Raw genomic sequence first — 48,090 nt, 5'->3', positions numbered from 1 at the left:
GAGGCGGGGCCGCCGCCTACGGCCGCTCGATGGAGACCGACGGCCTGTCGCGCCTGGCGCTGGAGGCCGACCTGCGCGGCGCCATCGGTCGCGGCGAGATCACGCCCTATTTCCAGCCGATCGTGCGCCTGTCGACCGGCGCCCTGTCGGGCTTCGAGGCCCTGGCGCGCTGGATCCATCCGCGCCGAGGCATGCTGCCGCCGGACGAGTTCCTGCCGCTGATCGAGGAAATGGGTCTGATGAGCGAGCTGGGCGCGCACATGATGCACGCCGCCGCTCAGCAGCTGGCCACCTGGCGCGACTGCCACCCGGCCATGGGCGCCCTGACCGTCAGCGTCAATCTCTCGACCGGCGAGATCGACCGGCCGGGCCTGGTGGCGGACGTCGCCGAGACCCTGCGCGTCAACCGCCTGCCGCGCGGCGCCCTGAAGCTGGAAGTCACCGAAAGCGACATCATGCGCGATCCCGAGCGGGCCGCCGTGATCCTGAAGACCCTGCGCGAAGCGGGCGCGGGCCTGGCGCTGGACGACTTCGGCACCGGCTTCTCGTCGCTGTCGTACCTGACGCGCCTGCCGTTCGACACGCTCAAGATCGACCGCTACTTCGTCCGCACCATGGGCACCAACGCCGGCTCGGCCAAGATCGTCCGCTCGGTCGTCAAGCTCGGCCAGGACCTCGATCTCGAGGTGGTGGCCGAGGGCGTCGAGAACGCCGAGATGGCCCGCGCCCTGCAAGCGCTGGGCTGCGACTACGGCCAGGGCTTCGGCTACGCGCCGGCCCTGTCGCCGCAGGAGGCCGAGGTCTATCTGAACGAGGCCTATGTCGACGGCGCCGCCCCGGTGAAGGCGCGGGGCTGATTCCCCATCCTTCCCCTAGCGGAGGGGGGCGCGAAGCGCCGGTGGGGGAGGTCCTGCTGAACCTGCTGGTTTCCTCTCCGTCGGCCGCGCCGACACCTCTCCCTCGGGGAGAGGATTTCTAGATCTAAGCCCGTCCCGCCGTCGCCGACAGGTGGTCCGCCGTGATCCCCAGCTTGGCCAGGGCCCGGGTCCACTTGTGCGCGTGGTCCTCGTCGAACAGCAGGCCCTCGTCGGCGTCGCAGATCAGCCAGACATTGTCGCGCAGCTCCTGCTCCAGCTGCCCAGGGCCCCAGCCGGCGTAGCCGAGGGCCAGGATCGCCTTGCGCGGGCGGGCGAGGGGGCTGGCCATGGCGTCCAGCGCGTCGCGGGTGGCGGTCAGGCCCACGCCGTCGGCCACCGGCAGCGTCGAGTCCGGCGAGGTGAAGTCGTCGGTATGCAGGACGAAGCCCCGCTCGCGCTCCAGCGGGCCGCCCAGCAGGACGAGATCGCTGGGAGCCTGGATCTCCGACTTGACGCCAAGACGCTCCAGGAGCTCGAACACGGTGAGGCCCTCGACCGGGCGGTTGACCGCCAGGCCCATCGCCTGCTCCTCGTCGTGGGCGCACAGATAGAGCACCGTCCGCTCGAAACGCGGGTCCTCGATGCCCGGCATGGCGACCAGAAGTCGCCCGGTCAGGAAGTCGCTCTCGGGATCGTCGATCAATCTGGCCATGGAGGGAGCATTGGCCTTCGGCGTGGCGGTTTCAAGTCGGCATATTGAAAAGAGCCGCGCGCGACAGGGCGCTTGGCGGCCGGCCCGGCGAGGGCTATTCGAGGCGCGCCACTCACCCCCAGACGAGGAAACACGGCCCATGGCGATCCAGGTTGGCGACACGCTGCCCGCGGCGACTTTCATGACCAGCACGGCCGAGGGGCCGGCCCCGATCACCACCGACGACATCTTCAAGGGCAAGACCGTCGCCCTGTTCGCGGTGCCCGGCGCCTTCACCCCGACCTGCTCTGCCAAGCACCTGCCGGGCTTCAAGGATCACGCGGCCGACCTGAAGGCCAAGGGCGTCGACACGATCGCCTGCGTCTCGGTCAACGACGTGTTCGTGATGAAGGCCTGGGGCAAGGATCAAGGAATCGACGGCGAGGTCCTGCTGCTGGCCGACGGCAACGGCGACTTCACCCGCGCGGTGGGCCTGGACTTCGACGGCAGCAAGTTCGGCATGGGCGCGCGCTCGCAGCGCTATTCGCTGATCGCCAAGGACGGCGTCGTCACCCAGCTGAACATCGAGGACGCCGGCCAGTTCAAGGTCTCGTCGGCCGAGTACATGCTGGAACAGCTGTAAGGCCTTCGCCCAGCCGTTCGTGACAGGCGTCGCCGCGAGGCGGCGCCTTTGTCGTTTCAGCGCTCCAGGATCGCGCCGTGCAGCGCCTGGACCCGCTTGTTCAGCGCCTCGAGATCGGTCGGCGTCAGGCCGGACTGGGCCAGCAGCGTGTCGCCGAGGCAGGCGGAGCGTTCAAGCAGGGCGCGGCCGGCGTCGGTCATCGTCACCTCGACCTTGCGCTCGTCCTCCAGGCCGCGACGCCGGGCGACCAGCCCCGCCGCCTCCAGCCGCTTGACCAGCGGCGTCACCGTGCTGGATTCCAGGTCCAGCCGTCCGGCGATCCCGCCGACCGTCAAGTCGCCCGCCTCGCCCAGCACGCTCAGCACCAGATACTGCGGATAGGTCAGGCCCAACGCGTCCAGCATGGGCTTGTACAGACGGTTGATCGCCATGCTGGTGGCGTAGAGCGTGAAGCAGATCTGTTGGTCCAGAGGGCGGGCCACGCGAGGTCTCCGTTGAGCACACGATCTCGTTACCACAGAAATTGATATCGCGATAAATAATTCACTGGACTCGCACCCGCTTTGGGGCCATGGTGAAGCTATCGCGATAATCGTTATCGCGATATGAAACATGAGGGACAGATCATGAGTTCGTCGAACCAAGCTTCCCGCCGAGGCGTGATGACCGCTGGCATCGGTCTGGCCGCCGCCGCCCTGCCGCTCGCCGCCGCCCAAGCCGCCGCCCCCGCCGCCGCGAAGTCGGGCGGCAAGCCTAACCCGGCGCATGCCGCGCGCGCGCAGAGCGGCTTCGTCACCACCAAGGACGGCGTCCAGATCTTCTACAAGGACTGGGGTCCCGCGACCGCCCAGCCCATCGTGTTCCACCACGGCTGGCCGCTGTCGGCCGACGATTGGGACGCCCAGATGATGTTCTTTCTGCTGCAGGGCTACCGCGTCATCGCTCACGACCGTCGCGGCCATGGCCGGTCCACCCAGACCGACACCGGCAACGAGATGGACACCTACGCCGCCGACGTCATCGCCCTGACCGATCACCTCGACCTGAAGAACGCCATCCACGTCGGCCACTCGACCGGCGGCGGCGAGGCGATCCACTACGCCGCCCGCGCCAAGCCGGGCCGCGTCGCCAAGGTCGTGCTGATCGGGGCCGTGCCGCCGATCATGGTCAAGTCGGCCAAGAACCCGGGCGGCCTGCCGATCGAGGTGTTCGACGGCTTCCGCGCCGCCCTGGTCGCCAACCGCGCCCAGTTCTTCCGCGACGTTCCGGAAGGTCCGTTCTTCGGCTTCAACCGGCCGGGCGCCAAGGTCAGCCAGGGTCTGATCGACAACTGGTGGCGCCAGGGCATGATGGGCGGCGCCAAGGCCCATTACGACTGCATCAAGGCGTTCTCCGAGACCGACTTCACGGCGGATCTGAAGAAGGTCGAGGTTCCGGTGCTGATCATGCACGGCGAGGACGACCAGATCGTCCCGATCGCCGACAGCGCCCAGCTGGCCATCAAGCTGGTCAAGAAGGGCACGCTGAAGACGTATCCGGGCCTGCCGCACGGCATGGCCTCGACCCATCCGGAGATCATCAACAAGGACCTGCTGGCGTTCTTCAAGGCGTAGGTCGGGCTCCCACCCTACCCGTCATCCCGCGCCTTGTGCGCGGGACCCATGGCTCAGCTTTCGCGTCGGAGCTTGATCTTGTTCCGCACTCGCGGCGGACAAATGGGTCCCGCGCATGAAGCGCGGGATGACGGCCGTTGGTGTGGGAGGGCTCAGGCCCCCAGCACCTCGGGCGTCATCGCCTCCAGATCCGCCGCGCCCAGCATGACCGCCGCCGCCGCGCCCGGGACCTGGGCCAGTACGCTCTCGGCGAACACCCGCGCCAGGACCCTCTTGCTCTCGGCCCAGGCCGCGTCGGCTTCGCCCGCGGCGGCCAGGGCGCCCTTGGCGAGCATCCAGCCGCCGACCACGTCGCCCAGCAGCTTCAGATAGGCCGTCGCCCCCGACAGCGCGTCGGGCATAGCCTTGGCCCGGCGCTCGACGAGCCAGGCGGTGGCGTTGGCCGCCGCGTCGAGGGCCGCCGCCAGGCGCAGGCCGACCGCCTTGAGATCGGAGGCCAGCAGGGCGTCGATGGTATCGCGGATGTCGTCCATCAGGTCGGCCACCGCCTGGCCCTCGCCCATCGAAAGCTTGCGGCCCACGAGGTCGATGGCCTGGATGCCGTTCGTGCCCTCGTAGATCGGCGCGATGCGGGCGTCGCGATAGTGCTGGGCCGCGCCCGTCTCCTCGATGAAGCCCATGCCGCCGTGGATCTGGACGCCCATCGAGGCGACCATCACGCCGATGTCGGTCGACCAGGCCTTGGCGATGGGGGTCAAGAGCTCCTCGCGCAGCTTGGCGGCCGTCCGCGTCGTTTCGTCCGGCGCGGCGCGAGCCAGGTCGGCGGCGACGGCGGTCGACAGGCAGATCCCACGCGCGGCCTCGATATGGGCCTTCATCAGCACGAGCGAGCGGCGCACGTCCGGATGGTCGAACAGCCGCGCGGGATAGGCGCCTGTCCACGCCGACCGCCCTTGGGCGCGCTCCTGGGCGAAGGCCAGCGCTTGCTGATAGGCCCGCTCGGCGATGGCCACGCCCTGCATGCCCACCTGCAGGCGGGCGGCGTTCATCATCACGAACATGTTGGGCAAGCCTTGGCCCAGTTCGCCGACCAGTTCGGCCTTGGCGCCCTCGAACAGCATGACGCAGGTGGGCGAGCCGTGAATGCCCAGCTTGTGCTCCAGCCCGCCGACCCGCAGCGCGTTGGCCTCGCCCAGCGCGCCGTCCTCGCCGACCAGCACCTTGGGCGCCAGGAACAGCGAAATGCCCTTGACACCCGGGGGCGCGTCCGGCGTGCGGGCCAGCACCAGGTGGATGATGTTGTCGGCCGCGTCGTGGTCGCCCCAGGTGATGTAGATCTTCTGCCCGGTGATCCGCCAGCCGCCGTCGCCGTCGGGCGTGGCCAGGGTGGTCAGGGCCGCCAGGTCCGAGCCGGCCTGCGGCTCGGTCAGGTTCATGGTGCCGGTCCATTCGCCGGACACCAACCGGGGCAGGTACTTGGCCTTCTGTCCGGGCGAGCCGCACAGTTCCAGCGCCTCTATCGCGCCGAGGCTCAGCATCGGGCAGAGGCCGAAGGCCATGTTGGCGGCCTGGACCATCTCCATGACCGCCACCTCCAGCGTCTTGGGCAAGCCCTGGCCGCCTTGCGACGCGGGGGCGGCCAGGCTGGTCCAGCCGCCCTTGGCGAACGCCTTATAGGCCTCGGCGAAGCCGGGCGCGGTCCGCACCACGCCATTTTCCAGCTGGGCGCCGACCCGGTCGCCCTGGCGGTTCAACGGCGCCAGCACCTCGGCCGCGAAGGCGCCGGCCGCCTCCAGCACCGCCGACACGGTGTCGGCGTCCGCGTCCGGGAAGGCCCCCGCCAGTCGCTCGAAGTCCGCCGCGTGGCGCAGCGAGAAGGCGAGATCGCGGAGGGGCGCGCGATAGGTCATGGCCGGGAACTCCAAAAACACGGCCTCCCTTTAAGCCCGGGACGCCGCGCCACCAAGCCGACGCCCCCTTAATCCGAGAAATCACGCGGTCGTGATCACTATGCCCTTCAACTCCATGGTGGAGTTCCTAAGTCGTGGATCCGTAACCGGTGCTGTTTTAATTTTCGGAGCCCACGATGTATCGTCCTCTCGCCTACGCCGCCCTCGCCGCGGCCCTGCTGACCGCGCCGGCCGCCTATGCCGCGCCGTCGACCGATCCGGCCAAGATGCCGGCCGGCCGCTATGTTCTCGACAAGACCCACGCGGCGCTGACCGCCAAGCTCAGGCACATGGGCCTGTCGAACTACACCCTGCGCTTCACCAAGCTGGACGCCGAGTACACCTATGATCCCGCCCAGCCGACGGCCGCCAAGCTGTCCGTCACGGTGGATCCGGCCTCGCTCGACACCTCGACCGGCGCCGACGAGTTCGGCCTGAAGTTCAACAAGGAACTGATCGGCGACGGCTGGCTGGAAGCCAACAAGTACCCGACCATCACCTTCGTCTCGACCGCCATCGACGTCGGCGACGGTCAGCACGGAAAGGTCACGGGCGACCTGACCTTCCATGGCGTGACCAAGCCGGTCGTTCTGGACGTGACCTTCAACGGGTCGGGTCCGGGCATGAACCCGCTGACCACCCGCGCCGGCTTCTCGGCCGTGACCACGATCAAACGCTCGGAGTTCGGCGTGAGCAAATATGTGCCGCTGGTCGGCGACGACGTGACGCTGAACATCGAAGTCGAGTTCCAAAAGAAGTAAGGCTTTCGCCAACCGACCTGGGAGATCCGCATGGCCGCGAACCGGACGCAGTACACGACGGTGGCGATCATCCTTCACTGGCTGATCGCCGCGACCATCGTCTTCCAGGTCATCGTCGGCTGGCGCATGGGCGACGGGCCGAAGGGGTCGCCGACCACCTTCGCCCTGTTCCAGCTGCACAAGTCGATCGGCATCACGATCCTGCTGCTGAGCCTGGCGCGCCTGGCCTGGCGGCTGGTCAATCCGGCGCCGCTAGGTCCGGAGGATCAGCCCCGTTGGGAGCGGATCGCCTCGAAGACCGTCCATCTTCTGTTCTATGTGATCATGATCGGCCTGCCGTTGACGGGCTGGATCATGGTTTCGGCCAGCCGGGTGACGATCCCGACCCTGCTCTATGGAGTGATCCCGTGGCCCCACATCCCGGGGCTGCCGGAACTGGCCGCGGGGCCCAAGCACCTCTGGCACGAGGTCGGCGAACTGGGGCACGGCGTGCTGGTCAAGCTGACCTATGTCCTCCTGGCCCTGCACCTGGGCGCGGTGGCCAAGCACCAGATCCTCGACCGCGACGCCGTGCTGGCCCATATGGCGCCGGGCGCGCGGCCGGGCTGGCGGGAGCCCCGCGCGTGGCTGGCCGCCGCCGGCTTCGACCGCACGGTCGACGGCAGCTTCGCGGTCAAGATCAAGGCAGCCCCGCCGCCGCCGACCGCCGCCGAACCGGCGCCCGTCGAGAGCCCCGCCCAGACCAAGCCCGTGCAGCCCACGCCCGCCGACACGGCCGCGCCCGCCGCTCCGACCGCGCCCGCTTTGAAGGACCCGGTCGCCTGGAGCGTCCAGAAGGGCTCGACCTTGGGCTTCGCCGCCAGCTGGTCGGGTAACGCCATCGAGGGCCAGTTCACCCGCTGGACCGCCGATATCCTGTTTTCGCCCGAGGCGCTGGACCGCTCGAAGCTGACCGTCAGCGTGGACATGGCCTCGGCCAAGACGGGGGACGACCAGCGCGACGCCAGCCTGCCCGGCGGCGACTTCTTCGACGCCGCCGACCATCCGAAGGCTGTCTTCACCGCGACCAAGTTCCGCAAGACCGGCGAAGGCAAGTTCGTCGCCGACGGGACGCTGGATCTGCGCGGGGTGCGGAAGCCGCTCAGCCTGCCGTTCTCGCTGAAGATCGACGGCGACAGCGCGACCGCGCGCGGTGTAACCACCCTCGACCGGACCATGTTCGGGGTTGGACAGGGCGAATGGGCGTCGACGGATCAAATCGCGGGCAAGGTGAAGGTCAGCGTCTCGCTGACCGCCAAGCGGAAATAGACCACGCCGCCAAGGCGTTGCGCGAAGGCGCGCTCGTCATCCTGCCGACCGAGACCGTCTACGGCCTCGGCGCGGACGCCGCCAACCCGGCGGCGGTCGCCTCGATCTTCGAGGCCAAGGGCCGGCCGCGCTTCAACCCCTTGATCGCTCATGTCGCCGATCTGGACGCGGCCCGCCAGGTCGCCGCGCTGGACGACCGCGCCCTGGCTCTGGCCCGGGAATTCTGGCCAGGGCCGCTGACGATCGTCGCGCCGATCCGGGACGCCGCCGCCGTCTGCGACCTCGCGCGGGCCGGGCTCGACACCGTGGCGATCCGCGTGCCGGGCCATCCCCTATCGCGCGCCGTGCTGGAGGCGTTCGGCGGTCCCGTCGTCGCGCCGTCGGCCAACCGGTCGGGCCGACCGAGCCCCACCACCTTTCCCGACGCCGTCGCCGAGACGGGCGACAAGGCCGCCGCCGCGCTCGACGGCGGGCCTTGCGCGGTCGGCCTTGAATCGACCGTGGTCTCGGTGCTCGCCGGCGAGGTCCGGCTGTTGCGGCCCGGCGCGGTGACCCGCGCCCAACTGACGGCGATCGTGGGCCCCCTGGCCGAGGCCGAGGACGACGCCAAGCGCTCGCCGGGCCGGCTGGCCCTGCACTACGCGCCCGACGCGCCGGTGCGGATCAACGCCGCCTCGCCCGAGCCCGGCGAGGCCTATCTGGCGTTCGGCGCGTGGCCGCGCGGCGGGGCGAACGTGTTCAATCTCAGCCCGTCCGGGGACCTGGCCGAGGCCGCCGCCAATCTCTTTTCCTATCTGCGCGCCGCCGACCGCCTGCGCCCCCGCGCCATCGCCGTCGCCGCGATCCCCGACGAGGGCCTCGGCGAGGCGATCAACGACCGCCTGCGCCGCGCGGCGGGCTTTGTCGGCTAGATCGCCGCGCGTACGTCGGTCTGTGAGAAGTCGTCGCCCTTGTAGAGCAACGGCGCGTCCAGCGCCTTGGCCAGGGCATAGGCGAAGCAGTCCGAGAGGTTCAAGCGCGCCGGATGCCGGCCCTTGCCGTACCGCACAAAGGCGTCCAGCGCGGCGCGGTCGATGACCGGCTCCCGCGCGACGGAGACGCGGTACATGCCCAGCCAGTCGTCGAGGTCCTCCTGCGACAAGGTGATCTCGCGCCCCAAAAGCACGATGCCAAGCTCGACATAGGTCATGGGGGACATCACCGGCTCTTCGGCGGCCTCGAGCGCGTCGATGAAGGCGTCGCATTCGGCCTCTTCGAGCGCGATGGCCACCAGCGCCGAGGTGTCCACAACCAGTTTCACTGCTCGAGATCGTCCAGGCCCGGGATGAAGTTGAGCTCGTCGAAATCCGCCTTCGTGATCGGGGGGATGAGTCCCGCCCGCGCCTCGGGAGTGAGGTATTTCCGCGTGATCGCCTTCATCTCCTCGGCGCTCCGCCGGCGGCGAGGCGGGGCCTCGGCGCGCTTGGTCGCGAGCCGTTCCTTCACCGCGACCTCGATCGCGGTCGTGAGGCTCTCGCCAGTCAGGGCCGCCAACTCCCGCACGGCGCGCTCGGCTTCGGGGTTCTTGATCAGGATGCCCATGGAGCGCCTCCGTATAGACGCGAGTATATACTGACAGCGACCGCCCCGGAAGCTTATCCTCCGCCCATGACCAAGCCCGTCCCCGCCGATGTCGTCTCCCGCCTGAAAGCCGTGCTCGGCGAGGGCGGCTGGAGCCAGGATCCGGATGTGATCGCGCCGCATCTGGTCGAATGGCGCGGCCGCTGGGTCGGCGAGACGCCGCTGCTGGTCACCCCGCGCTCGACCGCCGAGGTCGCGGCCGTGGTCGGGATCTGCGCCGCCGAGGGCGTGGCGATCACCCCGCAGGGCGGCAATACCGGTCTCGTCGCCGGCCAGATTCCGCGCGGCGAGATCCTGCTGTCCACCCAGAAGCTGAAGGCGATCCGCGACGTCGATCCTATCGACGACGCCATGGTGCTGGAGGCCGGCGTCACCTTGTACGAGGCTCACCGGCAGGCGGCCCGGGTCGGTCGCCGCTTCACGGTGGGCGTGGCCTCGGAGGGCTCGTGCACGATCGGCGGCCTGATCTCGACCAACGCCGGCGGCACCGCGGTGCTGCGCTATGGCATGATGCGCGAGCAGGTGCTGGGGATCGAGGCGGTGCTGCCGAACGGCGAGGTCTGGAACGGCCTCAAGCGCCTGCGCAAGGACAATACCGGCTACGATCTCAAGCAGCTCCTGATCGGGGCCGAGGGCACGCTGGGGATCGTCACCGCCGCCTCGCTGAAGCTGCACGCGCCGCTCGCCTCGCGGGCCGTGGCCATCGTCGGCCTGGCTTCGCCCGCCGCCGCGATCCAGCTGCTGGCGCGAGCCAAGGACGAGACCGGCGGCGCGGTCGAGGCCTTCGAGCTGATGAGCTTGCTCGGCTTCGCCCTGACCGTCCGCAACGTGCCGGGCCTGCGCGATCCGCTGCCGACCGAGCACCCGTGGTACGTGCTGATCGAGATCGCCAGCGGAGAGCCGGGCGCGGCCGAGGCGGCGCTGGAGCGGCTGCTGACCAAGGCTCTGGAAGCGGGCCTGATCGCCGACGCGGCCGTCGCCCAGACCGAAACCCAGATGAAGGCCTTCTGGCAGATCCGCGAAGGCCACTCGGCGGGACAGAAGCCGGAAGGCGCGGTCTGGAAGCACGACGTCTCGGTGCCGGTCTCGAAGATCCCCGACTTCATCGGCCAGGCCGACGCCGCCCTGGAGAGCGCCTTTCCCGGCGTGCGCATCATCGCCTTCGGCCACGTCGGCGACGGCAATGTTCACTACGACGTCCTCAAGCCGGTCGGCGGCGACGACGACGCCCACGACGCCCTGCGCGAGAAGGGCGCCCGCATCGTCCACGACATCACCGCGACCTTCTCGGGCTCGATCAGCGCCGAGCACGGCCTGGGGGCCATGAAGACGGCCGAGGCCCTGACCTACAAGGACCCGGTCGAGGTCGCGGCCCTGCGGGCGATCCGCCAGGCCCTGGATCCGCGGCGGATCATGAACCCCAGGGTGCTGTTCTAGCGGGGGGCGATCAAAACACGCCCTCGGATCACCGCTCGGGCAGCATGACGTTCAGGGTCTTGTCCGCGTCGCCCGCCAACGCGTTGCAGGTCAGCTGAGCGGTGTCCGTGTTCGAGCTGTTGCGGAAGTAGCCGACGACCACCTCCGGCGGCTCATAGGTGACTTCGCCAAGCCCGACCAGGCGTTCGGGCGCGTCGCCGATCTTCACGCGGAACGCGCCGTGGCTGACGAGGCAGATCACCGGAACGGTGTGCTTGTGCCGAGGCATCGCCTGGCCGGGCGCGAAGTCCACGCGTGTCGTCTCGACGCGGGTGACCGTCTTGCTAGGCGCGATGGGGATGGTCGCCAGCGGCGTGCGTGACGGAATCGCCTGCGCGCTCGCGCCGCCGGAGACGACAGCCGCGAGAAACAAACTCGTCGGAAATGCGCTCTTCATGCCCTTGGCCCCTCTTGCGAAAGGCCAAGCTAGCATGACGGCTGGAGGCTCCGCAGGCGTCTTGTCCCGCTATGCCTCCGGCACCCCGGCGATCATCGCCTTCAGCGCGGCCAGATGCGCCTTCAGCGCCTTGCGGCCGGCGCTGCTCAGCGACAGCCAGGTGCGCTGGCGACCGCCCGACGCGGCCTTGCGGACCTTCAGATAGCCGGCGTCCTCCAGCGTCTTGACGTGCTTGGACAGCACCGATTCCGACACGTCCAGCGCCTCGCGGACGGTCGCGAAGTCGATGGTGTCCACCGGCGCCAGCATGCAGCACATCTGCAGGCGATTGGGCGCGTGGATCACCGGGTCGAGCTGAGCGCTCAAAGCGAACCGCCGTCGCGCAGGTCGGCGCGGAAGGCCGCTTCCCAGACGTGGCCGGCGACCGTGACGATCGCGGCGATGATCGCGCCGAACACCAGCGGCGCCTCGGACATGCCGCGATGGCGCGCCAGCCACAGCGCCAGGAAGCCGCACAGCGCGATGAGCACCGCCATGCCGATCGCCACCCAGCGCGTGCGTCCGGCGCGGAAGCCGCCGACCCACAGGCCGGTGTGACGCTTGTAGGCGCGGACCAGCAGCGCCACGCCCAGCACGAACAGGCCCGTATAGGCGACCTTCAGCGTGGACGGCTGGCCCTGGATCGCCACCATGCCCCCCGCCAGCAAGCCCAGGGTCGGATGATACCAGACGGGCGCGCGAGCCCGTTCGGCCAGATCGGCTTTCGCGGCCTCGATCTCGGCCAGCATCGTCCGGGCGTCCTCGTCGCGGGTCATGACGACCTCCTTGCTTTCCATGATGGAAAGTCATGCCGATGACTTTCCGTCTTGGCAAGCAAAAACTTTCCAGGATGGAAAGTGAATCGACATTCCCGGTGAAGCTGGCAAGCTCGGACCATGAGCGCGCTGTTCCATTTCCCCGGCGCCATGCGGCGCGATCCCGGGGTCGAGGCCTGGTTCTTGGGCGACGATCCGCTAAGAGCCCTGGCGCTCGCGTGATTCGCGCGAATCCGCGACCTCGGCCCCGACGTCCGCGAACTGATGCACGACGGCCATCCGACCGCCTGCGTCGGAGACGCCGCCTTCGCCTATGTCGACGCCCACAAGGCGCATGTCGCGATCGGCCTCTACGCGGGCGCGGCCTTGCCGGATCCGATCGGGCTTCTGGAGGGCGCCGGCAAGCGGATGCGGCACGTCAAGCTGCGCCGGGGCCAGCCGGTCGACGAGGGCGCCCTGCGAGCTCTGCTGGCCGCCGCCTATGCAGACATGCGCGCCCGGGTCGCCGCGGGCGAATAGTCGAGCCCTTCGGCTAGCGAAGCCCGCTCGAACCCTCTATTTCCCCGGCCATGCTGATGGTCATCTCGCCCGCCAAGTCGCTGGACTTCACCGCGCCCGCCCAGGCGCTGCCGCTGACCACGCCCGAGCTTAAGAGCCAGATCGCCGAACTGGCCAAGGTGACGCGCAAGCTGACGGCCGCCGACCTGAAGCGCCTGATGCACATCTCCGACGCCCTGGCCAAGCTGAACCGCGAGCGCTTCCAGGCCTTTGACCCGCAGGTCGAGGACGGGCTGCAGGCGATCATCGCCTTCAATGGCGACGTCTATGCGGGCCTCGCCGCCCGCGAGCTGGACCGGCCATCCCTGGAGTGGGCGCAAGATCACCTGCGGATCCTGTCGGGCCTCTATGGCGTGCTGCGCCCGTTCGACGCGCTGCAAGCCTATCGGCTGGAGATGGGCACGCGGCTGAAGACCAAGCGCGGGGCCAATCTCTACGACTTCTGGGGCGAGACGATCTCCAAGACCCTGAACCAGGCGCTGGACGGCCACGCGGACCCGACCCTGGTGAACCTGGCCAGCCAGGAATATTTCGGCGCCGTCGACGCCAAGGCGCTGAAGTCGCCGGTCGTCACCTGCCACTTCAAGGAGGAGAAGCACGGCGAGCTGCGCGTGCTGGGCTTCTTCGCCAAGAAGGCGCGGGGGCGCATGGCGCGCTACGCCATCGACAACCGGATCGACCGCGCCGAGGGCCTGAAGGGCTTCGATCTGGACGGCTATCGGTTCCAAGCTTCGCTTTCGACCCAGGCCGACTGGGTTTTCGCTCGCCCGCAGCCCTGAATTCATCTATCGATGAATTTAATAAGCGCTCGCCCTTCGCAAAGGCGAGCTATATGCTGCGTCGCAGCAATGCATTAGGGCGTTTTTCGGGAGCGAGCGCATGGCCGTGGATTTCGGTTTGCAGGGGCAGGTCGCCATCGTCACCGGTTCGACCAGCGGCATCGGTCACGCCCTGGCCGACGCCCTGGCCGCCCAGGGCTGCAACATCGTGATGAACGGCCTCGGCGAAATGAACGCCATCGAGCGGGCCCGGGCCGAGATGGCGCAAACCCACGGCGTCGAGGTGCTCTATCACGGCGCCGACATGACCAAGCCCGATCAAATCGCCGACATGGTCAAGGCCGCCAAGGCCGAGTTCGGCGAACTGGACATCCTGGTCAACAACGCCGGCGTCCAGCACGTGGCCCCGATCGAGGATTTCCCGGACGACAAGTGGGACCTGATCATCGCGATCAACCTGTCTTCCGCCTTCCACGCCACCAAGGCCGCCGTGCCGGTGATGAAGGAGCAAGGGCGCGGGCGGATCGTTAACATCGCCTCGGCCCACGGCCTCGTGGCCTCCCCGTTCAAGTCGGCCTATGTGGCGGCCAAGCACGGCATCCTGGGCCTGACCAAGACGGTCGCCCTGGAGGTCGCCGAGCACGGGATCACCTGCAACGCCATCTGCCCGGGCTTCGTGAAGACCCCGCTGGTCGAGGCCCAGATCGCCGACCAGGCCAAGGCGCGCGGCATCTCCGAAGAGGCGGTGATGAAGGACGTGATCCTGGCCGCCCAGCCGACCAAGCAGTTCGTCACCTTCGACCAGCTCTCGGGCATGCTGCTCTATCTGGTGTCGGACGCGGGGGCCTCGGCCAACGGCGCGGCCTTCCAGATCGACGGCGGCTGGGTCGCGCAATAAGGCGACAGACGCGCCCGGGAGGAAGCGCTACTGAAGGCGAGCCTGGTCCTTCGGGAGTTCGCATGCCCATTCCGCCGTTCACCAAGAAGAAGTCGGGGCCCAAGGGCCTGAGCCTGGCCCTGCAGGGCGGCGGGGCCCACGGGGCGTTCGAGTGGGGCGTTCTGGACCGCCTGCTCGAAGAAGACGAACTCGAGATCCGCGCCGTCACCGCCGCCTCGGCCGGGGCGATGAACGCCGTTTGCCTGGCCCAGGGCCTGATCGACGATGGCCGCGAGGGCGCTCGAAAGCGGCTCGAGTCGTTCTGGCGAAACGTCAACCGCGCCGGCGGGCGCAACGTCTTCGGCGACACCTCGATCTGGACCAGCGCCTTCTCCGGCGGGGTGGACTGGTGGAAGAACACCCCCGGCTGGCGGATGGCCGAGACCTTCGCCCTGTCGCTGAGCCCCTACGAGTTCAACCCTTTCAATCTGAATCCGCTGCACGACACGCTGGAAGCCGAGATCACCTTCAAGCAGATCCGCGAGCGGAGCCCGATCAAGCTCTACATCGCCGCCACCGCGGTGCGGACCAGCAAGTCGACGATCTTCCGCGAGACCGAGCTGACGGCCCGCCACATCATGGCCAGCGCGTGCCTGCCGCAGGTGTTCCAGGCGGTGGAGATCGACGGCGAGCCCTACTGGGACGGCGGCTTCCTGGCCAATCCGCCGCTGTGGCCGCTGTTCTACGACGACACGCCCGACGACATCCTGATCGTCAGCCTCAATCCGTTCGTCCGCGAGGAGACGCCCAAGACGCCCGGCGAGATCATGGACCGGCTGAACGAGATCACCTTCAACGCGTCGCTGGCCTCGGAGCTGCGGGCGATCGGCTTCGTGCAGAAGCTGCTGGACGAGGGTCTCCTGAAGGACAACGCCCGGGGGCGCTACCGCCGGATGCTGGTCCACGCGATCACCGCCGACAAGCCGCTGGCGGATCTCTCCTTGTCGAGCAAGTTCAACACCGAATGGAGCTTCCTGTCCGACCTCAAGGAGCGGGGGCGCGCGGCGGCGGAGGCTTGGCTGGGCGAGTGCGGCGCCTGCGTCGGCCAGCGCTCCAGCGTCGATCTGAAGGTGGGCTTTCCATGAGCCATCCTGTCCCGACCGTCGGGGTGGTCTGTCTGCGGGGCGACGAGGTTCTGCTGATCCGGCGGGGGACCCCGCCGCGTCTCAACCAGTGGAGCCTGCCGGGCGGGCGGCTGGAGTGGGGCGAGACGGCGCAGGCGGCCGCCCTGCGCGAGCTGAAGGAGGAGACCGGCGTCGAGGCCGAGCTTCTTGGCCTGATCGACGTGGTCGACGGCGTGTTTCCGGCGCGGCCCGGTGGAGAGATCACCCGTCATTACGTGCTGATCGACTACGCCGCTCGCTGGCTGAGCGGCGAGCCCCAGGCCGGCGACGACGCAGCCGAGGCCCGGTTCGTGTCGCGCGACGAGGCGATGGCCCTGGTCGAATGGGACGAGACGCGACGGGTCATCGCCGAGGCCTATGAGCGGTTTGGGGTCTTGGAGGCCTGATAATTCCCGCCTTCCTGGGCCTTGTGCCCAGGACCCAGGCCGGCGGAGAGCTCCCAGCGTCCGCTGAAGCCGCGCCTGTTCCGACGCGTCATGCCGACGGATCACTGGACCCTAGGCGCGAGGGAGGCGAACAAGGTAGGGCTTGACCCGCGTGGCTTCACCCTCTCTCTTTCAAACAAACGTTGGGAGAGACGCCATGGCCTACGCGCCGTTCAACCTGTCGGGCAAGGTCGCGCTGGTGACCGGCGGCAATCGCGGCATTGGCCTTGGCATGGCCAAGGCGATGGCGCAGGCCGGCGCCGACATCGTCATCTGGGGCTCGAACGCCGAGCGCAACCTGGCGGCCGAAACGGAGCTCACCGGCCTGGGCGTCCGCGTGAAGGCCCAGACGGTGGACGTGTCCGACGAGGCCCAGGTCGCCGAGGGCATGGAAGAGGCCGTCGCCGCCATGGGCCGGGTCGACAGCGTCTTCGCCAACGCCGGCATCGGCTACGGCTCGCCCTCGTTCGTCGAGATGAAGACCGAGACCTATCGCAAGGTGCTGTCGGTCAATCTGGACGGCGTGTTCTTCACCCTGCGCGAGGCCTGCCGTCACATGGTCGAGCGGGCCAAGGCCGGCGATCCGGGCGGCTCGCTGGTCGGGGTCGCGTCCCTGGCCGCCATCGAGGGTGCGGCCCGCAACGAGGCCTATGCCGCCACCAAGGGCGCGGTGATCTCGATGATCAAGTCGGTGGCCGTCGAGCACGCCCGCTATGGCGTGCGGGCCAACGCCATCCTGCCGGGCTGGATCGCCACCGACATGACGGCCGGCGCCCAGGCCAATTCGGCCTTCGCCGAGAAGGTCATCCCGCGCGTTCCGGCCCGTCGCTGGGGCGAGCCCGAGGACTTCGGCGGCATGGCCGTCTATCTGGCCTCGGACGCCTCCAGCTATCACTCCGGAACGACGATCGTCATCGACGGCGGATACTCGATCTTCTAAGCAGGCGTATCTTGGACTCTGTCGTCCAATAAAAGCCCATTGAAAACAGCCTCTTGCGGAACGGGCCCGCTGGTGAGAAGCTTTCCGTCTGGCAGCCTGGACATCAGATCCGGGCGCCGACGAGGAAACCGAGACGATGACGCCCCAAGACGTTGTCAGCCTGACGCCGCCGCGTGGCTTTCTGATGATGCTGGCCCTGGCCTTCAGCGGCATGATGGCCTGCTTCTGGACGCACGACACCGACGTCGAGACCGAACTGGCCAAGCGCGGCTAGGGCCTGCCCTCGCGGCAGGCTTGCCCGGCCAGGTCCGGGCCTCGATCCTCCCGGAAAAGACACGGGAGGAACGGCCATGGGGCTGCGCACGCCGCTCTGCGATCTTCTGCATATCGAGCATCCGATCCTGCTGGCCGGCATGGGCGGGGTGTCCTACGCGCCGCTGGCGGCGGCGGTGTCGAACGCCGGCGGCTACGGGGTGCTGGGCATGGCCGGGACCTCGCCCGACTTCATCCGCGAGCAGATGCGGCAGGTGCGCCGCCTGACCGACAGGCCGTTCGGCGTCGACCTCTTGGCCGCCACGCCCGACGCCCTGACGGCCAGCGTCGACGTGATCATCGAGGAAGGCGCCTCGTCCTTCGTCGCCGGCCTGGGTGTGCCCATGCCGATCATCGAGCGGCTGAAGACGGCGGGCCTGAAGGTGATGGTCGTCTGCGGCGCGGTGAAGCACGCGGTCAAGGCCGAGCAGGCCGGCTGCGACGCGGTCATCTGCCAGGGCGGCGAGGGCGGTGGACACACGGGCCTTGTCGGCACCTTGCCGCTGGTGGCCCAGGCGGTCGAGGCGGTGAAGATCCCTGTCGTCGCGGCCGGCGGCCTGCACGACGGTCGCGGCCTGGCCGCCGCCCTGGCCCTGGGCGCTCAGGGCGTGTGGATGGGCACGCGCTTCATCGCCTCGGCCGAGGCCCACGCCGGCGACCTCTACCGTCAGGCCATCGTCGAGGCCACCGACGAGGACACCATCCGCACCCGCTGCTACTCCGGCAAGCCGATGCGGGTGAAGAAGAACCCCTATGTCGACGACTGGGAAGGCCGCCCGGCCGACATCCAGCCGTTCCCGCAGCAGGCCATGGTCTCGATCCGGGCCGGAGCCATGGGCGGGATCGGCGGCCAGATCGAGGGGCTGGATCCGGCGAAGTCCTGCTTCGCCATGGGCCAGAGCGCCGGCGGCGTCCGCGAGATACTGCCGGCCGGCGAGATCGTGCGGCGCCTGATGGCCGAGGCCGAGGCGGCGCTCGACACGGCGGCGAGGTTCCGGACCTAGCCCTCGACCCGGGGGAGGATCCGCTGGAAGTGGCTCTCGACAGCGGCGTGGCATTCGCAGGCGCGCCGTTCCAGGCCGGGCCGGTCCAGCACCTCGACCCGGCCCCGGCCGATATGGATGACGTCCGACTCCTGCAGCGCGCGGGCGACCGCGCTGATCGTCGTGCGCTGCACGCCCAGCATCTGGGCCAGGGTCTCCTGGGTCAGGCGGATCGGCTCGTCGCCCGAGCGGTCGTGGGCGAACAGCAGCCAGCGGCAGACGCGCTGCTCGATCGGATGCAGGGCGTTGCAGGCGACCAGCTGCATCATCTGGGCGATGAAGACGTCGGCGGCGCGATCGAACAGGTCCGCCACCACGCCGAGCCGCGACTTGATCTCCTCCAGGCGCTGGGTCGGCAGGCAGAAGGCATGGCCCGGCACGCGGACCACGGCCCGGCCATAGGCGGGCTTGTAGCCCGCGCTGACCACGCCGCCGATCGCGCCTTCGCGACCGATGCTGGCGGCTTCGATCTCCTGGCCGTCCGAGGTGACGACCAGAAGCGACGCCTGGGTGGGCCCGCAGGGCAGATAGGTGTGCTCGACGTCGTCCCCGGCGTCGAACAGCACCGCGTCGACGGGAAGGTCCACCAGAACCAGGTGCGGGGCGATCTCGGCCAGGGCGTCCGGGCGCAGGGCGGCCAGCAGGCGATTGGCGGAATAGGGCGGCGCGGCGTCGCCTTCGACGGTGCTGCGCGCGATACGGGCCATGGCGGTCATGTGAACCTCCGGTGACGGTTGGCTTCGTAAAAGCGCGCGGGACACGGCTTAGTTTCCCGTGGACGCCGAGAGTCTTCCGAAGCACCTTTCGGCGAACGCGGCGCGGCGGAGGGAAAGACGGCGATGATCGCGAAAAGGCATCTGCGGCGACGGCTCGGCCAATACGGCGCGCTTTGGCTGGGCGCGTTCGTCGTCACCCTGCTGGTGATGGCGGCGATGGTGTTCGGGGTTCGCCTGCCGCTGGCGCGGACGGCCGATCTCGTCCTGCCGGTGGCGTTCGGCCTTCTGGGCCTGACCGTGATCGCCGGCGTGGGCGTCACCGTCGTCAAGGACGTCGGCCTTTCCACCAAGACCCTGATCACGGCCCTGGCCCTGCTGCTGATCCTGCCGCTGCTGTGGGCGCCGGTGCTGGCGGTGGTGGTCACGGCCGCGATCGCCGGGGCCTCGGTGGAGTACTCCACCGCCTACGCCCAGTTCAGGATCACGGTCAGCCACCTGATCTATCCGCTGGCGGCCATGCTGGGCGAGGACCCGCTGGTCACGCTGATCTGGCAAGCGTTCCAGGTGGTCGCCTCGATCGTCGGGGCGGTCGCGTCGGTGCTGCAGGTGTGGAACGTGGTCCGCCCGCTGCTGTACGGCGACGACGCGGAAGAGGCGGCCGAGGCCTAGCCCAAAACGCCGATCTTCGCGCGGATGAGACTAGCTCAGGGGTCTCGGCCCCGGCAGCTCGCCGTCTTCTTCCTGTTCGTGCAGCAGCACGGGCAGGCCCAGGCCCGCCGGATGCTCGGCCAGGCGACGCGCCGCGGCGCTGGCCTCGTCCCGCGTCTCGTAGGCGCCAAAGCGCAGGTGGTCGCCGATGATCGACCAGTGGTCGCCGACACGAACGACGCCGTAATGCACCTCAGTCATGATCAGACCTCCTTGCAGTGTCGTCAGGGAAACCCCGAACCGTGGCGATCGCAAGGCCTTTATCGCTCAAGCTTTTGGCGAAAATTCATCGCCTTCCCGCCCGACGGCCGGCGCGCGTTCGCGCCAGAGGCGCGGGGCCGTGACAGGCCGCCCGGCTTTGGCGATAACAGCGCCATGTCGCGTCCGTTCCTTCTCGGCGTCTTGTTGAGCGCGTTCGTCGCCACGCCCCTGCTGGCCCAGGAGCGGGCGGCGGACGAGCGCCAGCGGCTTCTCGATCTCTCCTACGTGCTGGGCGAGAGCCACGCGCTGCGCCAGGTCTGCCAGGGCGAGACCGACCAGTTCTGGCGCTCGCGCATGGTGCGCCTGACCGAGGTCGAGCAGGCCGACCAGGCCTTCGACGCCCAGATGCGCGAGCGGTTCAACACCGGGTTCGCCTCGCGCCGCAGCGAGTTCCCGCTCTGCGACGAGGCCAGCCGCAAGGCCGAGGCCGCCGCCGCCCGGCGAGGCCAGGCCCTGGCTCAGAAGCTCTCGCAGTCGATGCGGCCGACAACTCATCCCGGCGCGACGCCGGATTCCGTGGCGGACGGCGAGGCGGCGCGCTAACCTCAACCCAAAGGTTGTTGGGGAGCGTCGTCTTGGGCACTTCGATCGTCGTGCTGGTCCTGTTGATCCTGGCCTTCGTGCTGGTGATCAGCGTCATCAAGATCGTGCCCCAGGGGCGCGAATTCACCGTCGAGCGGTTCGGCCGCTACACCCGGACCCTGAAGCCGGGCATCTCCATCCTGACCCCGTTCGTCGAGACGATCGGCCGGCGGGTCAACATGATGGAGCAGGTGCTGGACGTCCCGCAGCAGGAGGTCATCACCAAGGATAACGTGTCGGTCAAGGTCGACGCGATCGTCTTCATCCAGGTGATGGACGCCGCGGCGGCGGCCTATCGCGTCGACAATCTGATCTACGCCATCACCCAGCTGGCCCAGACCAATCTGCGCACCGTGGTCGGCTCGATGGAGCTCGACGAGGTGCTCTCGCAGCGCGACGCGATCAACACGCGGCTGCTGTCGACCATCGACCACGCCACCGGGCCGTGGGGCGTCAAGGTGGCGCGGATCGAGATCAAGGACCTGACCCCGCCGCCGGACATCACCAACGCCATGGCCCGCCAGATGAAGGCCGAGCGCGAGAAGCGCGCGGTGATCACCGAGGCCGAGGGCGAGAAGCAGTCGCAGATCGCCCGCGCCGAGGGCCAGAAGCAGTCGGCCATCCTGCAGGCCGAGGGCCGTCGCGAGGCCGCCTTCCGCGACGCCGAGGCGCGCGAGCGGGAAGCCGAGGCCGAGGCCAAGGCGACCGCCTTCGTCTCCGAGGCGATCTCCAAGGGCGACGTCAACGCCATCAACTACTTCATCGCCCAGAAGTACGTGGAAGCGTTCGGCGAGCTGGCCCGCAGCCCGCAGCAGAAGACCGTGATCGTGCCGGCCGACTTCGCCAGCCTGACGGGCTCGGTCGCCGGGGTCGGCGAGCTGATCAAGTCGCTGGGCGCCGACGCGCCCAAGCCCGCGCCGCGTCCCTCGACGTCCACCACCACGCCCGCCGGCGGCAAGCGCGGAGCCTGACGCATGGGGGGCTTCCACGCGCTGCATCCGCTCTGGGTCTGGCTGGCCATCGCCGCGGCCCTGCTGGCGATCGAGGTGGCGACTGGCACCGGCTGGCTCCTGTGGCCGGCCGGCAGCGCCTTCGTCGTCGGGCTGGTGGCCCAGGCCGTCCATCCGGGGCTGGTGATCGAGGTCGGCCTGTTCGCCGTGCTGACCATCGCCTCGACCTATGCGGCCCGCCGGTTCCTGAGGCCGGTGCTGGAGCCGCCTGGCGCGCCGGATCTCAACGATCCCGCCCAGCGGCTGATCGGCCAGCGCGGCCAGGTGCTGTCGACCTTCGAGCAGGGCCGCGGCCGCGTCTTCGTCGACGGCAAGGACTGGGCGGCCGAGACCGACGAGCCGATCCCGGCCATCAGCCAGGAGGTCGTCGTCATCGGCGTCGACGGCGCGACCCTGAAGGTCCGCAAGCTGCCCAGCTGACGGAAGTCGGCGCCGCCCCCTGTTATCGCGGCCACGCCGCACCATCTAGGCCGCGAGCAACTGGGGCTTGTTGTAGGGACGCGTCGCATCGCGTCAGGGGAGAGGGCGTGACCTCGATTATTTTCGTGAAGGGTCTGACCAAGACCTATGCGTCGGGCCATCAGGCCCTGAAGACGATCGACCTCGATATCCGAAAAGGCGAGATCTTCGCCCTGCTGGGGCCGAACGGGGCGGGCAAGACCACCCTGATCAGCATCATCTGCGGCATCGTCAATCCGAGCCAGGGCGTGGTGCTGGCCGACGGCCACGACGTGGTGAAGGACTACCGCGCCGCCCGTTCCAAGATCGGCCTGGTGCCGCAGGAGCTGAACACCGACGCCTTCGAGACGGTGTGGGCCACGGTCAGCTTCTCGCGCGGCCTGTTCGGCAAGCCGCGCAACGACGCCCTGATCGAGAAGATCCTTCGCGACCTGTCGCTCTGGGACAAGAAGGACAGCAAGATCATGGCGCTGTCGGGCGGCATGAAGCGGCGGGTGATGATCGCCAAGGCCCTCAGCCACGAGCCGACCATCCTGTTCCTGGACGAGCCCACGGCCGGCGTCGACGTCGAGCTGCGCCGCGACATGTGGGAGATGGTCCGCCGGCTCCGGGAGAGCGGCGTCACCATCATCCTGACCACCCACTATATCGAGGAGGCCGAGGAGATGGCCGACCGGATCGGGGTGATCAACAAGGGCGAGATCATCCTGGTCGAGGACAAGGCCGTGCTGATGCGCAAGCTCGGCAAGAAGCAGCTGACCGTGCACCTGAAGGAGCCGATGACGGCCCTGCCGGCGAGCCTCGCCGATCCGTCGCTGAGCCTGACGAGCAACGGCGCCGACCTCGTCTACACCTTCGACGGGCAGGCCGAGGACACCGGCGTGGCCAGCCTGCTCAAGCGCCTGGCCGAGCAGGGCGTCGAGTTCAAGGACCTGAAGACCGACCAGAGCTCGCTGGAAGACATCTTCGTCAGCCTGGTGAGGGCCCCGCAATGAACCTGTTCGCGATCAAGGCCATCTACCGCTTCGAGATGGCGCGGTGGTTCCGCACCCTGGCCCAGAGCGTCATCTCGCCGGTGCTGTCCACGAGCCTCTATTTCGTGGTGTTCGGCTCGGCGATCGGCTCGCGCATGCAGGCCATCGACGGCGTCAGCTACGGCGCGTTCATCGTGCCGGGCCTGATCATGCTGTCGCTGCTGGGCGAGAGCATCTCCAACGCCTCCTTCGGCATCTACATGCCCAAGTGGGCCGGCACGATCTACGAGCTGCTGTCGGCCCCGGTCGCCTGGTTCGAGGCGGTGACCGGCTATGTCGGCGCGGCGGCCACCAAGTCGATCTGCCTGGGCCTCCTGATCCTGGCCACCGCCCGGATCTTCGTGCCGTTCGAGATCGCCCATCCGATGGTGATGATCCTGTTCCTGGTCCTGACCTCGGTGACCTTCAGCCTGTTCGGCTTCATCATCGGCGTGCTGGCCGACGACTTCCAGAAGCTGCAGATCGTGCCGCTGCTGGTCGTCACGCCGCTGACCTTCCTGGGCGGCAGCTTCTATTCGATCAAGATGCTGCCGCCGATCTGGCAGAAGGTCACCCTGTTCAACCCGGTCGTCTATCTGATCAGCGGCTTCCGCTGGAGCTTCTACGGCCAGTCGGACGTCGGGGTGGGCGTGAGCCTGGGCATGACGGCGGTGTTCCTCGTCGTTTGCCTCACCGGGGTCTGGTGGATCTTCAAGACCGGGTATCGGCTGAAGGTCTAGGGGCCTTAAAATCCCAGCGTGATCCCGGCGCTGCGCTACGCTTCGGCGGGGATGACACGACGGGGAAGGGCGTTGGTCTAGTCTTCCTCGTCTTGGTCGTCGGTCTCGGCCCCCGCCGGGGCCGCCGCCTTCAGCCCCTTCATGCCGCCCGCGTTGGCGCCCCTAGCGACCAAGGCCGTCTCGGTCCGCCGGACCAGGGCGCGCTCGCCGTTGAAGGCGGCAAGGGCCGCGACGGCCGCGAAGAAGCCGGCATCCGCGCGGGTGTCGATCTCGGGCTGCTGGACGACCAGGTTCAGGCCGCGGGCGCGCAGCTTCAGCGCGACGTCCAGAACCGCGACGAGGTCGCCGCCGAGGGCGTGCAGGCTGGGCGCGGCCAGCACGCCGCCGGGCTCCAGCGCGTCCAGGGCCCGCTCCAGCCCCGGACGCACGACGCCGGAGGCCAGGCAGCGGTCGCTGAACACCTGCTCGCAGCCCAGCAGCAGCAGGCGCTCCTCCTGGGCCGGGCTGAAGAACACCCCTCGCGCGGGCGGGACGCGATAATAGCCGACGACCTTCATGGACCGCCCATCGCAGACCCGCCGCGTCGTGGCGAGCGAAAAGCCCGGATCGCCCACAGGGTTCTCGGGCGATCCGGGCCAGCGGGCTAAAGGGACTCCAGGACGCCCGCGACGAACGCCCGCCAAGGCGTGGTCGGGCGGCCGATCAGGCGCGAGAGCCGCCGGTCTTCATCGAACAGCGCGTCCTGGGCGGCGCCGACATCGGACTGGGCGAGCATGGCGGCGACCGGCGGCGGCAGGCCGACGCCTTCCAGCGCCTTGGCGTAGGCCTCTTGCGGGAGGTCGGCGTAGGTCAGCGCGCGGCCGGTCTGGCGCGAGGCCTCGGCGGCGAGCTGCGCCATGGTGAACGCCTCGTCGCCCGCCAGTTCGTAGGTCTGGCCCGCGTGGCCCTCGGTCGTCAGCACGACGGCGGCGGCGTCGGCGTAGTCGGCGCGCGCGGCGGCCGAGATGCGGCCTTCGCCGGCGCTGCCGATGAAGGTCCCCGACGCCAGGGCGCCGGCGATCGCGCCGGCGTAGTTCTCGAGGTACCAGCCGTTGCGCAGCAGGGTGTAGGCCAGGCCGGAGTCCCGGATCATCGCCTCGGTGGCGCGATGCTCCTCGCCCAGGCCGATCGGCGTGGCGTCGGCCTTGAGGATGCTGGTGTAGACGATCCGCTGCGCCCCGGCGGCCTTGGCCGCCTCGATCACCGCGCGGTGCTGGGATACGCGCTGGCCGATCGCGTCGCTGGAGATCAGCAGCAGGACATCGACGCCGGCGAGGGCCGGGCCCAGGGTCTCGGGCTTGTCGTAGTCGGCGGCTCGGACGTCGACGCCGAGATCCGCGGCCCTGGTCGGATCACGCGCCAGGGCGACTAGGCCGTCGGCCGGCGCGCGGGTCTTCAGCTGCTCGATGACCAGGCGGCCCAAATGGCCGGTGGCGCCGGTGACGGCGATGATCGTCATGGTCCTGCTCCTGTTCAGAGGATCGCCGCCATCCAAAATCCTTGCTTATTTTTCGTAAGTACGCACTTTTATGTAAGTATGGAAAAGCTTCACCTTTCCGGGGACGCCGCGCGCCGCCCCTTGTCCGAAGTCGTCGCCGAAGGGGGGCTTCAGGGGAACGTGATGGCGGTCGCCTGCCCCTCGCGCGAGGTGCTCAACCACGTCACCAGCCGCTGGGGCGTCCTGGTGCTGATGGCGCTGGAGACGGGCGCGCTGCGGTTCAGCCAGCTCAGGCGACAGGTGGGCGGCGTCAGCGAGCGGATGCTGGCTCAGACGCTCAAGCAGCTGGAGGGCGACGGCTTCGTCCGCCGCCAGGCGTTCGAGGTGGTGCCGCCGCATGTCGAATACAGCCTGACGCCGTTGGGGCTGGAGGTCGCCCAGCGCGTGCGCGCGCTCGCCGACTGGATCGAGGTCAACCTGGGCCGCATCCTGCCGAACTGGGATCCCGAGGTGCTGGCGACCTATGCGCCGGAGCCGGTCGCCTAGGACCTGTCTGGCTTGCGGTGGGTGATCCCTTCTGACGCTAAACGACCTTAGCCGAAGCGCGGATTGGCCGCGCGCAGCCCCTCGTTCGCCAGCGCGTCGGCGCGTTCGTTCAGCGGGTGGCCGGCGTGGCCCTTGACCCAGCGCCACTGCACGTCGTGGCGCTCGCGCGCGGCGTCCAGCCGTTTCCAGAGGTCGTCGTTCTTGACCGGGCTCTTGTCGGCGGTCTTCCAGCCGCGCGCCTTCCAGCCCCGGATCCACTCCTGGATGCCCTTCATCACGTACTGGCTGTCGGTGTGGAGTTCCACGCGGCACGGACGGTTCAGGAGCTCCAGCGCCTGGATCGCCGCCATCAGCTCCATGCGGTTGTTGGTCGTCCCGGGCTCGCCGCCCGAGATTTCCTTCTTCTTGTCGCCATACATCAGGATGGCGCCCCAGCCGCCGGGGCCGGGATTCCCCTTGCAGGCCCCGTCCGTATAGATCGTCACCGTCGGGGTCATGCGAACAGCGTCAGGCCTTCACGGTGGACGGCCAGCTTGCGCTCGTATTCCAGCGGGTCCTTGGGCTTGACCAGCGCCCCGGCGGGCGTCGCGCCCCAGTCGGCCAGGCGGGTCAGGAAGAAGCGCAGCGCCGCGCCGCGCGCCAGGATCGGCAAGGCTTCCTTCTCGGCCGGGCTCAGCGGCCGGCGGCGCTCATAGCCGTTCAGCAGGGCCTTGGCCGCGGTGATGTTGAAACTGCCGTCGGCCTCGAAGCACCAGGCGTTCAGCATGATCGCGACGTCGTAGGCGTAGGCGTCCTCGCAGGCGAAGTAGAAGTCGATCGTCGCGGCGAACTTGCCGTCCGGCTTGAAGAAGACGTTGTCCGGAAAATAGTCGGCGTGGATCGTTCCGGCGGGCAGGTTTCGGGGCCACATCAGGGCCAGCTGCGCCAGGTCCTGGTCGATCACCGCCGAGAGGCCGGGCTTGAGGTCGTCGGCCGCCTTGCGGTGCTTGGCGAACAGCGGCGACCAGGCGGCCTGGCCCAGGTCGTTGGCGCGGCGGCCGCCATAGCCCTCGCCGGCCAGGTGTAGCCAGGCCAGGCCCTCGCCGGCCTCGCGGCAGTGGGCGGCGGTGGGCTTGCGCACCGACAGGCCCGGCAGGAACTCGACGATGGCGGCGGCCTTGCCGCGCAGGGTCGCGAGGGTCTTGCCGGCGCGATCGGCGACCGGCCGCGCGCTGGGATAGCCCCGGTCGGCCAGCCAGGTCAGCAGGTTCAGGAAATAGGGCAGATCGTCGGCCTTCACCCGCCGCTCGTAGACGGTGAGAATGTAGCGACCCTTCTCGGTTTCCAGCAGGAAGTTGGAGTTCTCCGTGCCCTCGGCGATGCCCTTGAACGCCAGCGGCGCGCCCAGGTCGTAGCCTTCCAGGAAGGTCTCGAGTTCAGCGTCGGTGATGTCGGTATAGACGGCCATGCCGCCGGGATGCGGGAGGGGAGGCTGGCGGTCAAGGGGGAGGTGCTTGGCGCTGGACATGATAAAGGGGAAGAAAGGAGGCGCGCTATGGACGAGACTGAAGGCAAGCCAGCTCCCATGTGGCCGCTTTCGCCAGCGAGCCCTGGCGTTGTTGGTCGAGATGCCGAATTGGAATGGCAGGTCGAGCTAGGTCAGGAAATCCTTGAGCGCTTTTCGGCGACGTTTGAACTGCTTGCGAAGTGAGCGACCTTCCGCGCGGAAGGAAGCCCTCCTTACATCTCACGGCGAGACGATCGCAGGGCTGATCAGGTCACTCAAGGACCGCCCTCTGGGCGGCTGCGCCGCGGCGGCAAAGCCGTCCTTGACTGACCTGATCAGCCCTGCACGCTGCAGCCTCCAAGAGATGTAAGGATCGCACCCGACGCGGAGGGCGGCTTTCGACCCGTTGGCGATATTGGGAATGTCTGCTTCTATCAGGGACGGCTCTGCCCGCTTAACGTTCGCGGCCTTTTGGGCCGCTCTCTCGCTACCTAGCCGGAGCTCAAAACTTGCTCGGGATTGGCCAGCCAGAATTCAAGAGAACCGGCAACTTCGTTGTAGAGGACGCTGGACGCGGAATTTGGATTCGACGATCCGGGGGCGACGTTCAAGGCGGAGACTTCCACAACGAACAAGGCGTCCGGATAAATTGGCCCGTGGAATATCGAACCGATGAAATCCATTTCGACGTTCCGGTCTACTCTCGGGACGTTTCCTATTTAGTCGAACTCGCCGGCGAGCGTGTAGAGAGATCGTATCGGGCGGCATATGCATTGCCCGTAGATATTTTAGCGAAATACTTCTCGATAAACTACCGTCGACGGTATGGCGATGAGCCAACGGAGGCCGATGTACTCACTTTCGTTCGCGACATAGGTTCTGCTCTTGAATGCATGAGCGAGCCAAACCTAGATGACGCGAAGCAACATCTCGGCGATCAGGTAAATTTCCAGATCATACCCTTCGACACGTTTGGCATAGGGGCTGTTCCTATTCAAATCGACTGGAACCGGGTGGGTAAAGCCGCGATCGCAGTGCTCGCTGCTTCTGAGCGGAGGGCGCCCCCTCTCTCTAAGAGAGAGGGGGCGCTACGTCCGCAAACCACCCGTTGCGGACATGACCATCGGTCCATAGCGTGGCTTCATGGTGTTGGAATGGTTGAGGACGTGGATCGCTAAAGGCAAGCCGCCCTCTTGGACGGTCGCGGTTGTTGACGACTTAATCACAATCAACGACGGGCAGGGGACCGAACGCACGGTTCTGGTGAGCGAATTGCGGCGGGTCGTTGTCGCCACCGACGCCAGCGGACCTTGGGGCGAGGACGTCGTGTTCCTGCTCTACTCCGAAGCCGCGGAGCCAACGGGCATCTTTCCGTTGGAGGCGATTGGAGTTCATGACTTCATCGCCTTGCTCAAAACGTTGCCCGGCTATCATGACCGCGAGCTTGCGAACGCCATGTCCTCCGCCAAGGCCGCCAGGTTCGTCGTCTACGACGCGCTGGCCTGAGTTTGGAACCACCCTAAGCCGTCAGCAGCCTCGGCAGCTTGAACGTAATCGTCTCCCGCGCCTCGACCAGTTCCTCGACCGTCGTGTCGAACCGGGCCGAAATCGCGTCGATCACCCCCTGCACCAGGTCCTCGGGCGCCGAGGCCCCGGCCGTGAGGCCCACGCGCGAGACGCCGTCGAACCAGGTCCAGTCGATGCCCGAGGCGTCGTCGATCAGGTGAGCCTCGCGGGCGCCGGCCTTCAGCCCGACTTCCTTCAGCCGCACCGAGTTCGACGAGTTCTTCGAGCCGACCACCAGGACGAGCTCGGCCTTTTCCGCCAGGTGCTTGACCGCGTCCTGGCGGTTCGTCGTGGCGTAGCAGATGTCTTCCTTGTGCGGCGCGGCGATGCCGGGGAAGCGTTCGCGCAGCAGGGCCACCATGTCGGCCGTGTCGTCCACCGACAGGGTGGTCTGGGTCAGGAAGGCCACGTTGGCGGCATCCTTCGGCTCCCAGGCGGCCGCGTCGTCGATGTCCTCGATCAGGGTGACGGAGCCCTCGGGCAGCTGGCCCATGGTGCCGATGACTTCGGGGTGGCCGGCGTGGCCGATCAGCACGATCTCGCGGCCGGCGTCGTAGTGCTTTTGGGCCTCGACATGCACCTTGGAGACCAGCGGGCAGGTAGCGTCCAGATAGATCATCTGCCGCGATTGCGCCTCGGCCGGCACCGATTTCGGCACGCCGTGGGCCGAGAACACCACCGGGCGGTCGTCGGGCGCCTCGGACAGCTCCTCGATGAACACCGCGCCCAGCGCCTTCAGCCGGTCGACCACGTGGCGGTTGTGGACGATCTCGTGGCGCACATAGACCGGCGCGCCGAACTTCTCGACCGCGCGCTCGACGATCTGGATGGCGCGATCGACGCCGGCGCAGAAGCCGCGCGGGCTGGCCAGGACGAGCGAGATCGGGCGACGGGCGGGCGTATCGGCGGTCATGGCGCGGAACCTAGTGGGTCCGGCCGCCAGGCGCCAGGAGTCTGCGTCGTTGCGACGTCACGCATATGCCTTTATCAGGCTGCATGACGCCGACGGGGGCTCAAGGTCCCGCTTGGCTCTCTTTCTTCTCGGAACCGACGTTTCATGCGCCGCACCTTCACGCTCGCCCTCAGCGCCCTGATGGCCGTCTCGATCGCCGCGACGGCGACGACCGCTCTGGCCCAGCGCCGGCCGAGCGGCGACCAAGGCGGCGGCGGGGACGACGACTCCGCCAAGAAGAAGAAGCGCGACGAGGAGTGGAACCAGCCCAAGGCGCCGCTGCCGCAGCTGCGCAACGCCGGCCCCTGCCCCTATGTGAAGGTGCTGTACGACGCCAGCCGCTATATCGAGTTCAAGGACGGCAAGGAGGCGGCCAGCCAGGCCGGCTTCACCGGCGAGATCCAGAGCCTGACCTCCGGCTGCGCCTACAAGAGCGACGAGCCGATCAAGATCCGCGTCGAGGCGCTGTTCCAGCTGGGTCGCGGTCCGACGGCGCAGGGCGACAAGCACACCTATCGCTACTGGGTCGCCGTCACCGAGCGGAATCAGGCCGTGATCGCCAAGGAATATTTCGACCTGCCGGTCAGCTTCTCGCCCGGCCAGGATCGCGTCTATACCACCCAGACGATCGAGCAGATCACCATCCCGCGCGCCGACGCCAAGGTCAGCGGCGGCAATTTCGAGGTGCTGCTCGGCTTCGACGTGACGCCGGAGATGGCCGCCTTCAATCGCGAGGGTAAGCGCTTCCGGGTCAACGCCGGCCAGACCGCCCAGAACACGTCGGGCCAAGCCGGCCAAGCAGGGACCTCCACCAAGCAATGAACGATTTGAAGCGGTCCTTGAGCGAAGCGGCCGCGGCCGCTTTCCAGGCCGCCGGACTGCCCCCCGAATTCGGACGCGTCACCGCCTCCGACCGTCCGGACCTGGCCGATTTCCAGTGCAACGGCGCCCTGGCGGCCGCCAAGAGCGCCAAGCGTAACCCGCGCGAGATCGCCGTGCAGGTGGTCGACATCCTCAAGGGTGATCCGCGCCTGGCGTCGGTGGAGATCGCCGGCGTCGGCTTCATCAACATGCGGGTCAGCGACGAGGCCCTGTCGGCCCGCGCCCGCGAGATCGCGGCCGACGCTCGCGCCGGGGCCCAACTGCTCGACGCGCCGCGTCGCGTGCTGGTCGACTATGCCGGCCCCAACGTCGCCAAGCCGATGCACGTGGGGCACCTGCGGGCCTCGATCATCGGCGAGTCGGTCAAGCGGCTCTATCGCTTCCGCGGCGACGAAGTGGTCGGCGACGCCCACTTCGGCGACTGGGGCTTCCAGATGGGCTTGCTGATCAGCGCCCTGATGGACGAGGATCCCTTCATCCGCGCCCTGATGGAGAAGCTGCCCGAGGCGCCGCGCGGCTTCTCCCCCGCCGACGAGGCCAAGCTGATGGCCGAGTTCGACCGACGGATCACCCTCGCCGACCTCGACCGCGTCTATCCGGCCGCCTCGCTGCGCCAGAAGGAAGATCCGGGCTTCAAGGAGCGCGCGCGCAAGGCGACCGCCGAGCTGCAGAACGGCCGCTTCGGCTATCGGCTGCTGTGGCGTCACTTCGTCAAGGTCAGCCGCGTGGCCCTGGAGCGCGAGTTCCACGCCCTGGGCGTCGACTTCGACCTCTGGAAGGGCGAGAGCGACGTCAACGACCTGATCGAGCCGATGGTCCATCAGCTGGAGGTCAAGGGCCTGCTGGTCGAGGACCAGGGCGCCCGCATCGTCCGCGTGGCCCGCGAGGGCGACAAGCGAGACGTGCCGCCGCTGCTGGTGGTCTCGTCCGAGGGCTCGGCCATGTACGGCACGACCGATCTCGCCACGATCCTGGATCGCCGCAAGTCGTTCGACCCGCACCTCATTCTCTACTGCGTCGACCAGCGCCAGGCCGACCACTTCGAGACGGTGTTCCGCGCCGCCTATCTGGCCGGCTACGCCGAGGAGGGCTCGCTGGAGCATATCGGCTTCGGCACCATGAACGGGCCGGACGGCAAGCCGTTCAAGACCCGCGCCGGCGGCGTCCTGAAGCTGCACGACCTGATCGAAATGGCTCGCGAGAAGGCGCGCGAACGCCTGCGCGAAGCCGGCCTCGGGGCCGAGCTTTCCGAGGAGCAGTTCGAGGACACCGCGCACAAGGTCGGCGTCGCGGCGCTGAAGTTCGCCGACCTGCAGAACTTCCGCGGCACCTCCTACGTCTTCGACCTCGACCGCTTCACCAGCTTCGAGGGCAAGACGGGGCCGTACCTGCTGTACCAGTCGGTGCGCATCAAGAGCGTGCTGCGCCGCGCGGCCGAGGCGGGCGCGACGGCGGGGCGGATCGAGATCCGCGAGCCGGCCGAGCGGGATCTGGCCATGCTGCTCGACGCCTTCGAGGGCGCGCTGGGCGAGGCCTACGACAAGAAGGCCCCGAACTTCATCGCCGAGCACGCCTACAAGCTGGCCCAGGTCTTCTCGAAGTTCTACGCCGCCTGCCCGATCATGAGCGCCGACACCGAAGAGATGCGCGGCTCGCGCTTGGCCTTGGCCGAGACGACCCTGCGCCAGCTGGAGCTGGCCCTGGACCTGCTCGGCATCGAGGCGCCCGAGCGGATGTAGGATCCCGAGCCCCTTCCCCCTCGCGGGGAAGGGGAGATCGCCGTTGCAATCTCGACAACGCCGCCCGACAGTCCCGCCGCGCCATTCGCGCGTCGGAGGGGTCATGAAGAAGTCCGTGGTCGCCATGTTGCTGGCGAGCGTCTGTGTCAGCGCCATCGCCGCGCCAGCGTTCGCCGAGGCCCCCAAGTCGGGTGTCGCCGACAAGAAGACCGACAAGTTCGCCGACGCGATCGCCGGGCTGGAGCGCAAGGACGGCCTGGCGCCGATCTTCGTCGACAAGAAGAAGAGCAGGATCCTGATGCTGCTGCCCAAGCCCAGCGCGGACGGGATCGCGGGGCGCTACATCTACCAGACCTATCTGCGCGCCGGTCTCGGTTCCAACCCGACCGGCCTCGACCGCTCGGCGCCGGGCGACACGCAGATCCTCGCGTTCCGCAAGGTGGGCGGCAAGATCGTCGCCCAGTTCGAGAACTGGGGTTTCTCGGCGGCGCGCGGCTCGGTCGACGAGCAAAAGGCGGTGGCCGACTCGTTCCCGATCTCCAGCGTCTGGTCGAACACGGTCGAGGCCGAGAGTCTGGACGGCGGCCTTTTGGTGGACATCACCTCGTTCCTGGTTCGCGACGCGCAGGGCATCGCCAAGACCCTCAAGCGCAGCAAGCAGGGCGATTTCCGCCTGAACGACGGCCTGTCCTACGCCGACACCGGCGAGGTGAACGTCTTCCCGACGAACGTCGAGCTGGAAGCCGTCGAGACCTTCGTCGGCGACGATCCCGGCGGCGAGGTGCGCGGCATCGTTCCCGATCCGCGCAACGTCACCCTGGCCCTGCACCACTCGTTCGTGGCCCTGCCCGAGCCGGGCTATGTCCCCCGCCAGAACGATCCGCGCGTCGGGGTCATCGACCACACCGTCGCCGACTATTCCGCGCCGCTGGGCGAGCCGATCGTCTATCGCCTAGTGCACCGTTTCCGGCTGGAGAAGACCGACCCGGCCGCCGCCCGCTCGCCGGTCAAGAAGCCGATCGTCTTCTATGTCGACCGCGCCGCGCCCGAGCCGGTGCGCTCGGCCCTGATCGAGGGCGGCCGCTGGTGGAGCCAGGCCTTCGAGGCCGCTGGCTTCATCGACGCCTTCAAGGTGGAACTGCTGCCCGAGGGCGTCTCGCCGCTCGACGCGCGCTACAATGTCGTCAACTGGGTGCACCGGCAGACGCGCGGCTGGTCCTACGGCCACGCGGTGGTCGATCCGCGCACGGGCGAGATCATCAAGGGCGACGTGCTCCTGGGCTCGCAGCGGGTGCGCCAGGACCGGATGATCTTCGAGGGCCTGGAAGGCGCCGACAAGACCGGCCAGGGCGGTCCCAACGATCCGATCGAGATCTCGCTGGCGCGCCTGCGCCAACTGGCGCCGCACGAGATCGGCCATTCGATCGGCCTGCAGCACAATTTCGCCGCCAGCACCTATGGCGGCCGCGCCTCGGTGATGGACTATCCGGCCCCGAAGATCGCCATCAAGGACGGCCAGCTCGACTTCTCCGACGCCTATGCGCGCGGGGTCGGGGCTTGGGACAGGTTCGTGATCGATTGGCTGTACGGGGTCGCGCCCGCCGGCGTCGACGAGAAGGCCTGGCTGAAGGCGAAGGCCGACAAGAGCCAGGCCGACGGCCTGCGCTACGTCTCCGACGAGGACGCCCGCGCCGCCGACACGCCCCATCCCCTCGGCGCGGTCTGGGACAACGGTTCCGACCCCGTCGCCGAGCTCGACCATGTGATGGCGGTGCGCAAGATCGCGCTCGATCGCTTCGGCCTGCGCAACCTGCCCAAGGGCGCGTCGGTGGCGGATCTGCGCAGGATCGTCGTGCCGATCTACATCTTCCAGCGCTACCAGGTCGACGCGACCGCCAAGCTGGTCGGCGGGATCGACTTCACCTACGGGGCCGAAGGCCACAAGCACGAGGCGTCGAGGATCGTCTCGGCCGATCGCCAGTCCGCCGCGATCGACGCGCTGCTGCGAACCATCACCCCCGCGGCGCTCGACCTTCCCGATACCGCGCTGGACGTCCTGACCTCGGGCCAGTCGCAGGGCGGGGACCACGCCTACGAGATCGAGACCTTCCAGCAGGGGCCGGTCTTCGACCTGCCCGCCGCGGCCGAGGTCGCCGCCGACCTCGTCTGGAGCGATCTCTTCGCCCCGGCGCGCCTGAACCGCCTGATGGAGGCCAAGCGCCGCGATCCGGCCCAGCCCGGCGTCGAGGGGCTGCTGGACAAGGCCCTGGCCTTCGCCGCCTTCGACGGCAAGGCGACCGGCCGGCAGGCCGAGCTGGCGCGCCGCGTCCGCCAGCGGCTGGTGGTCGGTCTCGCCCAGGCCCTGGCGGACAAGGACCTGTCGCCGACCGCCGGCGCGCTGATCCGCGCGCGCCTTGTCGACTGGGGCAAGGGGCTGAAGACCGCCGTCGGCGACGCGGCCGACAAGGCGCAGGCGCGAGTCCTGGCCGGCGTGGTCTTGGACGAGAGCGGCGAGCGCCTTGCCGCCCTGATCGCCGAGGGCAAGGCCAAGGTCGCGGTCCCGCCCGGTCCGCCGATCGGCGAGGACGACTGGTTCGGAGATCTCCGGCTCTAGGTCCGCTCCAGGTCCTTCAGAACGCCCAGCTGGTCCTCGACGCCGCCGCGCTCGAGATACTGCTCGGCGACCAAAACCAGGCGCAGCTGCTTGGCCAGCAAAGCCAGTTGGCGGTGACGGTTTTCGCACCTGGAGCGGCGGCCGTACGGCCGTCGAAGGGAGCTGACGTCACAAAATGTGACCTCAAATCCTGAGCATGTTCTTGGATTGTTCGCAATCGCCGGGCGCGCGGACAGGTCCGTCGTTGACTCTTGTTCCCGCCTCGCCCAAAGAGCCGAAGACCCTCGCGGGAGACATCGGGATTCGCTCCCGAGGCCGAAGGCGCAACCGCCCCGGAAACGCTCAGGCAAAAGGACCGCGCGGGTTTAGGAACGCTGGAAAGAGGCCCCCGAAAGGGCGGCTCGCCGAAGGAGCAAGGGGCCGCAAAGCCCCGGAATCTCTCAGGTCCAAGGGACAGCGGGGGCGCGACCAGCCGGCGACGCCGGCCGCCTCGCCGACCCCGCTTGGAGCCCTCGCCGCGTGTCCGACCAAGACCTCAAGAAGACCCCGCTCTATGACGCCCACGTGGCGGCCGGCGCGCGCATGGTCCCGTTCGCGGGCTATTCCATGCCGGTGCAGTATAAGGACGGGGTGCTGAAGGAGCACCTCTGGACCCGCGAGCACGCCGGCCTGTTCGACGTCTCGCACATGGGCCAGGCCCGCATCCGGGGCGCCAATGGTGAAACAAGTCCGGCCAAGGCGTTCGAGAAGGTCGTCTCCGCCGACTATCAGGGCCTCAAGCCCGGCAAGCAGCGCTACGGCGTGCTGCTGAACGCCGAGGGCGGCATCGTCGACGACCTGATGACCGCGCGACCCGATGACGACGGCCTGTTCGTCGTGGTCAACGGCGCCTGCAAGGACAACGACTACGCCATCATCGCCCGCGAGCTGGCCGGCGAGGCCACGGTGACCCGCCTCGAGGACCGCGCCCTGCTGGCCCTGCAGGGGCCCGAGGCCGCCGCCGTGCTGGCCGCCCATATTCCCGAGGCCGCCCAGATGGTGTTCATGGACGCCCGCGCCCTGACCGCCTTCGGCGTCGACGTCATCGTCTCGCGCTCGGGCTATACCGGCGAGGATGGCTACGAGATCTCGGCGCCCGCCGGGGCGGCCGAGCGGGTTTGGAACACGTTGCTGGCCGACGCGCGCGTCCGCCCCATCGGCCTGGGCGCCCGCGACAGCCTGCGCCTGGAGGCGGGCCTGCCGCTGTATGGCCACGACCTGGACGAGACCGTCTCGCCGATCGAGGCGGGCCTGAACTTCGCCGTCGGCAAGTCGCGCCGCGAGGCCGGCGACTATCTGGGCGCCGATCGCATCGCCAAGGAGCTGGCCGGCGAGCTCACCCGCGTCCGGGTGAACCTGAAGGTGCTGGAAGGCGCCCCGGCCCGCGAAGGCGCCGAGATCGCCGACGAAAGCGGCGCCATCATCGGCAGGGTGACCAGCGGCGGCTTCGCGCCTAGCCTGGGCTATCCCATCGCCATCGGCTTCGCCCCGCCCGCCTTCGCGGGGCTCGGGACCAAGCTTAAGGTCATCGTCCGCGGCAAGCCGGCGGCCGCCGAGGTCGTCGCTTCGCCCTTCGTTCCCAACCGCTACGTCCGCAAACTCTAAGCGAGGACTCCCAAGATGCGCTTCACCAAGGATCACGAATGGGTCGTCGTCGAGGGCGACGTGGCCACCGTCGGCATCACGGCCTACGCCGCCGAGCAATTGGGCGACGTGGTGTTCGTCGAGGTTCCGGAAGCCGGCAAGACCGTCAAGCAGGGCGACGGCCTTGCGGTGGTCGAGAGCGTCAAGGCCGCCTCCGACGTCTATGCCCCGGTCTCGGGCGAAGTGGTCGAGGGCAACGCCGAGCTGTCGGACAGCCCCGAAACCGTCAACGCCCTGCCGGAAAGCGGCGGCTGGTTCGCCAAGATCAAGCTGGCCAACCCGGCCGAGGTCGACGCCCTGATGGATCGCGACGCGTACGAAGCTTTCCTGGCGACTCTCTAAACCCCGCTTTCCCCGCGAAAGCGGGGACCCATGCGGCCTCCTCAGCTTAGGTCCCCGCTTTCGCGGGGATGCGCGGATTAAAAAGCATGCGCTACCTCCCCCTGACCCCCGAAGACCGCGTCGAGATGCTGGGCGCGATCGGCGTCAAGTCGATCGACGACCTGTTCGTGGACGTGCCGGCCTCGGCCCGCCGCGACGCGCCGGTCGACCTGCCGCATCACGCCGGCGAGCTTGAAGTCGAGCGCGAGATGGCCGCCTTGGCGCGTCGCAACCGCTCGGCGGGGGAGGGGCCGTTCTTCTGCGGGGCCGGCGCCTATCGCCACCACGTGCCGGCCACGGTCGACCACATCATCCAGCGGTCGGAATTCCTGACCAGCTACACGCCCTATCAGCCGGAAATCGCCCAAGGCACCCTGCAGGTGCTGTTCGAGTTCCAGACCCAGGTCGCGGCCCTGACCGGCATGGAGGTGGCCAACGCCTCGCTCTATGACGGCTCGACCGGCGCGGCCGAGGCGGTGATGATGGCCCACCGGATCACCCGCCGCGGCAAGGCGGTGATGTCCGGCGGCGTCCATCCGCACTATGTCGGCGCGATCGAGACCCTGGCCCACGCGGCCGGCGTCGCCACCACCCGGATGCCGGCCGCCGTCGACGCCGAGGACGCGGTGATCGCCGCTATCGATGCCGACACCGCCTGCGTCGTCGTCCAGACGCCCAACGTGTTCGGCACGGTGACCGACGTGAGCAAGATCGCCCAGGCCGCCCAGGCCGCCGGCGCGCTGCTGATCGTGGTGACGACCGAGGCCGTCTCGTACGGCCTGCTGAAGTCGCCCGGCGAGATGGGCGCCGACATCGCCGTGGCCGAGGGCCAGTCGATCGGCAACGGCCTGAACTTCGGCGGCCCGTATGTGGGTCTCTTCGCCTGCAAGGAAAAGTTCGTCCGCCAGATGCCGGGCCGCCTGTGCGGCGAGACGGTGGACGCCGACGGTCAGCGCGGCTTCGTGCTGACCCTGTCGACCCGCGAGCAGCACATCCGTCGCGACAAGGCGACCTCGAACATCTGCACCAACAGCGGCCTCTGCGCCCTGGCCTTCTCGATCCATATGAGCCTCTTGGGCGAGACGGGGCTGCGCAAGCTGGCCGCGCTCAATCACCAGAAGGCCCTGGCCCTGCGCGACGCTTTGAAGACCGTGCCGGGCGTCGAGATTCTGACGCCCCGCTTCTTCAACGAGTTCGCCATCCGCGTGCCGAAGAACGCCGCCGATCTTGTCGAGACCCTGGCCAATAACGGCGTGATCGCCGGCGTGCCGTTCTCGCGCCTCGACGCGGGCGCGGGCCTGGACGACGTGCTGCTGGTCGCCGCCACCGAGACCACGCTGGACATCGACATCACCGTTTTCGCCAAGGCCCTGACCAAGGTGTTCGCCCAATGAGCATGAACAATGTCGGCCGCCCCACGCGTCCCGAAGCCGCCAATGACGCCCCCGCCAGCCACGCGACCCTGACCGGCGCGCGCGGCCTGCTGCAGGACGAGGCCCTGATCTTCGAACTGGACGGCTGGAACAAGACCGGCGTCGACCTGCCGGACGCCGCCGCCCCCTCGGACGACCTGGCCGGCCTGCTTCGCGCCGAGCCGATCGGCCTGCCGGGCCTGTCGGAGCCGGAAGTGGTCCGCCACTATGTCCGCCTCAGCCAGAAGAACCACGCCATCGACCTGGCGCTCTATCCGCTGGGCTCGTGCACGATGAAGCACAACCCGCGCCTGAACGAGAAGATGGCGCGCCTGCCGGGCTTCTCGGACATCCACCCGCTGCAGCCGACCTCGACGGTGCAGGGCGCTCTGACGCTGATGGACCGCCTGGCCCACTGGCTGAAGACCCTGACCGGCATGCCGGCGGTGGCGCTGACGCCCAAGGCCGGCGCGCACGGCGAGCTCTGCGGCCTGCTGGCCATCCGCGCCGCCCACGAGGCGGCCGGCAACGGCCACCGCAAGACGGTGCTGGCCCCGACCAGCGCTCACGGCACCAACCCCGCCACGGCGGCCTTCGTCGGCTATACGGTGGTCGAGATCGCCCAGACCGAGGACGGCCGCGTCGACCTAGCAGACCTGGAATCCAAGCTCGGCGACCATGTGGCCGCCATCATGGTCACCAACCCCAACACCTGCGGCCTGTTCGAGCGCGACGTGGTCGAAATCGCCCGCCTGACCCACGCGGCCGGGGCCTATTTCTACTGCGACGGCGCCAACTTCAACGCCATCGTCGGCCGGGTGCGCCCGGGCGACCTGGGCGTCGACGCCATGCACATCAACCTGCACAAGACCTTTTCGACGCCGCACGGCGGCGGCGGTCCGGGCGCGGGTCCGGTGGTGCTGAGCGCGGCCTTGGCCCCGTTCGCCCCGACCCCCTGGCTGGTCCATGACGACGGCGGCTTCTCGCTGGCCGAGCACGCCGGCGAGGCGGGGGCGGAGACGGCGTTTGGCCGGATGAGCGCCTTCCATGGCCAGATGGGCATGTATGTCCGCGCCTATGCCTACATGCTGAGCCACGGGGCCGACGGCCTGCGCCAGGTGGCCGAGGACGCGGTGCTGAACGCCAACTACGTCAAGGCGCGGCTGAAGGACGTGATGAGCCCGGCCTTCCCGGACGGCCCGTGCATGCACGAGGCCCTGTTCGACGACAGCTGGCTGGAGGGCACGGGCGTGACCACGCTCGACTTCGCCAAGGCGATGATCGACGAGGGCTTCCACCCCATGACCATGTACTTCCCGCTGGTCGTTCATGGCGCGATGCTGATCGAGCCGACCGAGACCGAGAGCAAGCAGGAGCTGGACCGCTTCATCGCCGCTCTGCGGGCCCTGGCCGGCGCGGCCAAGGCGGGGGATACGGAACGCTTCAAGGGCGCGCCGTATCACGCCCCGCTCCGGCGCCTCGACGAGACCCTGGCGGCCCGCAAGCCCCGGTTGAGGTGGAAACCTGTGGCCGCGGCGCCACTGGCGGCTGAATAGCATTTTCCATACCCCCCTTGCGACCTCGGGGCGCCTTTACGGCGTCCCCGAGCCTCCACATATCGGGGAGGCGCGACGAGGCTGGCTGGGTGTTCCAGGGAGCCAGGGCCGCGCAAGCCCGTTCGTCCTCCCATGACCGCTCTCGCCTTCGCCATGCCGCGCGCCCGCCGGACCGCCGATGACCTCGCCCGAGACCTCGTGGCGCGCTTTTGGCGCGTGTCGCTGGTCATTGTCGGCCTGCTGATCGTCGTCGCCGGCGTGCTGATCGCGCCGCTGCCCGGCCCCATGGGGCTGCCGGTCATGGTCGTGGGCCTGATGCTGATCCTTCGCAACTCGTTCAAGGCTCGCAAGCACTTCGTCCGGTTCCAGCACGCCCATCCGCGTCTGGTCTTCCCGATCCGTCGCCTGCTGCGCCGCGAGCCCGAGGTGTTTCCGGTGGCCTGGCAGCAGGTGCTGCGCGTCGAGCGGCTCGTCGCGCCGGCCCGTTACCGGGTGGCGTCGCGCTGGCGCAAGGCGCTGCGTCGGCGCGCGACGAAGCGGGCGACGCGGTGAACGCCACGGTCGCCAGAATCGACGACATCAAGCACAGGGTCCGTCGCAGGGCGCGGCTGGCTCTGCTGCTGCGCGAGTCCGCGGCCCGGGCCTATCGCTGGATCGCCATCGGCTTCGGCTCGCTGGTGATCCTGGCCGGCGCGGTGCTGACGCCGCTGCCTGGACACCTGGGCCTGCCGCTGCTGGTCATCGGGCTGATGATCGTGCTGCGCTACTCGTTCCAGGCCCGCAAGACCTTCATCCGCTGGCAGAAGCGTCACCCTAAGCTGGTGTTCCCGATTCGCCGCCTGATGCGCCGCGAGCCCGAGGTGCTGCTGGTCGTGTGGCAGCAGATGCTCCGTACCGAGAAGCTGGTGCTGCGCAGGGCCCGCTGGCGGCTGCTGGTCAAGACCCGCAAGCGGGTGAAGCGGTATCTGGCGCGCAAGACGGCGAAGAGCGTCGCGACGCCGGCGGTTTCGGCCTAGGGCGTTTATCTGTTTCGAATGACTCCATTCGAAACAGACGGGCTCTAGAGGGCGTCGCCGCCCTCGATGTCGTCGTCGGAATATTCGTACCCCAGCAGGTCGCCCGGCGCGCAGTCCAGATAGCGGCAGATCGCCGCCAGCGTCGAGAAGCGCACCCCCTTCACCTTGCCCGACTTCAGCAGGGAGAGGTTCGACTCGGTGATGCCGATCGCCTCGGCGAGCTCCTTGGAGCGGATCTTCCGCCGGGCGAGCATGACGTCGAGATTGACGATGATGGGCATCAGATGAAGTTGTCCAGATCGCGCCGCGCCGCAAGCCCGGCCTCGATCGCCCAGACGGCGGCGTAGGCGGCGAGTCCCAGAAGCAGGCCGCCGCCGATCCTGTCGAGGTAAATCCATAGCTCCAGCTTAGGGCCTGTCGGCGTGCCGCCGGAGAGGACGGTCGCCCGCAGGCTCTCATGAATCGGGCTGGTCAGCGCCCAGGCGATGGCGGCCAGCGACGCCAAGCGCAGCCAGCGCAGGGCCTGGCCCAGCGCGTTCGGCGCGTCTCCGGCCAGGCGGCGCAAAGCCACGCCGACGCCCAGCAGCAGAAGCGCCAGCGGGCCTCGGTTGAAGACCTCGACGGCGGCCAGCTCGAACCGGACGTCCGGCCGGCGGACGAAGGCCTCGAAGGCGCGCCGATGTTCGGGCGTGGCGATGACCTGCGAGGCGATGTCGTCGTCCAGCAGGTCGACGGGGCGGTTGCGCCATTCGCAGCCGTCGACGCCGCAGATCGGCGACGCGCCGGGCGAGGTCCCCGCGACGACGATCACGATCGTGACCGCCAGGGCGGCCAACAGGAACACCGCTCCCATGGCGCGGCAGAGCCTGGCTTGGTGGCTCGCGAGCCCATACCCGTTTTGCATAATAATCTTTCTGTTTTACGAAAAGATATTTTTATCCTACACGATCGCGAGGGGCTGGGAGAAGTCCCGCTTGCGAGGAGAGTTGAATGATTGGCTGGAAAACGAGCGTTCTGTGCGTCTCGCTCGCGCTGGCGTCGACCGCGGCCAGGGCCCAGGACGGCGCGGAGGTCGGCGTCGGCGTCCTTCGGCATGGGGCGAATTTCCATCCGCTGGGCAGCCGGCTGGTGTTCGACCTGCCCGCGCTCCCCCCTGGCCAGATCTACGAGGGCCAGGAGGAGAACGGCACGGTCGATGTCGAGCTCGTCTATCGCGGCGCGCCGCTGCGGATCCTGCTCAAGCCCCGGCTGACCGGAAAGCTGCAGATCAACACCGACGGACGCACCAGCTTCGCCAGCGTGGGCGCCGAGTGGCGCCAGAGCCTGCTGGGCGGACGCGTCTACGCCCAAGGGGGCGTCGGGCTGACCGTGATCGACGGCTATCGGTTCACCCCGGATCCGTTCCAGCCCGGGCTGGATCGTGGCGAGGCGACGCGTCGCTACGACATCTATCGGCGGCGAACCTCGTTTGGATCCAAGGTGCTGTTCAATCCCAACGCCGCCCTCGGCGTTCGCCTGAGCCCTCGCTGGTCGGCGGAACTGGCGTGGGAGCACTACAGCCATCGCCGGGTCTTCTCGGAACAGAATCCCGGCATCGACAATGTCGGCCTGCGGCTGGTCAGGGTTCTGGGTCGCTGATCGAGGCCTCTCTGGGTCCGCGCTCGGCATTAGCCAAGAAAAAGGGCGCGGACCTCGCGATCCGCGCCCTTCCTTTTGTCTACCCGACGTCGCCGGCCGCTATTGCAGCTTGGCGCCCATCTGGCCGATGGCGGCGTCCGCCAGCGGGTCGGTCTTGGCGCCGGCGAGGCGGGCGGCCAGGACGGTCTCGGCGGCCTGGGCGGCGAGATCCACCGCGGCGGCCTTCACGTCGGCGGCGGCTTGCGCCTCGGCCTGGGCGATCTTGCGTTCGGCCATCTCGGCGCGGCGCTTGATCTGCTCCTCGAGCTTTTCCTTGGCTTCCTCGGCCAGACGCTTGGCGTCGGCCTTGGCGGCTTCCAGCATGCCGGCGGCCTGACGCTCGGCCTCCTCGCGCTGGGCCTTGACGTCCGCGAGCAGGGCTTGCGCCTCTTCCCGCAGCTGCTGGGCCTCGTCGAGCTCGGCCTTGATCCTGGCGGCGTGGGCGTCGAGCGCGCTGAACAGGGCGCCCGGAAGCACCTTCATATAGATCAGCAGGCCGATGAACAGCACGAGGCCGACCAGGACCCACAGTTCCGGGTTGGCCAGGCTGAACAGGGATTCGTGTTCCATCGTCGACGCTCCTTAGGCCAGGGCAGACTTCAGCTCGGCGGCCGAGGCCGCCTTGCCGGTCAGCTTTTCGACGATCGCGCCGGCCGTCTCCTCGGCCACGACGCGGACCTGGCTCATGGCCGCGTCGCGGGCGGCCTGGATCGAAGCCTCGGCCGCGGCCAGCTTCTCGGCCAGGATGGCCTCTTCCTTGGCCTGACGCTCGGCGGCTTCGGCCGAAGCCTTGGCCTTGGCGTCGGCCGCGGTCTTCTGAGCCTTGGCGCGGGCCTCGGCGACTTCAGCCGCCGCGGCGCGAGCCTGGACCTCGGCCTCGTCCTTCAGGCGACGGGCGTCGGCGATGTCGCCGGCGATCTTGGCGCCGCGCTCGTCGATCGCGCCGCTGACGCGGGGCAGCAGAGCCTTCGACAGCACCGTGTAGAGCACGGCGAAGATGAGCAGCAGCCAAACGATCTGACCGCCCCAGTGCTCGAACTGCAGCTGCGGAAGGCCGCCGCTTTCGTGCTGGGGAGCTTCAGTCGACTCGACCGCGCCTTGATGTTCCGTCGCCATGGGCGAGGGCGCCTCTTAGCTGGAGCGTCCTGGAGACGTGCTCAATGGAGCCGCGCCGAACGGACGCTTTAAAACAAGGAACCGGGGCGCGGCCGCGAAGGCGCGCCCCGGTCGTGGATCACTTCGCGAACAGGATCAGGAAGGCGATGACCAGGGCGAAGATGCCCAGGGCTTCCGTCAGCGCCATGCCCAGGAACAGCATCGGGCGCTCTTGAGCGGCGGCGGTCGGGTTGCGCAGGGCGCCTTGGAAGTAGTTGCCGAACATCACGCCCAGGCCAACGCCCGCGCCGATCATGCCGAGCATGGCCAAGCCAGCGCCGATGTACTTCGCAGCAGTAGCGTCCATGATTGAGACTCCTTGGAAGGGTATTTGTTGGAAAAACTAGAGGGTGATCAGTGGCTGTCGAGGTGCACGACGTCGTTGAGATAGACGCAGGTGAGCACCGCGAACACGAAGGCCTGAAGGAAGGCCACCATGAACTCGAGCGCCGTCAGGGCGACGACGGAGGAAAGCGCCAGCGCGCCGACGGCCCAGTACGCGGGGGCCATGGCCAGCAGGATCGCCACGAAGGTCGCGAAGATCTTCAGCACCACGTGGCCGCCCAGCATGTTGCCGAACAGACGCAGGGCCAGGGTGATCGGGCGGATGAGGAACGAGATGAACTCGATCGGCACCAGCAGGAACAGCAGCGGCCACGGCACGCCCGACGGCGCGAACAGCTTGAAGAACTTCAGGCCGTTCTTGGCGAAGCCGACGCCGATCACGGTCAGGATCACCATCATGCCCAGCGTCAGGGTGACGGCCAGCTGCGAGCTGGCGGTGAAGCCCAGGAAGTTGCCGGTCCAGCCGAACAGCATGCCTTGCAGGTTGCAGAACAGGATCAGCGAGAACAGCGTGAACACGAACGGCAGGTACTTCTTGCCGTCGTGACCGATGATCGAGCTCGTCAGGCCGTCGACCAGCCCGTACAGCAGCTCGCCCGTGGTCTGCAGGCGGCCGGGGACGACCTCGCCCTTGCCCGCCAGGGCGTAGAACACGATGATCAGGGTCGCGGCCAGCAGCATGGCGGCGATGGAATTGTTGATCGACAGGTCGATCGCGCCCAGGCCCGGAACGTTCACGGTCGGCAGCGTCACGATCTTCTGGATCATGAACTGGTGCATCGGGTCGATCGGCGTGGCCAAGGCCCTAGTCTCTCTTCTGCTTGGGGACGGTTGACCCGTCTCCCGTGTCTTCGCCGGGCTCTCCCGACCGGGAGGACGCCGACGCCTGCGCGCTCAGTTTCATCGCCTTGCGGACGATGGAGAAAATCGCGAGCCCCAGACCGATCAGCAGTCCGCCGACCATGCCCCAGGGCCCCGTGTGGGCGTAGCGGTCGAGCAGCCAGCCAAAGCCGAGCCCCACCAGTACGCCACCGATCAGATCCGCCAGAAGGCGGTAGCCGTCCTGGCTGGCCTTTTCGGACGCGGCCTTCGCCGGTCTTTCCGCCGCCTTCCTCGCCTCAAATGCGTCGAGCCGAGCGTCGAGGCTCGAGAGAGCCTTGTCGTTCGGGTCGTCGGCCTTGGGCATGGGAAGCGGCAGGTCCGAAAACGCCGCGGACACGCCAAAACAAGGCGCTTTTCCGGCCGGCTTGATCGGCGCGGAACCTATAGACCTCGCCGCGGTGCGTCAAGGCGAGCGAATCCGGGGCCAAGTGACCGGAATACTTAAGGATTTGGCGTTCGGGCGCCGCGAGGGGCAAAACCTTCCCCTGTTCGCGCCGAGGTTCCTTCGGGGCAGGCCCTGTCGAAACAGGGAACGAGACCCTACATGAGGCGTACTCTTTAAGGCCGCTCCCCCTAGGCAAGGCGCGGCCGGCGCCGATGACGCATTGATTTTTTCGCCGAATTGGGCTTTAGAGCCGCCGCCTCCTAACAACACGAAGATTCATGTCGCACCTGAAGAACACCGGATTCGCCGATCGTATTTCCGCCCAACAGGAAGCCAAGAAGGCGATGCTGGCCAAGTTCAAGGCCAAGCCGACCGTCCAGGATCCTGATTTCGACAAGCGTGAGGAGCTGCGCGCCGCCGAACTGGAAGCCGTCCGCGCCGCCCGCGCCGCCGCCAAGGAAAAGGCCCGTCTCGAAGCGCTGGCGCGCGAGGAGGAGCTGATGGCCGCCAAGCGCGCCGAGCGCAAGGAGCGCAAGGCGCTCGAAGCCGCCGAAATGCGGGTTCGCAAGGAAGAGAAGGCCAAGGAACGTGAAGAGCTTCGCGCCCTGGGCAAGACGACCAACAGCAAGCAGTCCCGCGCCCACCAGTGGGCCAGCCTGCTGGGCTAAGCTTGATGAGGGCTCCTTCGGGAGCCCTTTTTCTTTGCGCCCCGCGCCAAACGGGATCATGAGCCAGCCATGGTTCATCTCGATCTCGTCGTCGGCCTGTTCGTGGTCGCGGCCCTGGCCGGGGCCATCGACGCCATCGCCGGCGGCGGCGGCCTCCTGACCCTGCCGGCCCTGCTGCTCGCGGGCCTATCGCCGGTTCAGGCCTTGGGCACGAACAAGCTGCAGGGCGCCATCAGCGCCATCTCCTCGACCAGCGCCTTCGCTCGCCGCGGGCTGATCGACTGGAAGACCGCGCTGCCGGTCGCGCTCGGCGCGGCGATCGCCGGCCTGTGCGGCGCCCTGTGCGCCAGCCTGCTGTCGCCGGGCCTGCTGCGCGCGGTCGTGCCCCTGCTGCTGATCGGCATCGCGCTCTATTTCGGCTTCTCGCGGGCGCTGAAGGCCGAGGACGTCGCCCCGCGACTGGCGCTGATCCCGTTCGCCTGTTTCGTCGCGCCGCTGGTCGGCTTCTATGACGGGATCTTCGGTCCCGGCGCGGGAGCCTTCTACATGGTGGCGATCGTCACCCTGCTGGGCTACGGCGTGCTGAAGGCCACGGCCCACACCAAGCTGGCCAACGCCGCCAGCAATGTCGGCAGTCTGGCGCTGTTCATCCTGAAGGGCACGGTCGTCTGGCCGGTGGGCCTGGCCATGGCGGCCGGGGCGTTTCTCGGCGCCCAGCTCGGGTCGCGGCTGGCCATGCGTTTCGGGCCTCGGCTGATCCGGCCGCTGCTGGTGACGATCTCCTGCGCCATGGCCGTGAAGCTGCTGGCCGACCCGGCCAATCCGCTGCGGATGGCGGCGGAGCATGTCTTGAGAGGTCTGTGAGGGCTAACCCCTTAGGTCTGCCTTCCTGGGCCTTGTGCCCAGGATCCAGGGTTCAGCACATTCCGCGACTAGGGGTTAGAGCTTGGCCTCGCCGCCGCGATGATCCGATCCTCCGAGCCCGCCTCAAGCATGGGTCCTGGGCACAAGGCCCAGGAAGGCGGGGTGTTTGGGGGCTGACATCATCGGACCTAAGCCGCCACCAGCTTCTCGGCGGTGCTCAGGTCCACGCTGACCAGCTGGCTTACTCCGCGCTCGGCCATGGTCACGCCGAACAGGCGGTCCATGCGGCTCATGGTCACCGGGTTGTGGGTGATGGCGATGAAGCGGGTCTGGGTGCGCCGGCGCATCTCGTCGAGCATGTTGCAGTAGCGGTCGACATTGGCGTCGTCGAGCGGCGCGTCGACCTCGTCCAGCACGCAGATCGGGGCCGGATTGGCCAGGAACACGCCGAAGATCAGGGCGCTGGCGGTCAGGGCCTGCTCGCCGCCGCTCATCAGGCTCATGCTGGCCAGACGCTTGCCGGGCGGGCAGGCGAAGATCTCCAGCCCGGCCTCCAGCGGATCCTCGCTCTCGATCAGCCGCAGCTCGGCCTGGCCGCCGCCGAACAGGGCCTGGAAGAGGGTCTGGAAGTGGCCGTTGATCACGTCGAAGGCCGCCAGCAGCCGCTCGCGGCCCTCGGCGTTCAGCTCCTCGATCCCCGCCCGCAGCTTGGCCACCGCGCCCGACAGATCGGCGCGCTCGGTACGCATGCTTTCCAGGCGGGCGGCGTATTCCTGGGCCTCTTCCTCGGCCCGCAGGTTCACCGGCCCGATCGCGTCGCGCTCGCGTTCGAGGGCGAACAGGTGGGCCTCGACCCCGGCGGCGTCCTTGGGCACGGCCACGGCCTCGCCGGCCACGTGGCGGCCCAGCTCCTCGGGCTCCATGCGGGCCTGCTCGCGAATGGCCGAGGCGACCTCGGCGAAGCGCTGGCGGGCGCCGTCGAGGTGGGCGACCAGGGCCGCGCGGGTCTCGCGCGCCTCGCCGGCCGCGCGGTCGGTCTCGCGCGCGGCGCGGTCGGCGTGCAGGCG

General features: G+C 68.6%; 59 protein-coding genes, 2 pseudogenes and 1 riboswitch. Of the genes and pseudogenes, 36 read left to right on the top strand and 25 right to left on the bottom strand.

All coding sequences use genetic code 11. The features are described from left to right. Positions 1-857, top strand: an 857-nt coding sequence (locus tag Q0V34_RS14620) for a bifunctional diguanylate cyclase/phosphodiesterase (protein WP_297513137.1), incomplete at its 5' end; no start/stop codon positions are given. A 124-nt stretch (positions 858-981) separates the two neighbouring features. On the opposite strand, the gene Q0V34_RS14615 is transcribed toward Q0V34_RS14620, so the two are convergent. Beyond that, positions 982-1,569, bottom strand: a complete 588-nt coding sequence (locus tag Q0V34_RS14615) for a YqgE/AlgH family protein (protein ID WP_297513135.1) — start codon at positions 1,567-1,569, stop codon at positions 982-984. 139 nt (positions 1,570-1,708) lie between these two features. On the opposite strand from Q0V34_RS14615, the gene Q0V34_RS14610 reads away from it, so the two are divergent. Next, positions 1,709-2,191 carry a peroxiredoxin gene (locus Q0V34_RS14610; RefSeq protein WP_297513133.1) on the top strand — a complete coding sequence of 161 codons (483 nt, stop codon included), beginning with the start codon at positions 1,709-1,711 and terminating at the stop codon, positions 2,189-2,191. A 56-nt stretch (positions 2,192-2,247) separates the two neighbouring features. Here the strand turns inward: Q0V34_RS14610 and Q0V34_RS14605 are convergent, their stop codons facing one another. After that, positions 2,248-2,673 (bottom strand): MarR family winged helix-turn-helix transcriptional regulator, encoded by a 426-nt coding sequence (locus Q0V34_RS14605; RefSeq protein ID WP_297513131.1) that lies wholly within the window; start codon positions 2,671-2,673, stop codon positions 2,248-2,250. A 144-nt stretch (positions 2,674-2,817) separates the two neighbouring features. On the opposite strand from Q0V34_RS14605, the gene Q0V34_RS14600 reads away from it, so the two are divergent. After that, positions 2,818-3,804 carry an alpha/beta hydrolase gene (locus Q0V34_RS14600; protein WP_297513129.1) on the top strand — a complete coding sequence of 329 codons (987 nt, stop codon included), beginning with the start codon at positions 2,818-2,820 and terminating at the stop codon, positions 3,802-3,804. 152 nt (positions 3,805-3,956) lie between these two features. On the opposite strand, the gene Q0V34_RS14595 is transcribed toward Q0V34_RS14600, so the two are convergent. Further along, complete coding sequence (locus Q0V34_RS14595) at positions 3,957-5,714, bottom strand: acyl-CoA dehydrogenase (protein WP_297513127.1); 1,758 nt, start codon at positions 5,712-5,714, stop codon at positions 3,957-3,959. Positions 5,715-5,890: 176 nt separating this feature from the next. Here Q0V34_RS14595 and Q0V34_RS14590 point away from each other — a divergent pair, with 176 nt between their 5' ends. From Q0V34_RS14590 to Q0V34_RS14580, 3 genes are read left to right on the top strand one after another with little or no spacing between them, the layout of a single operon-like run. Next, the gene (locus tag Q0V34_RS14590; RefSeq protein ID WP_297513126.1) at positions 5,891-6,514 is read left to right on the top strand and encodes a YceI family protein; all 624 of its coding nucleotides are present in this window, start codon (positions 5,891-5,893) and stop codon (positions 6,512-6,514) included. Between the two features lie 30 nt (positions 6,515-6,544). Further along, entirely contained in the window at positions 6,545-7,822 is a 1,278-nt protein-coding gene (locus Q0V34_RS14585; protein WP_297513124.1) for a YceI family protein, read from the top strand. Further along, a complete protein-coding gene (locus tag Q0V34_RS14580; protein ID WP_297513122.1) occupies positions 7,753-8,733 on the top strand; it encodes an L-threonylcarbamoyladenylate synthase in 981 nt (326 codons plus the stop codon). Before Q0V34_RS14585 ends, Q0V34_RS14580 begins: the two co-directional genes overlap by 70 nt. Here the strand turns inward: Q0V34_RS14580 and Q0V34_RS14575 are convergent. Both Q0V34_RS14575 and Q0V34_RS14570 read right to left on the bottom strand, forming a co-directional pair. Continuing rightward, complete coding sequence (locus tag Q0V34_RS14575) at positions 8,730-9,122, bottom strand: type II toxin-antitoxin system VapC family toxin (protein WP_297513120.1); 393 nt, start codon at positions 9,120-9,122, stop codon at positions 8,730-8,732. The genes Q0V34_RS14580 and Q0V34_RS14575 overlap by 4 nt on opposite strands. Beyond that, positions 9,119-9,403 (bottom strand): type II toxin-antitoxin system VapB family antitoxin, encoded by a 285-nt coding sequence (locus tag Q0V34_RS14570; protein WP_297513118.1) that lies wholly within the window; start codon positions 9,401-9,403, stop codon positions 9,119-9,121. Before Q0V34_RS14570 ends, Q0V34_RS14575 begins: the two co-directional genes overlap by 4 nt. Positions 9,404-9,469: 66 nt before the next feature. Here Q0V34_RS14570 and Q0V34_RS14565 point away from each other — a divergent pair, with 66 nt between their 5' ends. After that, the gene (locus Q0V34_RS14565; RefSeq protein ID WP_297513117.1) at positions 9,470-10,879 is read left to right on the top strand and encodes an FAD-binding oxidoreductase; all 1,410 of its coding nucleotides are present in this window, start codon (positions 9,470-9,472) and stop codon (positions 10,877-10,879) included. A 28-nt stretch (positions 10,880-10,907) separates the two neighbouring features. Here Q0V34_RS14565 and Q0V34_RS14560 read toward each other — a convergent pair whose 3' ends face one another. From Q0V34_RS14560 to Q0V34_RS14550, 3 genes are all read right to left on the bottom strand, one after another. Then, positions 10,908-11,315, bottom strand: coding sequence for a hypothetical protein (locus tag Q0V34_RS14560; RefSeq protein ID WP_297513115.1), 408 nt, complete (start codon positions 11,313-11,315; stop codon positions 10,908-10,910). A gap of 69 nt (positions 11,316-11,384) precedes the next feature. Then, positions 11,385-11,681 (bottom strand): transcriptional regulator, encoded by a 297-nt coding sequence (locus Q0V34_RS14555; protein WP_297513113.1) that lies wholly within the window; start codon positions 11,679-11,681, stop codon positions 11,385-11,387. Beyond that, positions 11,678-12,130, bottom strand: coding sequence for a hypothetical protein (locus Q0V34_RS14550; protein WP_297513111.1), 453 nt, complete (start codon positions 12,128-12,130; stop codon positions 11,678-11,680). The genes Q0V34_RS14555 and Q0V34_RS14550 overlap by 4 nt, the downstream gene beginning before the upstream one ends. A 231-nt stretch (positions 12,131-12,361) precedes the next feature. Between Q0V34_RS14550 and Q0V34_RS14545 the strand changes: the two genes are divergently transcribed. The 8 genes from Q0V34_RS14545 to Q0V34_RS14510 all read left to right on the top strand — a co-directional run bounded on the left by Q0V34_RS14545 (position 12,362) and on the right by Q0V34_RS14510 (position 18,209). After that, a complete protein-coding gene (locus Q0V34_RS14545; RefSeq protein WP_297513141.1) occupies positions 12,362-12,649 on the top strand; it encodes a DUF1801 domain-containing protein in 288 nt (95 codons plus the stop codon). A 50-nt stretch (positions 12,650-12,699) separates the two neighbouring features. Beyond that, the gene (gene yaaA, locus Q0V34_RS14540; protein ID WP_297513108.1) at positions 12,700-13,467 is read left to right on the top strand and encodes a peroxide stress protein YaaA; all 768 of its coding nucleotides are present in this window, start codon (positions 12,700-12,702) and stop codon (positions 13,465-13,467) included. A gap of 100 nt (positions 13,468-13,567) precedes the next feature. Continuing rightward, the gene (locus Q0V34_RS14535) at positions 13,568-14,365 is read left to right on the top strand and encodes a 3-hydroxybutyrate dehydrogenase (protein WP_297513106.1); all 798 of its coding nucleotides are present in this window, start codon (positions 13,568-13,570) and stop codon (positions 14,363-14,365) included. Between the two features lie 62 nt (positions 14,366-14,427). Then, positions 14,428-15,489 (top strand): patatin-like phospholipase family protein, encoded by a 1,062-nt coding sequence (locus tag Q0V34_RS14530; protein WP_297513104.1) that lies wholly within the window; start codon positions 14,428-14,430, stop codon positions 15,487-15,489. Next, positions 15,486-15,914: an NUDIX hydrolase gene (locus Q0V34_RS14525; protein WP_297513102.1), complete on the top strand. Its 429-nt coding sequence runs from the start codon at positions 15,486-15,488 to the stop codon at positions 15,912-15,914. The genes Q0V34_RS14530 and Q0V34_RS14525 overlap by 4 nt, the downstream gene beginning before the upstream one ends. A 196-nt stretch (positions 15,915-16,110) precedes the next feature. Further along, the gene (locus tag Q0V34_RS14520) at positions 16,111-16,893 is read left to right on the top strand and encodes an SDR family oxidoreductase (RefSeq protein ID WP_297513100.1); all 783 of its coding nucleotides are present in this window, start codon (positions 16,111-16,113) and stop codon (positions 16,891-16,893) included. Between the two features lie 136 nt (positions 16,894-17,029). After that, positions 17,030-17,167 carry a hypothetical protein gene (locus Q0V34_RS14515; protein WP_297513098.1) on the top strand — a complete coding sequence of 46 codons (138 nt, stop codon included), beginning with the start codon at positions 17,030-17,032 and terminating at the stop codon, positions 17,165-17,167. A gap of 76 nt (positions 17,168-17,243) precedes the next feature. Further along, positions 17,244-18,209: a nitronate monooxygenase family protein gene (locus Q0V34_RS14510; protein ID WP_297513096.1), complete on the top strand. Its 966-nt coding sequence runs from the start codon at positions 17,244-17,246 to the stop codon at positions 18,207-18,209. Here the strand turns inward: Q0V34_RS14510 and Q0V34_RS14505 are convergent. Then, on the bottom strand, positions 18,206-18,964 hold the full coding sequence (locus Q0V34_RS14505; RefSeq protein WP_297513094.1) for a Crp/Fnr family transcriptional regulator: 759 nt from the start codon (positions 18,962-18,964) through the stop codon (positions 18,206-18,208). The two genes, Q0V34_RS14510 and Q0V34_RS14505, sit on opposite strands and share 4 nt — an antisense overlap. A 123-nt stretch (positions 18,965-19,087) precedes the next feature. Here Q0V34_RS14505 and Q0V34_RS14500 point away from each other — a divergent pair, with 123 nt between their 5' ends. Next, a complete protein-coding gene (locus Q0V34_RS14500) occupies positions 19,088-19,633 on the top strand; it encodes a hypothetical protein (RefSeq protein WP_297513092.1) in 546 nt (181 codons plus the stop codon). Positions 19,634-19,663: 30 nt separating this feature from the next. Here Q0V34_RS14500 and Q0V34_RS14495 read toward each other — a convergent pair whose 3' ends face one another. Then, positions 19,664-19,873 carry a hypothetical protein gene (locus tag Q0V34_RS14495; RefSeq protein ID WP_297513090.1) on the bottom strand — a complete coding sequence of 70 codons (210 nt, stop codon included), beginning with the start codon at positions 19,871-19,873 and terminating at the stop codon, positions 19,664-19,666. 174 nt (positions 19,874-20,047) lie between these two features. On the opposite strand from Q0V34_RS14495, the gene Q0V34_RS14490 reads away from it, so the two are divergent. From Q0V34_RS14490 to Q0V34_RS14470, 5 genes are all read left to right on the top strand, one after another. Next, a complete protein-coding gene (locus Q0V34_RS14490; RefSeq protein WP_297513088.1) occupies positions 20,048-20,476 on the top strand; it encodes a TIGR02301 family protein in 429 nt (142 codons plus the stop codon). A gap of 32 nt (positions 20,477-20,508) precedes the next feature. Next, positions 20,509-21,486, top strand: coding sequence for an SPFH domain-containing protein (locus Q0V34_RS14485; protein WP_297513086.1), 978 nt, complete (start codon positions 20,509-20,511; stop codon positions 21,484-21,486). 3 nt (positions 21,487-21,489) lie between these two features. Beyond that, positions 21,490-21,945 (top strand): NfeD family protein, encoded by a 456-nt coding sequence (locus Q0V34_RS14480; protein ID WP_297513084.1) that lies wholly within the window; start codon positions 21,490-21,492, stop codon positions 21,943-21,945. A 107-nt stretch (positions 21,946-22,052) separates the two neighbouring features. Beyond that, the gene (locus Q0V34_RS14475) at positions 22,053-22,979 is read left to right on the top strand and encodes an ABC transporter ATP-binding protein (RefSeq protein WP_297513083.1); all 927 of its coding nucleotides are present in this window, start codon (positions 22,053-22,055) and stop codon (positions 22,977-22,979) included. Further along, positions 22,976-23,737, top strand: a complete 762-nt coding sequence (locus tag Q0V34_RS14470; RefSeq protein ID WP_297513082.1) for an ABC transporter permease — start codon at positions 22,976-22,978, stop codon at positions 23,735-23,737. The genes Q0V34_RS14475 and Q0V34_RS14470 overlap by 4 nt, the downstream gene beginning before the upstream one ends. Before the next feature lie 77 nt (positions 23,738-23,814). Here the strand turns inward: Q0V34_RS14470 and Q0V34_RS14465 are convergent, their stop codons facing one another. Both Q0V34_RS14465 and Q0V34_RS14460 read right to left on the bottom strand, forming a co-directional pair. Then, a complete protein-coding gene (locus Q0V34_RS14465) occupies positions 23,815-24,294 on the bottom strand; it encodes a recombinase family protein (protein WP_297513080.1) in 480 nt (159 codons plus the stop codon). 86 nt (positions 24,295-24,380) lie between these two features. After that, positions 24,381-25,235 (bottom strand): SDR family oxidoreductase, encoded by an 855-nt coding sequence (locus tag Q0V34_RS14460; protein ID WP_297513078.1) that lies wholly within the window; start codon positions 25,233-25,235, stop codon positions 24,381-24,383. Positions 25,236-25,313: 78 nt separating this feature from the next. Between Q0V34_RS14460 and Q0V34_RS14455 the strand changes: the two genes are divergently transcribed. Then, positions 25,314-25,760 carry a helix-turn-helix domain-containing protein gene (locus Q0V34_RS14455; RefSeq protein ID WP_297513077.1) on the top strand — a complete coding sequence of 149 codons (447 nt, stop codon included), beginning with the start codon at positions 25,314-25,316 and terminating at the stop codon, positions 25,758-25,760. 47 nt (positions 25,761-25,807) lie between these two features. Here the strand turns inward: Q0V34_RS14455 and rnhA are convergent, their stop codons facing one another. After that, a complete protein-coding gene (gene rnhA, locus Q0V34_RS14450) occupies positions 25,808-26,257 on the bottom strand; it encodes a ribonuclease HI (protein ID WP_297513075.1) in 450 nt (149 codons plus the stop codon). Beyond that, positions 26,254-27,207 (bottom strand): homoserine kinase, encoded by a 954-nt coding sequence (gene thrB, locus Q0V34_RS14445; protein ID WP_297513073.1) that lies wholly within the window; start codon positions 27,205-27,207, stop codon positions 26,254-26,256. Before thrB ends, rnhA begins: the two co-directional genes overlap by 4 nt. Before the next feature lie 87 nt (positions 27,208-27,294). Between thrB and Q0V34_RS14440 the strand changes: the two genes are divergently transcribed. Further along, entirely contained in the window at positions 27,295-27,450 is a 156-nt protein-coding gene (locus Q0V34_RS14440) for a hypothetical protein (protein WP_297513071.1), read from the top strand. Between the two features lie 287 nt (positions 27,451-27,737). On the opposite strand, the gene Q0V34_RS14435 is transcribed toward Q0V34_RS14440, so the two are convergent. Continuing rightward, positions 27,738-27,929: a hypothetical protein gene (locus Q0V34_RS14435; RefSeq protein WP_297513069.1), complete on the bottom strand. Its 192-nt coding sequence runs from the start codon at positions 27,927-27,929 to the stop codon at positions 27,738-27,740. Between the two features lie 460 nt (positions 27,930-28,389). On the opposite strand from Q0V34_RS14435, the gene Q0V34_RS14430 reads away from it, so the two are divergent. Next, complete coding sequence (locus Q0V34_RS14430) at positions 28,390-28,752, top strand: hypothetical protein (protein ID WP_297513067.1); 363 nt, start codon at positions 28,390-28,392, stop codon at positions 28,750-28,752. Between the two features lie 13 nt (positions 28,753-28,765). Here the strand turns inward: Q0V34_RS14430 and ispH are convergent, their stop codons facing one another. Continuing rightward, positions 28,766-29,725: a 4-hydroxy-3-methylbut-2-enyl diphosphate reductase gene (ispH, locus tag Q0V34_RS14425; RefSeq protein ID WP_297513065.1), complete on the bottom strand. Its 960-nt coding sequence runs from the start codon at positions 29,723-29,725 to the stop codon at positions 28,766-28,768. A 144-nt stretch (positions 29,726-29,869) separates the two neighbouring features. Between ispH and Q0V34_RS14420 the strand changes: the two genes are divergently transcribed. The 3 genes from Q0V34_RS14420 (at position 29,870) to Q0V34_RS14410 (ending at position 34,999) form a co-directional block, all read left to right on the top strand. Beyond that, positions 29,870-30,586 (top strand): Tat pathway signal sequence domain protein, encoded by a 717-nt coding sequence (locus Q0V34_RS14420; protein ID WP_297513064.1) that lies wholly within the window; start codon positions 29,870-29,872, stop codon positions 30,584-30,586. Then, a complete protein-coding gene (locus Q0V34_RS14415; protein WP_297513062.1) occupies positions 30,583-32,385 on the top strand; it encodes an arginine--tRNA ligase in 1,803 nt (600 codons plus the stop codon). Before Q0V34_RS14420 ends, Q0V34_RS14415 begins: the two co-directional genes overlap by 4 nt. A 103-nt stretch (positions 32,386-32,488) precedes the next feature. Beyond that, on the top strand, positions 32,489-34,999 hold the full coding sequence (locus tag Q0V34_RS14410) for a zinc-dependent metalloprotease (protein WP_297513060.1): 2,511 nt from the start codon (positions 32,489-32,491) through the stop codon (positions 34,997-34,999). On the opposite strand, the pseudogene Q0V34_RS14405 reads toward Q0V34_RS14410, so the two are convergent. Continuing rightward, positions 34,996-35,124 (bottom strand): annotated as a pseudogene (locus Q0V34_RS14405) (ORF6N domain-containing protein); the annotation flags it as partial. The gene Q0V34_RS14410 and the pseudogene Q0V34_RS14405 overlap by 4 nt on opposite strands. Before the next feature lie 152 nt (positions 35,125-35,276). Beyond that, positions 35,277-35,367, top strand: a riboswitch (glycine riboswitch). A 151-nt stretch (positions 35,368-35,518) separates the two neighbouring features. Between Q0V34_RS14405 and gcvT the strand changes: the two are divergent. The 6 genes from gcvT (at position 35,519) to Q0V34_RS14375 (ending at position 41,047) form a co-directional block, all read left to right on the top strand. Beyond that, a complete protein-coding gene (gcvT, locus tag Q0V34_RS14400) occupies positions 35,519-36,643 on the top strand; it encodes a glycine cleavage system aminomethyltransferase GcvT (RefSeq protein ID WP_297513058.1) in 1,125 nt (374 codons plus the stop codon). A 15-nt stretch (positions 36,644-36,658) separates the two neighbouring features. After that, positions 36,659-37,024, top strand: coding sequence for a glycine cleavage system protein GcvH (gene gcvH, locus Q0V34_RS14395; RefSeq protein WP_297513055.1), 366 nt, complete (start codon positions 36,659-36,661; stop codon positions 37,022-37,024). Between the two features lie 86 nt (positions 37,025-37,110). Then, positions 37,111-38,457: an aminomethyl-transferring glycine dehydrogenase subunit GcvPA gene (gene gcvPA / locus Q0V34_RS14390; RefSeq protein ID WP_297513054.1), complete on the top strand. Its 1,347-nt coding sequence runs from the start codon at positions 37,111-37,113 to the stop codon at positions 38,455-38,457. Continuing rightward, on the top strand, positions 38,454-40,031 hold the full coding sequence (gene gcvPB, locus Q0V34_RS14385; protein ID WP_297513052.1) for an aminomethyl-transferring glycine dehydrogenase subunit GcvPB: 1,578 nt from the start codon (positions 38,454-38,456) through the stop codon (positions 40,029-40,031). Before gcvPA ends, gcvPB begins: the two co-directional genes overlap by 4 nt. A 132-nt stretch (positions 40,032-40,163) precedes the next feature. Continuing rightward, positions 40,164-40,583 (top strand): PGPGW domain-containing protein, encoded by a 420-nt coding sequence (locus tag Q0V34_RS14380; RefSeq protein ID WP_297513050.1) that lies wholly within the window; start codon positions 40,164-40,166, stop codon positions 40,581-40,583. After that, a complete protein-coding gene (locus Q0V34_RS14375; RefSeq protein ID WP_297513048.1) occupies positions 40,580-41,047 on the top strand; it encodes a hypothetical protein in 468 nt (155 codons plus the stop codon). Before Q0V34_RS14380 ends, Q0V34_RS14375 begins: the two co-directional genes overlap by 4 nt. A gap of 44 nt (positions 41,048-41,091) precedes the next feature. On the opposite strand, the gene Q0V34_RS14370 is transcribed toward Q0V34_RS14375, so the two are convergent. Then, the gene (locus Q0V34_RS14370) at positions 41,092-41,328 is read right to left on the bottom strand and encodes a helix-turn-helix transcriptional regulator (RefSeq protein WP_297513047.1); all 237 of its coding nucleotides are present in this window, start codon (positions 41,326-41,328) and stop codon (positions 41,092-41,094) included. Continuing rightward, positions 41,328-41,900 (bottom strand): hypothetical protein, encoded by a 573-nt coding sequence (locus tag Q0V34_RS14365; protein WP_297513045.1) that lies wholly within the window; start codon positions 41,898-41,900, stop codon positions 41,328-41,330. Before Q0V34_RS14365 ends, Q0V34_RS14370 begins: the two co-directional genes overlap by 1 nt. A 137-nt stretch (positions 41,901-42,037) precedes the next feature. On the opposite strand from Q0V34_RS14365, the gene Q0V34_RS14360 reads away from it, so the two are divergent. Further along, complete coding sequence (locus Q0V34_RS14360; protein WP_297513043.1) at positions 42,038-42,685, top strand: acyloxyacyl hydrolase; 648 nt, start codon at positions 42,038-42,040, stop codon at positions 42,683-42,685. Positions 42,686-42,784: 99 nt separating this feature from the next. Here Q0V34_RS14360 and Q0V34_RS14355 read toward each other — a convergent pair whose 3' ends face one another. From Q0V34_RS14355 to Q0V34_RS14335, 5 genes are all read right to left on the bottom strand, one after another. Further along, complete coding sequence (locus tag Q0V34_RS14355; RefSeq protein ID WP_297513041.1) at positions 42,785-43,294, bottom strand: F0F1 ATP synthase subunit B; 510 nt, start codon at positions 43,292-43,294, stop codon at positions 42,785-42,787. 12 nt (positions 43,295-43,306) lie between these two features. Continuing rightward, entirely contained in the window at positions 43,307-43,840 is a 534-nt protein-coding gene (locus Q0V34_RS14350) for a hypothetical protein (RefSeq protein ID WP_297513038.1), read from the bottom strand. A gap of 118 nt (positions 43,841-43,958) precedes the next feature. Then, entirely contained in the window at positions 43,959-44,186 is a 228-nt protein-coding gene (locus Q0V34_RS14345; RefSeq protein ID WP_297513036.1) for a F0F1 ATP synthase subunit C, read from the bottom strand. Positions 44,187-44,233: 47 nt separating this feature from the next. After that, positions 44,234-45,004, bottom strand: coding sequence for a F0F1 ATP synthase subunit A (locus tag Q0V34_RS14340; protein ID WP_297513139.1), 771 nt, complete (start codon positions 45,002-45,004; stop codon positions 44,234-44,236). A gap of 25 nt (positions 45,005-45,029) precedes the next feature. Next, on the bottom strand, positions 45,030-45,410 hold the full coding sequence (locus Q0V34_RS14335; protein WP_297513034.1) for an AtpZ/AtpI family protein: 381 nt from the start codon (positions 45,408-45,410) through the stop codon (positions 45,030-45,032). A gap of 359 nt (positions 45,411-45,769) precedes the next feature. Here Q0V34_RS14335 and Q0V34_RS14330 point away from each other — a divergent pair, with 359 nt between their 5' ends. Together Q0V34_RS14330 and Q0V34_RS14325 are read left to right on the top strand one after the other, a co-directional pair. Then, positions 45,770-46,159, top strand: coding sequence for a DUF6481 family protein (locus tag Q0V34_RS14330; RefSeq protein WP_297513032.1), 390 nt, complete (start codon positions 45,770-45,772; stop codon positions 46,157-46,159). Between the two features lie 69 nt (positions 46,160-46,228). After that, positions 46,229-47,023: a TSUP family transporter gene (locus Q0V34_RS14325; protein ID WP_297513030.1), complete on the top strand. Its 795-nt coding sequence runs from the start codon at positions 46,229-46,231 to the stop codon at positions 47,021-47,023. 188 nt (positions 47,024-47,211) lie between these two features. Here Q0V34_RS14325 and Q0V34_RS14320 read toward each other — a convergent pair. Then, a pseudogene (locus tag Q0V34_RS14320) lies at positions 47,212-48,090 on the bottom strand (chromosome segregation protein SMC); the annotation flags it as partial.

The organism is uncultured Caulobacter sp. (assembly GCF_947036865.1).
Taxonomy (GTDB): domain Bacteria; phylum Pseudomonadota; class Alphaproteobacteria; order Caulobacterales; family Caulobacteraceae; genus Caulobacter.
Note: the sequence above shows the minus strand (reverse complement) of the source record. Positions and strands in the feature narration are given on the sequence as shown.

Coding starts and splice junctions, on each gene's coding strand:
- Q0V34_RS14615 (WP_297513135.1), bottom strand. CDS start 1,569: ATGGCCAGATTGATCGACGATCCCGAGAGCGACTTCCTGACCGGGCGA.
- Q0V34_RS14610 (WP_297513133.1), top strand. CDS start 1,709: ATGGCGATCCAGGTTGGCGACACGCTGCCCGCGGCGACTTTCATGACC.
- Q0V34_RS14600 (WP_297513129.1), top strand. CDS start 2,818: ATGAGTTCGTCGAACCAAGCTTCCCGCCGAGGCGTGATGACCGCTGGC.
- Q0V34_RS14595 (WP_297513127.1), bottom strand. CDS start 5,714: ATGACCTATCGCGCGCCCCTCCGCGATCTCGCCTTCTCGCTGCGCCAC.
- Q0V34_RS14590 (WP_297513126.1), top strand. CDS start 5,891: ATGTATCGTCCTCTCGCCTACGCCGCCCTCGCCGCGGCCCTGCTGACC.
- Q0V34_RS14585 (WP_297513124.1), top strand. CDS start 6,545: ATGGCCGCGAACCGGACGCAGTACACGACGGTGGCGATCATCCTTCAC.
- Q0V34_RS14580 (WP_297513122.1), top strand. CDS start 7,753: ATGGGCGTCGACGGATCAAATCGCGGGCAAGGTGAAGGTCAGCGTCTC.
- Q0V34_RS14570 (WP_297513118.1), bottom strand. CDS start 9,403: ATGGGCATCCTGATCAAGAACCCCGAAGCCGAGCGCGCCGTGCGGGAG.
- Q0V34_RS14565 (WP_297513117.1), top strand. CDS start 9,470: ATGACCAAGCCCGTCCCCGCCGATGTCGTCTCCCGCCTGAAAGCCGTG.
- Q0V34_RS14560 (WP_297513115.1), bottom strand. CDS start 11,315: ATGAAGAGCGCATTTCCGACGAGTTTGTTTCTCGCGGCTGTCGTCTCC.
- Q0V34_RS14550 (WP_297513111.1), bottom strand. CDS start 12,130: ATGACCCGCGACGAGGACGCCCGGACGATGCTGGCCGAGATCGAGGCC.
- yaaA (WP_297513108.1), top strand. CDS start 12,700: ATGCTGATGGTCATCTCGCCCGCCAAGTCGCTGGACTTCACCGCGCCC.
- Q0V34_RS14535 (WP_297513106.1), top strand. CDS start 13,568: ATGGCCGTGGATTTCGGTTTGCAGGGGCAGGTCGCCATCGTCACCGGT.
- Q0V34_RS14530 (WP_297513104.1), top strand. CDS start 14,428: ATGCCCATTCCGCCGTTCACCAAGAAGAAGTCGGGGCCCAAGGGCCTG.
- Q0V34_RS14525 (WP_297513102.1), top strand. CDS start 15,486: ATGAGCCATCCTGTCCCGACCGTCGGGGTGGTCTGTCTGCGGGGCGAC.
- Q0V34_RS14520 (WP_297513100.1), top strand. CDS start 16,111: ATGGCCTACGCGCCGTTCAACCTGTCGGGCAAGGTCGCGCTGGTGACC.
- Q0V34_RS14515 (WP_297513098.1), top strand. CDS start 17,030: ATGACGCCCCAAGACGTTGTCAGCCTGACGCCGCCGCGTGGCTTTCTG.
- Q0V34_RS14510 (WP_297513096.1), top strand. CDS start 17,244: ATGGGGCTGCGCACGCCGCTCTGCGATCTTCTGCATATCGAGCATCCG.
- Q0V34_RS14505 (WP_297513094.1), bottom strand. CDS start 18,964: ATGACCGCCATGGCCCGTATCGCGCGCAGCACCGTCGAAGGCGACGCC.
- Q0V34_RS14500 (WP_297513092.1), top strand. CDS start 19,088: ATGATCGCGAAAAGGCATCTGCGGCGACGGCTCGGCCAATACGGCGCG.
- Q0V34_RS14495 (WP_297513090.1), bottom strand. CDS start 19,873: ATGACTGAGGTGCATTACGGCGTCGTTCGTGTCGGCGACCACTGGTCG.
- Q0V34_RS14490 (WP_297513088.1), top strand. CDS start 20,048: ATGTCGCGTCCGTTCCTTCTCGGCGTCTTGTTGAGCGCGTTCGTCGCC.
- Q0V34_RS14480 (WP_297513084.1), top strand. CDS start 21,490: ATGGGGGGCTTCCACGCGCTGCATCCGCTCTGGGTCTGGCTGGCCATC.
- Q0V34_RS14470 (WP_297513082.1), top strand. CDS start 22,976: ATGAACCTGTTCGCGATCAAGGCCATCTACCGCTTCGAGATGGCGCGG.
- Q0V34_RS14465 (WP_297513080.1), bottom strand. CDS start 24,294: ATGAAGGTCGTCGGCTATTATCGCGTCCCGCCCGCGCGAGGGGTGTTC.
- Q0V34_RS14460 (WP_297513078.1), bottom strand. CDS start 25,235: ATGACGATCATCGCCGTCACCGGCGCCACCGGCCATTTGGGCCGCCTG.
- Q0V34_RS14455 (WP_297513077.1), top strand. CDS start 25,314: ATGGAAAAGCTTCACCTTTCCGGGGACGCCGCGCGCCGCCCCTTGTCC.
- rnhA (WP_297513075.1), bottom strand. CDS start 26,257: ATGACCCCGACGGTGACGATCTATACGGACGGGGCCTGCAAGGGGAAT.
- thrB (WP_297513073.1), bottom strand. CDS start 27,207: ATGGCCGTCTATACCGACATCACCGACGCTGAACTCGAGACCTTCCTG.
- Q0V34_RS14440 (WP_297513071.1), top strand. CDS start 27,295: ATGGACGAGACTGAAGGCAAGCCAGCTCCCATGTGGCCGCTTTCGCCA.
- Q0V34_RS14435 (WP_297513069.1), bottom strand. CDS start 27,929: ATGGATTTCATCGGTTCGATATTCCACGGGCCAATTTATCCGGACGCC.
- Q0V34_RS14430 (WP_297513067.1), top strand. CDS start 28,390: ATGGTGTTGGAATGGTTGAGGACGTGGATCGCTAAAGGCAAGCCGCCC.
- ispH (WP_297513065.1), bottom strand. CDS start 29,725: ATGACCGCCGATACGCCCGCCCGTCGCCCGATCTCGCTCGTCCTGGCC.
- Q0V34_RS14420 (WP_297513064.1), top strand. CDS start 29,870: ATGCGCCGCACCTTCACGCTCGCCCTCAGCGCCCTGATGGCCGTCTCG.
- Q0V34_RS14415 (WP_297513062.1), top strand. CDS start 30,583: ATGAACGATTTGAAGCGGTCCTTGAGCGAAGCGGCCGCGGCCGCTTTC.
- Q0V34_RS14410 (WP_297513060.1), top strand. CDS start 32,489: ATGAAGAAGTCCGTGGTCGCCATGTTGCTGGCGAGCGTCTGTGTCAGC.
- gcvH (WP_297513055.1), top strand. CDS start 36,659: ATGCGCTTCACCAAGGATCACGAATGGGTCGTCGTCGAGGGCGACGTG.
- gcvPA (WP_297513054.1), top strand. CDS start 37,111: ATGCGCTACCTCCCCCTGACCCCCGAAGACCGCGTCGAGATGCTGGGC.
- gcvPB (WP_297513052.1), top strand. CDS start 38,454: ATGAGCATGAACAATGTCGGCCGCCCCACGCGTCCCGAAGCCGCCAAT.
- Q0V34_RS14380 (WP_297513050.1), top strand. CDS start 40,164: ATGACCGCTCTCGCCTTCGCCATGCCGCGCGCCCGCCGGACCGCCGAT.
- Q0V34_RS14370 (WP_297513047.1), bottom strand. CDS start 41,328: ATGCCCATCATCGTCAATCTCGACGTCATGCTCGCCCGGCGGAAGATC.
- Q0V34_RS14365 (WP_297513045.1), bottom strand. CDS start 41,900: ATGGGAGCGGTGTTCCTGTTGGCCGCCCTGGCGGTCACGATCGTGATC.
- Q0V34_RS14360 (WP_297513043.1), top strand. CDS start 42,038: ATGATTGGCTGGAAAACGAGCGTTCTGTGCGTCTCGCTCGCGCTGGCG.
- Q0V34_RS14355 (WP_297513041.1), bottom strand. CDS start 43,294: ATGGAACACGAATCCCTGTTCAGCCTGGCCAACCCGGAACTGTGGGTC.
- Q0V34_RS14350 (WP_297513038.1), bottom strand. CDS start 43,840: ATGGCGACGGAACATCAAGGCGCGGTCGAGTCGACTGAAGCTCCCCAG.
- Q0V34_RS14345 (WP_297513036.1), bottom strand. CDS start 44,186: ATGGACGCTACTGCTGCGAAGTACATCGGCGCTGGCTTGGCCATGCTC.
- Q0V34_RS14340 (WP_297513139.1), bottom strand. CDS start 45,004: ATGCACCAGTTCATGATCCAGAAGATCGTGACGCTGCCGACCGTGAAC.
- Q0V34_RS14335 (WP_297513034.1), bottom strand. CDS start 45,410: ATGCCCAAGGCCGACGACCCGAACGACAAGGCTCTCTCGAGCCTCGAC.
- Q0V34_RS14330 (WP_297513032.1), top strand. CDS start 45,770: ATGTCGCACCTGAAGAACACCGGATTCGCCGATCGTATTTCCGCCCAA.
- Q0V34_RS14325 (WP_297513030.1), top strand. CDS start 46,229: ATGGTTCATCTCGATCTCGTCGTCGGCCTGTTCGTGGTCGCGGCCCTG.